Source organism: Streptomyces sp. NPDC043176 (assembly GCF_056436715.1).
This window is the reverse complement of sequence record NZ_JBWKCA010000010.1, coordinates 113,236-168,898: the sequence shown is the minus strand read 5'-3', so window position 1 is coordinate 168,898 and position 55,663 is coordinate 113,236. Positions and strand designations below refer to the sequence as shown.

Annotated in this window: 51 protein-coding genes and 1 pseudogene (1 of these 52 cut by a window edge); 20 read left to right on the top strand and 32 right to left on the bottom strand. The window is 72.8% G+C overall.

The window, feature by feature from the left end; all coding sequences use genetic code 11:
- Nucleotides 1–347: 347 nt before the first annotated feature.
- Nucleotides 348–1,010, top strand: coding sequence for a class F sortase (locus AC067A_RS18815; RefSeq protein ID WP_479243577.1), 663 nt, complete (start codon nt 348–350; stop codon nt 1,008–1,010).
- Nucleotides 1,011–1,095: 85 nt separating this feature from the next.
- Here AC067A_RS18815 and AC067A_RS18810 read toward each other — a convergent pair whose 3' ends face one another.
- Both AC067A_RS18810 and AC067A_RS18805 read right to left on the bottom strand, forming a co-directional pair.
- The gene (locus tag AC067A_RS18810) at nt 1,096–1,980 is read right to left on the bottom strand and encodes a polysaccharide deacetylase family protein (RefSeq protein ID WP_479243576.1); all 885 of its coding nucleotides are present in this window, start codon (nt 1,978–1,980) and stop codon (nt 1,096–1,098) included.
- A gap of 114 nt (nt 1,981–2,094) precedes the next feature.
- The gene (locus AC067A_RS18805) at nt 2,095–3,327 is read right to left on the bottom strand and encodes a CapA family protein (protein ID WP_479243575.1); all 1,233 of its coding nucleotides are present in this window, start codon (nt 3,325–3,327) and stop codon (nt 2,095–2,097) included.
- Nucleotides 3,328–3,585: 258 nt separating this feature from the next.
- Between AC067A_RS18805 and AC067A_RS18800 the strand changes: the two genes are divergently transcribed.
- The 3 genes from AC067A_RS18800 to AC067A_RS18790 all read left to right on the top strand — a co-directional run bounded on the left by AC067A_RS18800 (nt 3,586) and on the right by AC067A_RS18790 (nt 5,295).
- A complete protein-coding gene (locus AC067A_RS18800) occupies nt 3,586–4,143 on the top strand; it encodes a sigma-70 family RNA polymerase sigma factor (RefSeq protein ID WP_479243574.1) in 558 nt (185 codons plus the stop codon).
- A 4-nt stretch (nt 4,144–4,147) separates the two neighbouring features.
- The gene (locus AC067A_RS18795) at nt 4,148–4,567 is read left to right on the top strand and encodes a PaaI family thioesterase (protein WP_479243573.1); all 420 of its coding nucleotides are present in this window, start codon (nt 4,148–4,150) and stop codon (nt 4,565–4,567) included.
- A gap of 224 nt (nt 4,568–4,791) precedes the next feature.
- Complete coding sequence (locus AC067A_RS18790) at nt 4,792–5,295, top strand: hypothetical protein (protein WP_479243572.1); 504 nt, start codon at nt 4,792–4,794, stop codon at nt 5,293–5,295.
- A gap of 100 nt (nt 5,296–5,395) precedes the next feature.
- Here AC067A_RS18790 and AC067A_RS18785 read toward each other — a convergent pair whose 3' ends face one another.
- The 8 genes from AC067A_RS18785 to AC067A_RS18750 all read right to left on the bottom strand — a co-directional run bounded on the left by AC067A_RS18785 (nt 5,396) and on the right by AC067A_RS18750 (nt 16,000).
- Nucleotides 5,396–6,604 (bottom strand): histidine kinase, encoded by a 1,209-nt coding sequence (locus AC067A_RS18785; protein ID WP_479243571.1) that lies wholly within the window; start codon nt 6,602–6,604, stop codon nt 5,396–5,398.
- A 66-nt stretch (nt 6,605–6,670) separates the two neighbouring features.
- Nucleotides 6,671–8,425, bottom strand: a complete 1,755-nt coding sequence (locus AC067A_RS18780; protein ID WP_479243570.1) for a sodium/solute symporter — start codon at nt 8,423–8,425, stop codon at nt 6,671–6,673.
- Nucleotides 8,426–8,444: 19 nt separating this feature from the next.
- Complete coding sequence (locus AC067A_RS18775) at nt 8,445–8,831, bottom strand: hypothetical protein (RefSeq protein ID WP_479243569.1); 387 nt, start codon at nt 8,829–8,831, stop codon at nt 8,445–8,447.
- A gap of 118 nt (nt 8,832–8,949) precedes the next feature.
- The gene (locus AC067A_RS18770) at nt 8,950–9,699 is read right to left on the bottom strand and encodes a LytR/AlgR family response regulator transcription factor (protein WP_479243568.1); all 750 of its coding nucleotides are present in this window, start codon (nt 9,697–9,699) and stop codon (nt 8,950–8,952) included.
- A 30-nt stretch (nt 9,700–9,729) separates the two neighbouring features.
- Nucleotides 9,730–10,602: an Fpg/Nei family DNA glycosylase gene (locus AC067A_RS18765; RefSeq protein ID WP_479243567.1), complete on the bottom strand. Its 873-nt coding sequence runs from the start codon at nt 10,600–10,602 to the stop codon at nt 9,730–9,732.
- A gap of 52 nt (nt 10,603–10,654) precedes the next feature.
- A complete protein-coding gene (locus AC067A_RS18760; RefSeq protein ID WP_479243566.1) occupies nt 10,655–12,193 on the bottom strand; it encodes a wax ester/triacylglycerol synthase family O-acyltransferase in 1,539 nt (512 codons plus the stop codon).
- Between the two features lie 266 nt (nt 12,194–12,459).
- Nucleotides 12,460–14,436, bottom strand: a complete 1,977-nt coding sequence (locus AC067A_RS18755) for a SpoIIE family protein phosphatase (RefSeq protein WP_479243670.1) — start codon at nt 14,434–14,436, stop codon at nt 12,460–12,462.
- Between the two features lie 157 nt (nt 14,437–14,593).
- On the bottom strand, nt 14,594–16,000 hold the full coding sequence (locus tag AC067A_RS18750; RefSeq protein ID WP_479243565.1) for a DUF6777 domain-containing protein: 1,407 nt from the start codon (nt 15,998–16,000) through the stop codon (nt 14,594–14,596).
- Between the two features lie 265 nt (nt 16,001–16,265).
- Between AC067A_RS18750 and AC067A_RS18745 the strand changes: the two genes are divergently transcribed.
- Nucleotides 16,266–16,817 (top strand): DUF1990 family protein, encoded by a 552-nt coding sequence (locus tag AC067A_RS18745; protein WP_479243564.1) that lies wholly within the window; start codon nt 16,266–16,268, stop codon nt 16,815–16,817.
- Between the two features lie 22 nt (nt 16,818–16,839).
- On the top strand, nt 16,840–18,264 hold the full coding sequence (locus tag AC067A_RS18740) for a lipase maturation factor family protein (protein WP_479243563.1): 1,425 nt from the start codon (nt 16,840–16,842) through the stop codon (nt 18,262–18,264).
- Between the two features lie 103 nt (nt 18,265–18,367).
- Here AC067A_RS18740 and AC067A_RS18735 read toward each other — a convergent pair whose 3' ends face one another.
- The 3 genes from AC067A_RS18735 to AC067A_RS18725 form a co-directional block, all read right to left on the bottom strand.
- Nucleotides 18,368–18,538, bottom strand: coding sequence for a hypothetical protein (locus tag AC067A_RS18735; protein ID WP_367826996.1), 171 nt, complete (start codon nt 18,536–18,538; stop codon nt 18,368–18,370).
- Nucleotides 18,539–18,826: 288 nt separating this feature from the next.
- A complete protein-coding gene (locus AC067A_RS18730) occupies nt 18,827–20,311 on the bottom strand; it encodes an SDR family NAD(P)-dependent oxidoreductase (RefSeq protein ID WP_479243562.1) in 1,485 nt (494 codons plus the stop codon).
- Between the two features lie 62 nt (nt 20,312–20,373).
- The gene (locus tag AC067A_RS18725; protein ID WP_479243561.1) at nt 20,374–21,087 is read right to left on the bottom strand and encodes a (2Fe-2S)-binding protein; all 714 of its coding nucleotides are present in this window, start codon (nt 21,085–21,087) and stop codon (nt 20,374–20,376) included.
- Between the two features lie 290 nt (nt 21,088–21,377).
- Between AC067A_RS18725 and AC067A_RS18720 the strand changes: the two genes are divergently transcribed.
- Complete coding sequence (locus AC067A_RS18720; protein WP_479243560.1) at nt 21,378–22,436, top strand: DMT family transporter; 1,059 nt, start codon at nt 21,378–21,380, stop codon at nt 22,434–22,436.
- On the opposite strand, the gene AC067A_RS18715 is transcribed toward AC067A_RS18720, so the two are convergent.
- From AC067A_RS18715 to AC067A_RS18705, 3 genes are all read right to left on the bottom strand, one after another.
- Complete coding sequence (locus tag AC067A_RS18715) at nt 22,317–23,789, bottom strand: transglycosylase family protein (protein ID WP_479243559.1); 1,473 nt, start codon at nt 23,787–23,789, stop codon at nt 22,317–22,319. The genes AC067A_RS18720 and AC067A_RS18715 overlap by 120 nt on opposite strands.
- Before the next feature lie 414 nt (nt 23,790–24,203).
- The gene (panD, locus tag AC067A_RS18710; RefSeq protein WP_479243558.1) at nt 24,204–24,656 is read right to left on the bottom strand and encodes an aspartate 1-decarboxylase; all 453 of its coding nucleotides are present in this window, start codon (nt 24,654–24,656) and stop codon (nt 24,204–24,206) included.
- A 354-nt stretch (nt 24,657–25,010) separates the two neighbouring features.
- The gene (locus tag AC067A_RS18705) at nt 25,011–25,250 is read right to left on the bottom strand and encodes a hypothetical protein (RefSeq protein WP_479243557.1); all 240 of its coding nucleotides are present in this window, start codon (nt 25,248–25,250) and stop codon (nt 25,011–25,013) included.
- A 688-nt stretch (nt 25,251–25,938) separates the two neighbouring features.
- Here AC067A_RS18705 and AC067A_RS18700 point away from each other — a divergent pair.
- The 5 genes and pseudogenes from AC067A_RS18700 to AC067A_RS18680 all read left to right on the top strand — a co-directional run.
- A pseudogene (locus AC067A_RS18700) lies at nt 25,939–26,115 on the top strand (IS5/IS1182 family transposase); the annotation flags it as partial.
- Nucleotides 26,116–26,363: 248 nt separating this feature from the next.
- A complete protein-coding gene (locus tag AC067A_RS18695) occupies nt 26,364–26,675 on the top strand; it encodes a hypothetical protein (RefSeq protein ID WP_479243556.1) in 312 nt (103 codons plus the stop codon).
- Between the two features lie 14 nt (nt 26,676–26,689).
- Entirely contained in the window at nt 26,690–27,235 is a 546-nt protein-coding gene (locus AC067A_RS18690) for a flavodoxin family protein (RefSeq protein WP_479243555.1), read from the top strand.
- Nucleotides 27,236–27,594: 359 nt separating this feature from the next.
- Nucleotides 27,595–28,224, top strand: coding sequence for a CBS domain-containing protein (locus tag AC067A_RS18685; protein ID WP_479243554.1), 630 nt, complete (start codon nt 27,595–27,597; stop codon nt 28,222–28,224).
- A gap of 63 nt (nt 28,225–28,287) precedes the next feature.
- Nucleotides 28,288–28,974, top strand: a complete 687-nt coding sequence (locus AC067A_RS18680; protein ID WP_479243553.1) for a response regulator — start codon at nt 28,288–28,290, stop codon at nt 28,972–28,974.
- Nucleotides 28,975–28,979: 5 nt separating this feature from the next.
- Here AC067A_RS18680 and AC067A_RS18675 read toward each other — a convergent pair whose 3' ends face one another.
- The 4 genes from AC067A_RS18675 to AC067A_RS18660 all read right to left on the bottom strand — a co-directional run bounded on the left by AC067A_RS18675 (nt 28,980) and on the right by AC067A_RS18660 (nt 35,157).
- Complete coding sequence (locus AC067A_RS18675; RefSeq protein WP_479243552.1) at nt 28,980–30,680, bottom strand: sensor histidine kinase; 1,701 nt, start codon at nt 30,678–30,680, stop codon at nt 28,980–28,982.
- Nucleotides 30,681–30,768: 88 nt separating this feature from the next.
- Nucleotides 30,769–33,390: a cation-translocating P-type ATPase gene (locus AC067A_RS18670; protein WP_479243551.1), complete on the bottom strand. Its 2,622-nt coding sequence runs from the start codon at nt 33,388–33,390 to the stop codon at nt 30,769–30,771.
- A 7-nt stretch (nt 33,391–33,397) separates the two neighbouring features.
- Nucleotides 33,398–34,258, bottom strand: a complete 861-nt coding sequence (locus AC067A_RS18665; RefSeq protein WP_479243550.1) for a universal stress protein — start codon at nt 34,256–34,258, stop codon at nt 33,398–33,400.
- Nucleotides 34,255–35,157, bottom strand: a complete 903-nt coding sequence (locus AC067A_RS18660) for a universal stress protein (protein WP_479243549.1) — start codon at nt 35,155–35,157, stop codon at nt 34,255–34,257. The genes AC067A_RS18665 and AC067A_RS18660 overlap by 4 nt, the downstream gene beginning before the upstream one ends.
- 247 nt (nt 35,158–35,404) lie before the next feature.
- On the opposite strand from AC067A_RS18660, the gene AC067A_RS18655 reads away from it, so the two are divergent.
- Both AC067A_RS18655 and AC067A_RS18650 read left to right on the top strand, forming a co-directional pair.
- Nucleotides 35,405–36,028, top strand: coding sequence for a CBS domain-containing protein (locus tag AC067A_RS18655; RefSeq protein WP_479243548.1), 624 nt, complete (start codon nt 35,405–35,407; stop codon nt 36,026–36,028).
- A 22-nt stretch (nt 36,029–36,050) separates the two neighbouring features.
- Nucleotides 36,051–37,040, top strand: coding sequence for an Acg family FMN-binding oxidoreductase (locus AC067A_RS18650; RefSeq protein ID WP_479243547.1), 990 nt, complete (start codon nt 36,051–36,053; stop codon nt 37,038–37,040).
- 27 nt (nt 37,041–37,067) lie between these two features.
- On the opposite strand, the gene AC067A_RS18645 is transcribed toward AC067A_RS18650, so the two are convergent.
- From AC067A_RS18645 to AC067A_RS18635, 3 genes are read right to left on the bottom strand one after another with little or no spacing between them, the layout of a single operon-like run.
- Nucleotides 37,068–39,458, bottom strand: coding sequence for a glycoside hydrolase family 65 protein (locus AC067A_RS18645; RefSeq protein WP_479243546.1), 2,391 nt, complete (start codon nt 39,456–39,458; stop codon nt 37,068–37,070).
- On the bottom strand, nt 39,455–40,228 hold the full coding sequence (locus AC067A_RS18640) for an HAD family hydrolase (protein WP_479243545.1): 774 nt from the start codon (nt 40,226–40,228) through the stop codon (nt 39,455–39,457). The genes AC067A_RS18645 and AC067A_RS18640 overlap by 4 nt, the downstream gene beginning before the upstream one ends.
- Entirely contained in the window at nt 40,228–41,307 is a 1,080-nt protein-coding gene (locus tag AC067A_RS18635) for a zinc-dependent alcohol dehydrogenase family protein (protein WP_479243544.1), read from the bottom strand. The genes AC067A_RS18640 and AC067A_RS18635 overlap by 1 nt, the downstream gene beginning before the upstream one ends.
- A gap of 173 nt (nt 41,308–41,480) precedes the next feature.
- Between AC067A_RS18635 and AC067A_RS18630 the strand changes: the two genes are divergently transcribed.
- From AC067A_RS18630 to AC067A_RS18610, 5 genes are all read left to right on the top strand, one after another.
- Nucleotides 41,481–42,908: an MBL fold metallo-hydrolase RNA specificity domain-containing protein gene (locus AC067A_RS18630; RefSeq protein ID WP_479243543.1), complete on the top strand. Its 1,428-nt coding sequence runs from the start codon at nt 41,481–41,483 to the stop codon at nt 42,906–42,908.
- Between the two features lie 290 nt (nt 42,909–43,198).
- Nucleotides 43,199–43,852 (top strand): CBS domain-containing protein, encoded by a 654-nt coding sequence (locus AC067A_RS18625; RefSeq protein ID WP_479243542.1) that lies wholly within the window; start codon nt 43,199–43,201, stop codon nt 43,850–43,852.
- Nucleotides 43,853–43,854: 2 nt separating this feature from the next.
- Nucleotides 43,855–45,195: a nicotinate phosphoribosyltransferase gene (locus AC067A_RS18620; RefSeq protein ID WP_479243541.1), complete on the top strand. Its 1,341-nt coding sequence runs from the start codon at nt 43,855–43,857 to the stop codon at nt 45,193–45,195.
- On the top strand, nt 45,192–45,806 hold the full coding sequence (locus AC067A_RS18615; RefSeq protein WP_479243540.1) for a CBS domain-containing protein: 615 nt from the start codon (nt 45,192–45,194) through the stop codon (nt 45,804–45,806). Before AC067A_RS18620 ends, AC067A_RS18615 begins: the two co-directional genes overlap by 4 nt.
- Nucleotides 45,803–46,462, top strand: coding sequence for a DUF4389 domain-containing protein (locus AC067A_RS18610; RefSeq protein ID WP_479243539.1), 660 nt, complete (start codon nt 45,803–45,805; stop codon nt 46,460–46,462). The genes AC067A_RS18615 and AC067A_RS18610 overlap by 4 nt, the downstream gene beginning before the upstream one ends.
- On the opposite strand, the gene AC067A_RS18605 is transcribed toward AC067A_RS18610, so the two are convergent.
- The 7 genes from AC067A_RS18605 to AC067A_RS18575 form a co-directional block, all read right to left on the bottom strand.
- Entirely contained in the window at nt 46,432–49,131 is a 2,700-nt protein-coding gene (locus AC067A_RS18605; RefSeq protein ID WP_479243538.1) for a cation-translocating P-type ATPase, read from the bottom strand. The genes AC067A_RS18610 and AC067A_RS18605 overlap by 31 nt on opposite strands.
- A complete protein-coding gene (locus tag AC067A_RS18600; protein ID WP_479243537.1) occupies nt 49,124–49,717 on the bottom strand; it encodes an Rv1733c family protein in 594 nt (197 codons plus the stop codon). Before AC067A_RS18600 ends, AC067A_RS18605 begins: the two co-directional genes overlap by 8 nt.
- A gap of 64 nt (nt 49,718–49,781) precedes the next feature.
- Nucleotides 49,782–50,237, bottom strand: coding sequence for an Hsp20/alpha crystallin family protein (locus AC067A_RS18595; protein ID WP_479243536.1), 456 nt, complete (start codon nt 50,235–50,237; stop codon nt 49,782–49,784).
- A gap of 214 nt (nt 50,238–50,451) precedes the next feature.
- A complete protein-coding gene (locus AC067A_RS18590; RefSeq protein WP_030690711.1) occupies nt 50,452–50,865 on the bottom strand; it encodes a CBS domain-containing protein in 414 nt (137 codons plus the stop codon).
- Between the two features lie 372 nt (nt 50,866–51,237).
- Entirely contained in the window at nt 51,238–52,239 is a 1,002-nt protein-coding gene (locus AC067A_RS18585) for a universal stress protein (protein ID WP_479243535.1), read from the bottom strand.
- Nucleotides 52,236–52,766, bottom strand: a complete 531-nt coding sequence (locus tag AC067A_RS18580; protein ID WP_479243534.1) for a universal stress protein — start codon at nt 52,764–52,766, stop codon at nt 52,236–52,238. Before AC067A_RS18580 ends, AC067A_RS18585 begins: the two co-directional genes overlap by 4 nt.
- Complete coding sequence (locus tag AC067A_RS18575; RefSeq protein ID WP_479243533.1) at nt 52,715–53,134, bottom strand: universal stress protein; 420 nt, start codon at nt 53,132–53,134, stop codon at nt 52,715–52,717. Before AC067A_RS18575 ends, AC067A_RS18580 begins: the two co-directional genes overlap by 52 nt.
- Nucleotides 53,135–53,357: 223 nt before the next feature.
- Here AC067A_RS18575 and AC067A_RS18570 point away from each other — a divergent pair, with 223 nt between their 5' ends.
- On the top strand, nt 53,358–54,215 hold the full coding sequence (locus AC067A_RS18570) for a universal stress protein (RefSeq protein WP_479243532.1): 858 nt from the start codon (nt 53,358–53,360) through the stop codon (nt 54,213–54,215).
- A gap of 154 nt (nt 54,216–54,369) precedes the next feature.
- Here AC067A_RS18570 and AC067A_RS18565 read toward each other — a convergent pair whose 3' ends face one another.
- On the bottom strand, nt 54,370–55,095 hold the full coding sequence (locus AC067A_RS18565; protein ID WP_479243531.1) for a hypothetical protein: 726 nt from the start codon (nt 55,093–55,095) through the stop codon (nt 54,370–54,372).
- A 77-nt stretch (nt 55,096–55,172) separates the two neighbouring features.
- On the bottom strand, nt 55,173–55,663 hold the 3' portion of the coding sequence (locus AC067A_RS18560; RefSeq protein WP_479243669.1) for a helix-turn-helix domain-containing protein. Its footprint extends 235 nt past the window's final position; the window shows 491 of its 726 coding nt (coding positions 236–726); its start codon lies beyond the right edge, outside the window — the gene reads right to left on this strand; its stop codon occupies nt 55,173–55,175.

Here is a 55,663-nt window from a genome sequence, read left to right as displayed (position 1 = left end):
GGCCACCCCGGTGAGGCGACACGCCGAGAAACGAGCCCTCTGAGGCGACGGAGCCGCAGGTCACAGCCGTTCGGAATGCTTATCTGACGATTACTCGGATGGGTCAGCCCCGACGTCACCCGGCTGCGCTCCGACCCCACTTCGGCGTGGGTTCCCGCGCTCGCTCCCGCACCGGCTCCGGCGTCGCCGCCGGCGCCCTCCCCCACCGCCACCGGGCCGCGCCTCCGCCGTACGCCGACGGCGGCCGGGACACCCGTCCGGTGGCGGGCCCCACCCGTTCGCGCCGTCCGGCGCGACGGCGCGCGCGACCGGCCTTACCGTTCTGACGACGCCGAGAAGGGAGAACCATGCCCCCGAAGGACTTCCGCGTCTTCGAGCGCAGGAGACGCCGACCCTGGGGCGTCCTGGCCCTCGCCATGCTGTCCGGGCTCGCGATGATGCGCAACGGGGTGGACATCGCCGACGGGCCGCCCCAACCCGCCGCCGCCTCCCGGCCGGTGGCGCATCCGGTCGCCCCGACGCCACCCGCCCCGAGTACCGGTCTGGAGCCGCTGCCCTTCGCACCGGCGTCCCGGATCAAGATCCCGGCCATCCAGGTGGCGGCCCCCATCATGGACGTGGGCCTGGACACGAACGACTGGGTGGCGGCCCCGCCCCCGGAGGACGCCAACCTCGCCGGCTGGTACCAGAACGGCATCGCCCCCGGCATGCGCGGCACCTCCGTCGTCGTCGGCCACGTCGACAACGCGAAGGGCCCCGCGGTCTTCTACGGCCTCGGGTCGCTGGAGAAGGGGCAGCACATCGAGGTCGAGCGGTACGACGGCCGGGTCGCCGTCTTCGAGATCTACGGCGTCGAGGTGTACGCCAAGAACGACTTCCCCGGCGTACAGGTCTACGCCGACACCGGAGAGCCGGAGTTGCGGGTCATCACGTGCGGCGGCGGCTACACGCGCGCGCGTGGCTACGACGGGAACGTCGTCGTCTACGCCCGGATGGTGGGCTCCCGCTAGCGGGCGTCCCGCGATCCGCGCCCGGGCAGGACGCGGAGGGGCCCCGGCACCTGGAGGTGCCGGGGCCCTCGGCGTACCGGGACGGTCAGCGCCGCGGCACGGTGATCCGGTAACCGACGTCGAGCAGTTCGGGCAGGTAGCGGCGGAGCGCGGCGACGCTCTGCGAGCGGTTGCCGCCGGCGTCGTGGGAGAGCACGACGGTGCCGGGCGCGGCGCCGTCGAGGACGCGGCGGACGATGGAGTCGGTGCCCGGTTCCTTCCAGTCGAGGGTGTCGACGGTCCAGGCGAGCGGCTCCATGCCCAGTTCGGCGCCGATCTCGAAGGAGTGCCGGTTCCAGGCGCCGTAGGGGGCCCGGTACCAGAGCGGCGCCGCGCCGAGGGTCCGCTCGACGATCTCGCTGGTGGAGCCGAGCTCGTCGCGGATGCGGGAGGGACGCAGCTTCGGAATGAGGGGATGGGACCAGGAGTGGTTGCCGACGACGTGTCCGTCCGCGTCCATCTCCCGCAGCAGGTCCTGGTTGTCGACGGCCATCTCGCCGCAGACGAAGAACATCGCCCGGCAGTCGTAGCGGCGCAGGGTCTCCAGGATGGCCGGGGTGTAGCGGGGGTCGGGCCCGTCGTCGAAGGTCAGCACCATCGAGCGGCCGACCCCCGACATGCTCAGGAACGGCCGCTGCCGGACCGGGGGGAGCGCGCGGCGGAACGCCGGGGGCGCGTACGCGGTCATCGGCTGGAGCCGGTAGGCCGTCGACCGCGGCCGGGCGGACTTGGCGGCCTGCGGTCCGGCGGCCGGTCCGGCTCCCGCGTGTCCCGCGCCGGGCGCTCCCTGGGGTGCGGAGGCGGTGCCCGCGACCGGTTCGGGGGCGCCGAACCGGTCCGCCGCGAGGACGCCGACGGTGGCGGTGGCGCCGAGGGCGGCGGCGAGGCGCAGCACCGCACGGCGCCCATTGTTCATCTGATCGTTTTTCATGACCAATGGTTCGTACGGGCAGGGCCCGCCGCAGCCCACCGACACCGGCCGCCCGTCCGAAAACACCCGATGAGCCGAGTGCGCCGCAGCGTTTCCGGAACGGGTGCGGGCGGTCTACTTCCCCATCACCAGGCCGTCCTTGTCGGCCCCGCGGCTGAGCACCACCCGGCGGATCGTGTCGCGGATCTCGGCGTGGCGCGCGTTGCCGCCGTCGGAGGCGCCGAGGTTCACGACCCGGCCGCGCGCGGTGTCGAACCACTGGGGGATGAACTCGGCCTCGGTGACCTCCCACCGCCCGCCGGGGGTGCGGGGCGGGGCGAACGTGAAGCGGCCGAGGGTGCCCTGGTTGCCGCGGGGGTCGTAGGCGCCCTCGTGGTTGATCATGTCGCCCGCGATCTGGTCTCCCATCCCGTAGACGACCCAGGTGCCGTTGACCTTCTCGTAGGCCTGGGGAACATGAGCGTGTGTACCGACCAGAAGGTCGATGTCCGGGCGCCCGCCGGTCCGCGAGGCGGTCAGCGCCCGGCCGAGCGAGAGCTGCCGTTCGTCGGGCTCGGTCTGCCACTCGGTGCCCCAGTGGACGCTGACCACGACCACGTCCGCGCCGGCCGCCCGGGCGGCGCGCGCGTCGGCGACGACCTTCTTCTCGTCGAGCAGCTGGACGGCCCAGGGCCGGCCTTCGGGGAGCGGGTAGCCGTTGGTGTCGTAGGTGTAGGCGAGCTGGGCCACGGTGGCGCCGCCGGCCTTGAGCAGCGCGGGCCGCCCGGCCTCGTCGGCGGTGCGGGCCGAACCGGCGTGCCGGACGCCCGCCTTGTCGAGGGCGTCGAGGGTGCGGCCGAGGCCCGCCGCGCCGTCGTCGAGGGTGTGGTTGGAGGCGGTGGAGCAGGAGTCGTATCCGGTGGCCTTCAGGGCGGCGGCCACCTCGGGCGGCGACTTGAAGGCGGGGTAGCCGGTGTAGGGCCCGCCCTCCTTCCCGTACACGGTCTCCATGTGGCAGAGGGCGATGTCGGCCTGGGAGACGACGGGCTTGACGCCGGAGAGCATGGGGCCGAAGTCGTATCCGCCGCCGCCGGCGTCCTCGGCCGCGCGGCGGATGATCGAGTCGTGCGGGAGGACGTCGCCCGAGGCCACGAGGGTGAATCCGGTGGGCGCGGAGGCCCCGCCCGGCGCGGCGGACGGAGCCGTGGGGGAGCCTGCGGGGCGACTCGCCCCCGGCGGACCTCCCGAGGTTCCGGGTGTCCCGCCGTCCGGGCCGTCGCCCGCGGTGCCGTCGGTGCAGCCGGTCGCCGCCGCGAGCAGGACGGCGGCGAGGGCCACCGCTCCCGCGGGTCTGGTGCGTGAGGTCATGTACGGCACTCCACCCAACTCATCTGATGAACACCTGTTCTGATCAATTGAGCTCGCGGAAAAGCCCCAGTCAAGGGTCAAGGCCGCGGAACGCCATGAACCACGCCGAAACGGACGCATCGCCTCCGCCTGACCGTTCGCCGTACCATTCGCCGCTCGGTGCGACCGTTCGGCGCAGACCGCCGTTCGTTCCCTGTCCCCCGCCTTCCGGATGCGCTCGTATACGGCCCGACGACGAGCCGCGGGAGAGGTGGCTGGATGACGACGGCGACGACCGACGAACGGACCCTGGAGGAGCTGCAGCGGGAGCACGGACCCGCGCTGCTCTCCTTCCTGCTCGGCCTGACCTACGGGGACCGCCAACGGGCCGAGGACCTCGCCCAGGAGACCCTGGTACGGGCCTGGCTGCACCCCGAGGCCTTCGACGGCGCCTACGCCTCGATCCGGCCCTGGCTCTTCACCGTCGCCCGCCGCCTCGCCATCGACGCCCGTCGGTCACGGCTCGCCCGGCCGGCCGAGATCGGCGACGGCGTCCTCGCCGTGACCCCCGACCCCGCCGACGCCACCGCCTCCGCCGAAGCGGCGCTCGACGTCCGTGCTGCCGTCCGGGAGTTGAGCCCGGAACACCGCGCGGTGCTCGTACGGCTCTACTTCCACGGCCTCACCGTCAACGAGGCCGCCATGGACCTCGGCATCCCCGCCGGAACCGTCAAGTCCCGCTCCCACTACGCGCTGCGCCAGCTCGGCCGGTCACTGCCCGGCTACCGGCCGCGCCGCGCGGGCGTTGCCCGGCCCCGGGCCGTGGCCCCACAATGACGCCGTGACGCTGACACCCGCCGCCGCCGAAAAGATCCTCGCCGACAACTTCGCCCCCTGGGTGCTCGACCTGGGACTCACCGTCGAGTCGGTCGCGGACGACGGCCACGGGGTCGTCCTCCGGCTCCCCTGGTCCGACCGGCTCGCCCGGGAGGGCGGCGGTCTCTCGGGTCAGGCCCTGATGGCCGCCGCCGACACCGCGACCGTCATCGCGGTCGCCGCGGCCCGCGGCGGGTTCGTGCCGATGACCACCGTCCAGCAGTCCATCAGCTTCCAGCGGGCGGTCGTCGGCGCCGACGTCCTGGTGCACGCCCGGCTCACCAAGGCCGGGAAGCGGATGGCGTTCGCGGACATCTCGATGACGGCCGAGGGCACGGAGGACACCGCGGCCCACGCCACCGCCGTGTACGCCCTCCTCGGCTGAGAGCCCTCCCCGCCCCGGCCGAGAAGCCCTCCCCCTCCGCCTCACCCGCCACCCTCGACACGTCCGGCACCAGGAACCTCACCGGTACCGATCCGGCCGGGAAACGTATCCGAAACCACACGGGCGAGTTGAGCAAAGCGGGACCCGCGGGCGCCCTTCTCGGAGGAAGCTCTCCCCCGGGCCCTGACGTCCGGGTCCCCGACGTCCGGGAGAAGGTGGGAGCGTTGCTGCCCGAGAGCACGAACGGCGCCGGCGGCACGAGTGGCGGCGGCCTCGCCGTCCCGATGGCCTGGCTGTGCGCCGAGTACCTGGCCGACGAGGTGCTGCGGGCCGCCGCCCTCGTGGCCCCCGGCTCACTGGAGTACCGGGCCGGCCTCCAGGCCCTGGCCCTGACCGTCCACCTGTCCGAGGGCCCCGACGGACCCTCGCTCGGCTGGGCCGCCGGTCACGTCGACGCCTGGCTGCGCCACACGGCGTACGACCGGCCCTGGCCGCCCTGGGTCGAGGAGCGGCTCGCCGCACGGCGGGCGGCGGGCGGCGACGGCCCGGACCTGGCGCTCGCGCACACCGCCTGGCGCCGGCTGCGGGACACCTGGGTGCGCGCCGCCGACCTCGACGGCCGCGCGGTCGGGGACGGGGCCGTCCCCGTCGACGAGGACGACCAGGTCTGGCTGCCCGCCTGGAAGTTGGGCCTCCCGCTCGCCCATCTCTCGCTGCACCTGCGCTGACCGCCCGACGCCGGGACTTCCAGGACTTCCAGGGCTTCCACGGCTTCCACGGCTTCCACGGCTTCTAGGGCTTCTAGGGCTTCCAGGGCTTCCAGGGCTTCTAGGGCGGCGAACGGTGCACACCCGGACGGTACTTGGGGACGCGTACCGTCACCTTCATCCCGGCGCCGAGCCCCGTCTCGATGACCAGGCCGTACTCCGTCCCGTACACCTGGCGCAGCCGCTCGTCCACGTTGGACAGGCCGATGCCGGAGCCGGCCGGGTGCTCACCGCGCAGGACGGCGCGCAGCACCTCCGGGTCCATGCCCACGCCGTCGTCCTCGACGGTCACCACTGCCTCGGCGCCCGCGTCCCGGGCGGCTATGGTGACGCGGCAGCCCCGCTCCCGCTCCTGGAGCCCGTGTTTCACCGCGTTCTCCACCAGCGGCTGCAGACAGAGGAACGGCAGGGTCACGGGCAGCACCTCGGGGGCGATCTGGAGGGTCACCTTGAGACGGTCGCCGAAGCGGGCCCCGGCCAGGGCCAAGTACTGCTCGATGGACCGCAGTTCGTCGGCCAGCTGGGCGAACTCCCCGTGCCTGCGGAAGGAGTAGCGGGTGAAGTCGGCAAATTCGAGGAGGAGTTCCCTGGCCCGTTCGGGGTCGGTGCGCACGAAGGAGGCGATGGCCGCCAGGGAGTTGAAGATGAAGTGCGGCGAGATCTGGGCGCGCAGGGCCCGGATCTCGGCCTCCACGATCCTGGTGCGCGACCGGTCGAGCTCGGCCAGCTCCAGCTGCACCGAGGCCCAGCGGGCGACCTCCGTGGCGGCCCGCACCAGGACGGCCGACTCCCGCGAACCGTAGGCGACCAGCGCGCCGAGCACTCCGTCCTCCCCGGTGAGCGGGGCGATCACCGCCCAGCGCAGCGGGCAGGCGGGGTCGGCGCAGCCGGTCGGCGCGGAGCGGCTGCGGCCGGTCTCCAGCGTCTCGGCCGCCTGTTCCGGCACGTGCGCGCGGTGGTGGTCCTCGCCGGGGCCGTCCCAGGCCAGGACCGCGCCCCGGTCGATGAGGCAGAGCGCCTCGGTGCCGAGCAGCGAGCGCAGCGTGCCGGCCGCCCTGCGCGCGGTCTCCTCGGTGAGGCCGGCGCGCAGCGGCGGCGCGGCGAGCGAGGCGGTGTGCAGCGTGTGGAAGGTCGCCCGCTCGACCGGGGTGCCGAGACCGGGGTGCGCGGCGCGGCCGCCGCGCCGGGCGGCGAACCGCCCGAGGACGAAGCCCGCGGCGAGGAGCACGGCTCCCGCGGCGGCCGCCGCGGCGAGGGCGATCCCGCTCATCGGCGGGCCGCCCGGGCGGGGACTGCTCGGGTCATCGGCGGGCCTCCTGGGCGGAACCGGCTCCGCTCATCGGCGGGCCTCCTGGGCGGGGACGGTGCCGGTGAAGTCCTCCGGGCGTCCGGTGAACTCCTCCGGGAGGTGGAGCCGCGCGAGGATGGCCGGGGTGCCGGGCGGGACGCGGCGGGGCGTGGCGAGCGAGACCAGCACCATGCTGAGGAAGCCGAGGGGGACCGACCATACGGCGGGCCAGGCCATGAGGGTGTGCGGCCAGCCTCCGGGGGCGAGTCCTGCGCGGGTCGCCATCACGGCGACGAGGGCGGAGCCGCCGCCGAGGAGGAGTCCCGCCATGGCGCCGGGCGGGGTGAGCCGCCGCCACCAGATGCCGAGGACGAGCAGTGGGCAGAAGGAGGAGGCGGAGACGGCGAAGGCGAGACCGACGGCGTCGGCCACCGGCACCTTGGAGGCGACCACCCCGACGGCCAGCGGCACGGCGGTGGCGAGCAGGGTCGCGAGCCGGAAGTGCCGTACGCCCCGGGAGGGCAGCACGTCCTGGGTGAGGACCCCGGCGACGGACATGGTGAGCCCGGACGCCGTGGAGAGGAAGGCGGCGAAGGCACCGCCCGCCAGGAGCGCCCCCAGGAGGTCGCCGAGGAGTCCGCCGAGGATCCGGTCGGGCAGCACGAGGACGGCGGCGTCGGCCGAGCCGGTGAGGGCGAGTTCGGGGGCGTAGACCCGGCCGAGGGCACCGTAGAGCGGGGGCAGCAGGTAGAAGGCGCCGACCAGGCCGAGCACGACGAGGGTGGTGCGGCGGGCGGCGCGGCCGTGCGGGCTGGTGTAGAAGCGGACGGCGACGTGGGGCAGCCCCATGGTGCCGAGGAAGGTCGCGAGGATCAGGCCGTACGTGGCGTACAGCTGGTGTCCGTCGCGGCCTCCGGCGAGCGGCTGCGACCAGCCGAGGGGGTCGGAGCCGGTGACGGCCCGTTCGGGCAGGGGGGCGCCCGGTGCGAAGGCCAGGGTGGTGCCGCCGAGGACGTGGTGGGTGCCGGGGGCCAGGGTGACGGTCCGGTCGGCGTACGGGACGGAGTCGACGCTGCCGGTGACGGTGACGGTGAGGGGGGCGTCGAGCCCGATCCGTACGGTGTCGGCGACCCGGACGGCGGTGTGGTCGCGCAGGACGGCGGGGGCGTCGAAGCGGGCCCTGGGCGCCCCGTCCCCGTACCAGGCGGCGAGCAGGAAGAGCGCGGGGACGAGCAGGGCGGTGAGTTTCAGCCAGTACTGGAAGGCCTGGACGAAGGTGATGCTGCGCATGCCGCCCGCCGCGACGGTGCCGGTGACGACGAGGGCGACGAGCAGCCCGCCGACCCAGTCGGGGGCGCCGGTCAGGATCTCCAGGGTGAGTCCGGCGCCCTGGAGCTGTGGCAGCAGGTAGAGCCAGCCGATGCCGACGACGAAGAGGCTGGCGAGCCTGCGGGCCTGCGGGGACTCGAGCCGGGCCTCGGCGAAGTCGGAGAGGGTGTACGCCCCGGAGCGGCGCAGCGGGGCGGCCACGAGGACGAGCAGCACGAGGTATCCGGCGGTGTAGCCGACCGGGTACCAGAGCATGGCGGGGCCCTGGACGAGGACGAGGCCGGCGATGCCCAGGAAGGAGGCCGCGGAGAGGTACTCGCCGCTGATGGCGGCGGCGTTGAGGCCCGGGCGGACGGTCCGCGAGGCGACGTAGAAGTCGGAGGTGGTACGGGAGATCCGCAGGCCGAGGGCCCCGATGAGGACGGTGGCGAGGACGACGGCGGTGACGGCGGCCACCGCGTAGGTCTGGTTCATACGGGGCGCTCCACCGCTCTCAGTGCTCGACGAGGCCGCTGAAGTCGCGTTCGTTGCGCTCGGCCCGGCGGACGTACCAGTGCGCGATGCCCCAGATGACCGGGTACGCGCCGATGCCCAGGGTGGCCCAGACGAACGCCTCCGGCGCGGGCAGCGCGAGCAGCAGCGGCAGGGAGCCGACGAGCAGGGCGAGCGCTCCGAGGGCGGTGAGCGCGGCGCGGAGCTGGCTGCGCATCAGGGACCGGACGTAGGTGTGGCCCAGGGTGGTCTGCTCGTCGATCTCGGAGCGGGCCGGCGGGTGCGCGGGACGGCGTCCGGCAGGCCGGGGCGCGGTCGCGCCGCCGTGGGCGGACGCGTAGGTGACGGTCTCGCGCCGGGGTCTGCGCGGGGGGTGGTGCTCGGACATCGGGGTCCGCTCCCGGCTCTCTCGACGACTTCCGACGGGCCGCGCGGGCGGCGGCACCGGCCCGGCGGACGCGTGGAGTCTACGCAGCGCGCTCCGGCCGCGGTAGACGTACGGGCGGTCAGCCGCCGGCCCGCCGCATCAGGAGGTCCCGCAGGTGGCGGGCGTGGCGGCGGCTGACGGCGAGGTCGGTGGCGCCGACCCGGACGGAGGTGGCGCCGCCGTCGAGCCGGAGCTCGTCGATCCGGGCGAGGGCCACGAGATGGCTGCGGTGGATGCGGACGAAGCCCCGGGCGGCCCACCGCTCCTCCAGGGTGGACAGCGGGATGCGGACGAGGTGGCTGCCGTGGTCCGTGTGGAGGCGGGCGTAGTCGCCGTGGGCCTCCACGTACGCGATGTCGTCGACGGCGAGGAAGCGCGTGACGCCGCCGAGTTCGACGGGGATCTGCTCGGGCGCCACCGGCGCGGGGGCCGCGGTCGCGTGCACCAGGTCGTGGACGCGCCGCACCGCCTCGGCGAGGCGCTCGCGGCGGACCGGCTTCAGGACGTAGTCGACGGCCTTCAGGTCGAACGCCTGGAGCGCGAAGCCCTCGTGTGCGGTGACGAACACGACCAGCGGCGGGCGCGCGAAGCCGGCGAGCAGCCTGGCCACGTCGAGTCCGGTGAGCCCCGGCATGTGGATGTCGAGGAAGACGACGTCGACGCCCTCGTCCCCCTCCGGCCCCGCCTCCAGGGCCCGCCCGATGCGGCGCAGGGCGGCGGTCGCGTCGCCCGCGCCCTCCGCCGTCCGCACCCGGGGGTCGGCGCGCAGCAGGTAGAGCAGCTCCCCGAGGGCGGGTTCCTCGTCGTCGACGGCCAGTACGCGCAGCATGCGGCGGAGTGTAACGGCCGGTTCGGGAGGCTACTTGAGCAGCTTCGACAGGCGCCGGTCGGCGAGCGGCTTGCCGCCGGTCTGGCAGGTCGGGCAGTACTGGAGGGAGGAGTCGCCGAAGGAGACGCCGCGGATGGTGTCGCCGCAGACGGGGCAGGGTTCGCCGGTGCGGCCGTGGACGCGCAGGCCGCTCTTCTTCTCGGCCTTGAGCCGGCCGGCGGCGAGGCCGTGGGAGCGTTCGACGGCCTCGCGGAGGGTGGTGCGCATCGCTGTGTGGAGGGCGGTGGTCTCCTCCGGGGTGAGGTTCTGGGTCGGTTTGAACGGCGACATCCTGGCGGCGTGGAGGATCTCGTCGCTGTAGGCGTTGCCGATGCCCGCGATGAGGCTCTGGTCGCGCAGGGCGCCCTTGATCTGCCGCCGTTCGCCGGTGAGGAGCGCGGCGAAGGCGCCGGGGCCGAAGTCCTCGGCGAGCGGGTCGGGTCCGAGGCGGGCGACGCCCGGCACGTCCTGCGGGTCGCGGACCAGGTGGACGGCGAGGCGCTTGGTGGTGCCGGCCTCGGTGAGGTCGAAGCCGTCGCCACCGGTGAGCGCGGTCCGCAGGGCCAGCGGGCCCTTGCCGGGTTTCGGCGGACCCGAGGGGAGCGGGTCCTGCCAGCGCAGCCAGCCCGCGCGGGCCAGGTGGAACAGGAGGTGGAGTTCGCCCGCCGGTCCGCCGGTGGTGAGGTCGAGGAACTTCCCGTGCCGGGCGACCGCGGTGACCCCGGCGCCCTCGACGGCGTTCAGGGGCGGGTCGTAGGTCTTGAGGACGCTGATCGCCACGGGCAGGACGCGGGCGATCTCCTTGCCCACCAGGTGCGCGTCGAGGAACTCGCGCAGCGCTTCCACCTCGGGGAGTTCGGGCATGGCTCCACCCTGCCGCACGGCCGGGCGGGGCGCGCGTCAGGACCCGGGGGCGTCAGGACGGGGCGCTTTCCGGGACGGCGGCTCCCGGGGGGTCGAGCAGGTCGAGTTCGGCGCCGAGCGCGGCGGCGAGCGCGTCGAGGTCGGGGACCGCCTCGCCGTCGGCGACGAGGCCGATGTGGACCCGGCCGCCGTACGGGGACATGGCGACGGCGAGGGACTGGCCGCGGGCGAGCGGAGCCATCGGGAAGAGGGCGCGCAGCGGGGCGCCGCCGAGGGAGAGGGCGGTGCGGGGCAGCGGCACCTGGGTGATCAGCACGTCGAACAGGAGCCGGGCGGCGCCGGAGGCGAGCGGCGCGCCGATGCGGTGGGCGAGCGGGGGCAGCCGGTCGGCGAGGAGGGCGACGGCGCCCGCGCCCTTGAAGGGGCCCGCGGCCTTGTTGCGGTCCATGGCGTGCCGGACGGCGGCGAGTCGGGCGGCCGGTTCGGGTTCGGTGACCGGCAGGTCGAGGAGGTAGCCGGAGAGGCTGTTGCCGGGGCCGGGCGGGGCGCCGGGGCGGCGGCGGGAGACGGGGACGAGGGCCCGCGGGTCGGCGACGGGGAGGGACAGTCCTCGGCCGTCGAACCAGCGGCGGAGGGCTCCGGCGGTGACGGCGAGGAGGATGTCGTTGGCCGTGCCGCCGGTGGCGCGGCGGATCCGCTGGATCCGTTCGAGGTCCAGGGTGGCGGTGGCGATCCTGCGGGTGCCGCTGGAGTGGGCGGCGAGTGCCTCGGCGGGGCGGGCCGCCCGGACGACGGAGGAGCCGACGACCGAGGCGCCGACCTCGACCGTCCGGCCGAGGTCGCCGAGGAGGTCCCGGGCGATGCCGAGGAGCCGGCCGGGGCCGGGCAGCCAGGAGCGAGGGGGCACGGGCCGGGGGCGGCCGGCGGGGCGGCGGACGGCGGCGATCTCGTCGAAGATGCCGGCGCCGATGGCGACGGCCCTCATGCCGTCGGCGAGGGCGTGGTGGAGCTTGACGAGCACGGCGAACGAGCCGTCGGGGGCGCCGGTGAGGAGGTACATCTCCCACGGGGGCAGGCCGCGCTCGACGGGACGTTCCATCAGTTCGGCGGCGATCCGGGCGCTCTCGGCGGCGAAGTCGGCGCCGGGCAGGACGATCTCGCGGACGTGGCGGCGCACGTCGAAGCCGGGATCGGCGCTCCAGGCGGCGCCGCCGACCGGGATGAGGACGTCCCGGACGCGCATCCGCAGCCGGGGGACGGCGGCGGCGCGACGGGCGAGCAGGTCCAGGACGTCCGGCGGCTCGTGGCCCGCGGGGGCGGGCGCGGGGCCGAAGTGGGCGAGCGCGCCGAGGTGCAGCGGGTGGTCGGTGGATTCCAGGTGCCAGAAGGCCAGGTCGAGCGGGGCCAGAAGCTCGGGGGCCTGGAGCTCCGGGGCCAGAAGCTCGGGGGCCTGGAGCTCCGGGGCCGGGGGCTCGGGGGTCGGTGGTCCGGTCTCAGGAGGCTCGGCGGCCGTCCGCCCCGGCGTCGGGCGGTCGGGGGCGGCCCGCCCGGAGACCCGGGGTCCGGGGGCCAGTAGCTCGCTGCTGCTCATGGGGGCCTCACGTCCTGCGCGGAGGGGCGGAAGAAGGCAGTCAATCGCGTACCGACAGTTACGGTCAAGTACGATCGGTTCACGCTCAGTTAACAACTGCCCGGTTGGCCGCCACTCGGTTCGACCACCACTCGGTCGGCCACCAGTCCGTTCGACCACCACTCGGTCGGCCACTACCCCGTTCGACCACCACTCGTTCGACCATCGCTCAGTCGACCACAGCTCGGTCGACCACCGCCCCGTCAGCCACCGCCCCGTCGGCCGCCTCAGCGTTCCAGGGTGAACTCGCACCACACGCACTTGCCTCCGCCCCGCGGCTCCACGCCCCACACGTCGGAGATTTGGTCGACGAGGAGCAGCCCCCGGCCGGACACTCCCGCCTCCCCCGCCTCCCGGCGCCGGGGCAGGGCGCTGGAACGATCCTCCACCTCGACCCGCAGCCGTCGCACGGGCCCGGCCAGGATCCGCAGGGTCACGATCGCCCCGCCGTCCGTGTGCATCAGCGCGTTGGTCATCAGCTCGTCGGCGACCAGCTCGATCTCGTCGGCGCGCTCCCCCGCGCCCCAGGCCCGCACGGCGGCCCTGACCATGTGCCGGGCCGAGCTCAGGGCCTCCGGGTCGCTCTGGGCCACGTGCTGCCGGAACCGTCCGGCGGGCACCGCGAACCCGCCGTCGCGGCGCAGCAGCAGGATCGCCACGTCGTCCTCGCCGCCGCGGTCGGCGACCACGTCGCAGAGGTGGTCGGCGAGCTGCTGGAGGTCGCCGGGGCCGCGCCGGACCAGGGAGGTGAGCCACTGGAAGCCCTCGTCGAGGTCGGCGCCGGGCTTCTCCACCAGGCCGTCGGTGTAGAGCATCAGGGTCTGGCCGGGGTCCAGGTCCAGGGTCGTCACCGGGTAGTCGAGGCGGCCGAACTCCGCCGAGAGGCCGAGCGGCAGCCCGCCCTCGACCGGGATCCTGCGGCAGCTTCCGTCGGTCTCCCGCACCAGCGGGTCGACGTGGCCGGCCCGGACCACCTGGACGACCCCGGTGGCCAGGTCGACCTCGGCGTAGGTGCAGGTCGCGAAGCGCTCGGTGTCCAGCTCGTGCAGGAAGACGGAGGCCCGGGCCATCACCGTGGCAGGGGGGTGCCCCTCGGCGGCGTACGCGCGCAGCACGATCCGCAGCTGGCCCATGACGGCCGCCGCGTGGGTGTCGTGCCCCTGGACGTCGCCGATGACGGCGCCGACCCGCCCGCCCGGCAGCGGGATGATGTCGTACCAGTCGCCGCCGATGTCCCGGCCGAGCCGCGCCGAGCGGTAGCGGACGGCGGTCTGCGCGCCGGGCACCTCGGGGATGCGGCGCGGCAGCATCGCCTGCTGGAGCCCTTCGGCGAGGTCGTGCTCCTGCTCGTAGAGCATCGCCCGCTGGAGGCTCTGGGCGATGCTGCTGCCGAGGGCGACGAGGAGGGTCCGCTCGTCCTCGCTGAAGCCGGTCTTGTCGCTGTAGAGCAACCCGAGCGCGCCGATGGGCCGGGCCTGCGCGATGAGCGGCAGATACACGGCGGCGGTGATGCCCAGCCCGCTGATGTGCGGCCAGAGCACCGGGAAGGAGTCCGCGAAGTCCCGGGCCGAGTCGATGAAGCGCGGTCGCAGGGTGCGGATCACCTCGCTCATCGGGTACGGCTCGTCCACCCGGGTGAACCGGGTGCCCGGCACGAAGGCGCCGGCCGGCCCCTCGGCGACGAGGTGGATGCGGCCGGCGTCCAGGAGGCCCATGACGAGGCTCGCGGCCCCGAAGTGCTCCAGGGCGTGCGAGTCGTTGAGCAGGTCGATGACGTCCTGCACGGTCCGGGCGTAGGCGAGGGCCGCCGTGGTCCCCTCGACGACGCCGGCGCGCTGCCGGCGCCCTTCGTCGAGGCCGAGCCGGGCGGCGGACTCGGTGAGTTCGTGGGTCGCGTCGCGCAGGACGCCGACGATCCGCACGGGCCGTCCCGTGGTGTCGCGGTGGACGAGCCCCTGGGTGTGGGTCCACTGGTGCCTGCCGTCGCGGCGGCGGATCCTGAAGTACGCCCCGTACTGGTCGCTGCCCTCCTTGAGGGCCTGCGCCACCAGGGTGTCCAGGCGCCGGCTCTCGTCCGGCAGGACCCGCGAGCCGAGGGACTCGGGACGGTCGTCGTACTCCGCACGGTCCATGTCGAAGACCTCCAGTGCGGCGTCGTCCATGATCATGACACCGCTGACCAGGTCCCAGTCGAAGCCGCCCATCCGGAAGGCGGAGCCGTACTCGTGCAGGATCCGGGCCCCGCCGGCCGGCTCCTCCGGCGCACCGCGGAGCCGCTCGACCGCCTCCCCGCCCCCTCTGCCCGCGTTCATGGGGCCACGCTAGGCGCAGCACCGCCCCCGCGCACCAGGAAGATCGGATTCACCCTTCGAAGGTCTCCGGCCGATCCGGCATCGGCCCGGCCGGGAAGAGCTCCTCCGGGGGCAGCTCCCCGTCCGGCGCGGGGGGCGGCACGTCCTGCGGGTCGGGGTACGGCTCGGTCCGGGGGTCGGCGTACGGGTCGGGGTGGGGCTCCGTGCCGGGGTCGGTGTACGGGTCGGGATACGGCTCCGGGGTCGGGGCGGGCGGTTCGGATCCGGTGCCGCCGGTCCCGGAGGGGTCGGGGGCGGAGAGGTCGGGGGCGGGAGTCGTCGGGGCGGACGGGACGGGGACCGGGTCCGGCGAGGTACGGCGGTCCGGGGAGGGCGGAACGGGCGTGGCCGCGTCGGGGGTGGCGGCGTCGGCCAGGGCGCACTTGTCCGGGTCGCAGGCGGGTGCGACGTCCGGCTTGCGGTCCGCGTCCCCGTCACTGCCGGTCCGCCGCTCGATCCAGCTGCTGTCGGCGGCGTTCACGATGACGAGGCTGGTGACGACGGTGCTGGTCGGCCGGACGACGATGACGCGGTCGGGGTCGAAGCCGTCCCACGGGTCGCCCTGGTGGACGCCCTCCCGGACCGCGACCGGGGTGCGCAGCGGGTTGCCGCAGGCGCAGCGGACGCGCGGGGAGCCGTACTGGTCGACGAGGACCGCCGTGCCGGTCTGCAGCACGGACTGGAAGGCCGTCGCACGGCCCTCGCGGTACCCGTGGTTCGTGACCCGCGCGTCGGCGCGCAGGACGACCGGTGTCAGTCCGCGCAGCCAGTCGCCCACGTTGCGCTCGGGGATGCCCGCCGCTTCGGCGAACGCGCGGGTCTTGCCCGGGTCCGCGGCGAGGAGGGCGGCCTGCTGCTCGACGTCGCAGCTGGCCTCCGCGCGCGTCCCGCCGTACAGGCCGGGGGTGGAGCCGGCGATCTCGCGGATCTGCCCGGACCCGTCTCCCGGCTCCCGGTCCGGTGCGACCGCGAGCCGGCTGATCCGCGCGGTGGACGCGGTGAACGGGTCCGGCCCCTGGGCGCCCACCGGCTGGAGGACGATGTCCCGCGCGACGGCGGTCGCGGCCTCGACACCGCTGCCTCCCGCCCCCTCCTCCCCGGCGGAACAACCCGCCAGCAGCAGCACCGACGCCAGCGCCGCGACCGCGGAGCGGGCGCCGACGGGCGAGGCCCCCCGCCCAGGGAGGGGCGGGGCGGTCGGACCGGGGGCGGGCGGGGCCCCCCGTCCGGCGAGGGGCGGGGCTGTCAGACCGGGGGCGGTCCGGCCTGGGGCGGGCGGGGCGGTCCGGTCGGAGACGGACGGGGTGGTCCGGACCGGGGCGGACGTGGCCGTCCGGCCCGGGCGGTCGGTCGCGGCCGACCGGGCCGTCCCGTCGGCGGCGGGGGCGCGCCGTGTCCGGCGCAAGGGGGTGCGCACCTGGTTCTCCCGCTTTCTCTTCCCGGGCTCCGCGGCCCGGTTCCGGCCAGTCCTCCATATGTGTCGCAGCCCGTGGCGGGCCGCAAGCGGAGGGCCGCCGACCGGGTCGGCGGACACCCGGTCGGCCGGACGGCACGCGCCCTCCCTCCGTCTCGACCCCCGCCCGACCGGTACGCCACCACACCTCTACTTGAACGCGTTCAAGAAACGTCCTACTCTCAACTCGTCAGTTGAACGCGTTCAACCGCCGAAGGGGGATTCCGGCATGACCCGACTCACCAGCGGCCTCGCACGTCCGGCGCGACCGCGCCGGACCCTCACCTACCGGGAGGTCGGGGCGACCGGCACTCCGCAGGCGCTGCCCGACGGATACCTCCACCTGCGCCACAGCGTGGTCGTGGGCAGCGGCCGCGCCGCCTTCGAGGCCGCGGGTGCCGCCGTCACCACGTGGCGGATGCACCGGGCCTCGGGAGCGACGGTCCGCAGCGAGGCGCGGCGCGCGGAGCCCGGGGTCTGCCTGGAGGTGTCGGTGGGCGTCGGGCGGGTGCGGCTCGGCGCGCCCTGTTCGGTGATCTGGACGGCGTACGAGCAGAACCGCGTGGGCTTCGCCTACGGCACCCTGACCGGGCACCCGGAGTGCGGCGAGGAGTCGTTCGTCGTCTCGCTGGAACCCGGCGGCGCCGTCCGGTTCACGGTCACCGCCTTCAGCCGGCCCGCCACCTGGTACACCCGTCTGGGCGGTCCCCTGATCCCACGGCTCCAGCTGGCGTACGCGCGGCGCCTGGGCCGGACCCTGCGGCGCCTCGTCAGGAGGTGACCGGGGGCCGATACTGGAAGCGATGGAGTGGTTCACCGCACCCGACCACTGGCTGAGCCGGATCGTCTTCCAGCGGGGCCTCGCCGGGCTGTACTGCGTGGCGTTCCTGTCGGCCGCCCTCCAGTTCCGGGCGCTGATCGGCGAGCGCGGCATGCTCCCTGTGCCCGAGTACGTGCACCGGACCCGCCCCCGTCACACCCCCTCGCTGTTCCACTGGCGCTACTCCGACCGGCTGTTCGCGACGGTCGCCTGGTCCGGCGCCGCGCTGGCGCTCGCGCTGGTGGCCGGCGTCGGCGACGCGGTCCCGCTGGCCGTGTCGATGCTCCTGTGGTTCGTGCTCTGGGCGCTGTACCTGTCGATCGTGAACGTGGGCCAGACCTGGTACTCCTTCGGCTGGGAGTCACTGCTCCTGGAGACCGGTTTCCTCGCCGTCTTCCTGGGCAACGACGACACGGGCCCGCCCGTCCTCGTCCTCTTCCTGCTGCGCTGGCTGCTCTTCCGGGTCGAGTTCGGCGCCGGGCTCATCAAGATCCGCGGTGACGCCTGCTGGCGGAACCTGACCTGCCTCTACCACCACCACGAGACGCAGCCGATGCCCGGCCCGCTGAGCTGGTTCTTCCACCACCTCCCGCGCCCGCTGCACCGGGTGGAGGTCGCGGCCAACCACGTCGTCCAGCTCCTCGTGCCCTTCCTGCTGTTCACCCCGCAGCCGGTCGCCACGGTCGCGGCCGCCCTGATGATCGCGACCCAGCTGTGGCTGGTGCTCTCCGGCAACTTCGCCTGGCTCAACTGGCTCACCATCGTCCTCGCCCTGTCCGCCGTGGACGCCTCGCCGCTCACCGGCGCCCACCCCCAGCCGGACCCGCCGCTCTGGTACGTGGTGCTCGTCGTCCTCGTGACCGCCTTCGTCCTGGTACGGAGCTACCGCCCGGTCCGGAACCTGCTGTCCCGGCACCAGGCGATGAACCGCTCGTACGACCCGTTCCACCTGGTCAACACCTACGGCGCGTTCGGCACCGTCGGCCGGATCCGGGACGAGATCGTCGTCGAGGGCACCGACGACCCGGCTCCGCACCCGGGCACGGTCTGGCGTGAGTACGGCTTCAAGGGCAAGCCCGGCGACCTCCGCCGGCTGCCCCGGCAGTTCGCCCCGTACCACCTGCGGCTCGACTGGCTGATGTGGTTCGCGGCCCTCTCCCCCGGGTACGCGCGCGACTGGTTCGGCCCCTTCGTCGAGCGGCTGCTCGACGGCGACCGGGACACCCTGCGGCTGCTCGCCCACAACCCGTTCCCCGACGCGCCGCCCACCCATGTCCGCGCCCGGCTCTACCGGTACCGGTACACGACCTGGCGCGAGCTGCGCACGACCGGTGCGTGGTGGCACCGGACGCTGGTGCGGGAGTACCTGCCGCCGACCCGGCTACGCGCGCCCGTGGACGGCCGGTGAGCGGCGCGGGCCCGCGGACACACCTGTGCCCCCGGCAGCCGGAACACATGGGTTCCGGCGACCGGGGGCACAGGGCGGATCAGTGCTACGCCAGGGCACCGGCTCAGTCGATGCCGGGCAGGATGTGGGGCTCGGCGAGGTCGTCCTCGTAGCCCGCGAGCCGGATCGGGGCCGAGCGGGCCCACACTTCCAGGTTTCCCAGCTCGCCCTTGCGGCGGGGCCGGTCGATGGGTTCGGCCGGTCGCGGATCCTGCTTCGTCAGTTCGGGTGTCACCGCGCACTCCTCTGTGTCGCGTACCTGTAGGACAAGTGCCGGTCGGTCGCGGTGGCGCCGTTCGTCGGGCGGGACCGCGGCCTTGGTGGCAGGCCAGTCCCCGGGCCGGCTGTGAGGAAGGTGTGGCTCCTCGGTGGCCGACCGTGAGCATCAGACTAACCAAATGAGCGGATCCGCGCTCTACCGGGCTCCAAAGTGTGACGCGATCGGGTGACACAAGTCGAATGAGCGCCCTACCGATGGGTAGAACGCTCATTTCAGTCGACGGGCCTCCGCGGCCGGGCGGGCCTACCAGTTGGCGGGGGCGTAGTCCTTCAGGAAGCAGCCGTACAGGTCCTCGCCGGCCTCGCCGCGCACGACCGGGTCGTACACCCGGGCGGCGCCGTCGACCAGGTCGAGCGGGGCGTGGAAACCGGCCTCGGCCAGCCGCAGCTTGTCGAAGTGCGGGCGCTCGTCCGTGATCCAGCCGGTGTCGACGGAGGTCATGAGGATGCCGTCCGTCCTGAACATCTCCTCACCGCTGGTGCGCGTCACCATGTTCATCGCGGCCTTGGCCGCGTTGGTGTTCGGGTGACCCGCTCCCTTGTAGCCGCGGCTGAAGACACCCTCCATCGCGGACACGTTCACGACGTAGGAACGGCCGCTGGCGGCCTTCCTCGCGGCCTCGGCCATCACCGGCCGCAGCTTGCTGATCAGGATGAACGGCGCGGTGTAGTTGCACAGCTGGGTCTCGAGCAGCTCCACCGGGGAGATCTGCTCGATGCTCTGCACCCAGGTGTTGGTGTCGACGACGTCCGGCACCAGGCCGCCGGCGTCGATGGCGGTGCCGTCGAGGTGCCGGGCGATGGAGGCGTTGCCCGCGACCAGGGCGAGGTCCGCCACCTGCTGCGCGTCGAGGCCGCTCACCCCGGCGGGCAGCGACGAGCCGCTCACCAGCTCGCCGACCGCGCCGGAGTTGAAGGCACCGATGACGTGGTGGGCGGGGAGCTCACCGGCCGGCAGCGGGGCGTTCTCCCCGTCGACCAGGGCGGCGTACGCGGACGGCAGCCGGCGCACGGTCTGCGTCGCGTTGTTGATGAGGATGTCCAGCGGCCCGGCCTCGGTCATCTGGTCGGCGAGGGCCACGACCTGCGCCGGGTCGCGCAGGTCGATGCCGACGACCTCGAGGCGGTGCATCCAGTCCGCGGAGTCCTCCATCGCCTTGAAGCGGCGGATGGCGTCCTTGGGGAAACGCGTGGTGACGGTGGTGTGGGCACCGTCGCGCAGCAGCCGCAGCGCGATGTACATGCCGATCTTCGCCCGGCCGCCGGTGAGCAGCGCGCGCTTGCCGGTGAGGTCGGCGCGGGCGTCCCGCTTGGCCCGGTTCTCGGCGGCGCACGGCTGGCAGAGCTGGTGGTAGAAGTAGTCGACCTCGACGAACCGCGTCTTGCAGACGTAGCAGGAGCGCGGGCGCTGGAGTATCCCGGCGATCCGGCCTTCCTCGGTGACGGAGGAGGGCAGGAGGCCCTCTGTCTCGTCGTCGATGCGCTGCGCGGAGCCGGTGGCCGTGGCCTCGGTGACCGCCTTGTCGTTGGCGGTCTTCGCGGCCCGGCGCTCCTGGCGGCGGCGCTGCTTCACGGTCCGGTAGATCCCGGCGGTGGCGCGCCGGACGCGGATGGCGTCCGGGTGGTCGACGTCGAGCTTGTCGAGCTCGTCGAGGACGCTCAGGCAGACGGCCAGGCGCTCGGGGTCGACGCCCGGCCCGTAGTCCTGGGTTTCTTCGGTCACCGTCATGGCCTTCGGGTTCCTCGTTCGCTCGTGCGTCTCACCGCTCAGGGGCTTTCAAAGAAGCAACTTTACGGAGCGGGGGGCCGCGCCTCCAAACCCGTACGGGGAGCGTGGTCGAAGACACAGTCGCCGCACAGACCGCCGCCGGGGCAGCGGTAGTAGAGGCAGCAGCTGGACCGGCGCAGCCGGGGTCCGCGGACCGTGCCCGCGAGTCCGGGACGGGCGAGGAGCCCGGAGACCAGGGCGGTGGCCCGCTCGGCCGCGTCCGGCCGCCGGTGGACGGCCGCCCACCGGCTCAGCTCCCGCAGCGCGCCGGCCAGCGCCGAGCCCGCGTTGCCCCACAGCAGCCGGGCCGAGATCCCCCCGTCCCGGCGCAGCGCCGCGTGCAGTGGGCCGAGGTGGGCCTCGAGGACCACCTCGGCGAGCTCGTCCACGGTGGCGGGGCGGGTGGCGGAGCCCGACCACCACAGGTCGTCGGGGGAGGTGAGGGCCCCGTCCCAGTGCAGCTCGCCGGGGGCCAGGTCCGGGAAGCGGCCGTACAGCGCGGCCGGTCCCAGGGCGGTCGACCAGAGGCGGGCGGCGAGTCCGAGGTGGGCGATCGAGGCCGCGACGCGCCGCTCGGGGGTGCCGAGCCGGGCGGCGACCCGGTCCACGCGCGCGGTGAGGGGGTCGTCCTCCCCCGCGTACAGCCGGTCGAGCGGGCGGTGCGCCCCGCCGTCCTCCGGCGGGCTGGTCCGCAGGGCGAAGAACCCGCCCACCGCTCCGCTCTCCACGAGATCCACGCGCCTGCGCCCCCGGTCCGTCGCCGTCCGTCCCGCCCCGGGCCTGGCAGCCCGGACGGAGCCCTGCCGCGGGCTCGCCGCCCACCGTAGCCCGGGCTTTCTCGCACCCCCGTTCCGGCGTCGGCCGGGCACTCGCCCCGGGGGCCGGAAAGCGGCTTTCCACCCCATCCGACCTGCGAAGGCGTACGTCTCAAGGTGTACGCGGGACCCGCGTACTGCGCCGGTGGTACGTGCGAAGACGTCCCCTGGTACGACGACGGGATCGGCCGGGAAGAGAGATCGTGGAAGGTATGAGCCCTCTCATGGTGTCCGTCCTCCTGGCCCTGGTCTCCGCGGTCGCCTACGCGTCCGCGGCGATCGTGCAGGAGCGGGTCGCGGCCTCCGCCACGGGTCCGCGCTACGCGCCGCTGCGCAGCCCGGCCTGGTGGGGTTCCGTCCTGCTCAACGGCGTCGGCGCGGCGCTGCACGTCGCCGCCCTCGCGTACGGGCCGCTCAGCCTGGTCCAGCCGCTGGGCGCGCTCACGATCGTCTTCGCGCTGCCCTTGGCGGCCCTGTTCGTCGGCCGCGCGGCCGGGCGGCGGGCCTGGCGCGGGGCCGTCATGGCCACCGCGGGCCTCGCCGGGCTGCTGAGCCTGACCAGCGGCGCCGAGGCGCGGGGGCTGACCGACGACGAGCGCTGGCTGCTCGCGGCGGCGACGTTCGGCGCGGTGGCCGTCCTGTTCACGGTGGCGCGCCTGGTGGGCCGCTCGGTGCTGCGCAGCATCGTGCTGGCCGCCGCGGCGGGCGTCTCGTTCGGCATCGCGTCGGTCTTCACCAAGGCGGTCGCCGAGGAGTGGGCGCCCCGCACGCCGCTCGCCGAGTGGACGACGCTGCTGGTCCTGTCGGCCCTCGCCGTGACCGGGCTCCTCCTCTCCCAGGCCTCGTACCGGGGCGCCGGGCTCGCCGCCCCGCTGGCCACCGTCACCGTGGTCAACCCGGTGGTCGCCGCGGCCGTGGGCCTGACCCTGTTCGGCGAGAGCTTCCGGTACGGCACCGCCGGCACCGTGGCCGCCCTGATCTGCGGCGCCGTGGCCGCGGGCGGACTCGTCCAGCTCATGCTGGACCGGATGACCGTGCCCCCGGACGCGCCGGCGGTGTCATCGCCGGCATCGCCTCCGGCGTCCGGGGCGGCCCGGGGGCCGTCCGAGGTCCGGGAGCCGGCGGTCCGCCGGGAGTCCGTCACCCGGCGGTCAGAGGGCGACGCCCCGGGCCCTGAGGTAGGCCAGCGGGTCGATGTCGGACCCGTACCCGGGACCCGTCCGCACCTCGAAGTGGAGATGCGGTCCCGTGCTGTTGCCGGTCGATCCTGAGCGCGCGATGCGCTGACCGGCGCTCACCCGTTGGCCGTCACGGACACTGAGCGCGGAGAGGTGCGCGTACTGGCTGTAGCGGCCGTCGTCGTGCCGCAGGACGATCTGGTAGCCGTACGCCCCCGCCCACCCGGCGGAGACGATCCGCCCGGCGGCCACGGCCTTGACCGAGGTCCCCGTGGGCACGGGGAAGTCCACGCCGGTGTGGTAGCCGCTGGACCAGGAGCTGCCCGGCTTGCCGTAGCGGGTGCCGATGCCCGCGGAGACGGGTGCCGAGTAGCGGTCCTCGTCGGGCTCGGCCGCGGGCCGGGGCCGTGGCGTCTGCTGGGGGACCGGTTTCGGCTTCGGCTTGGCCGTCGCGGGCTTCGGGGCCGGCTTCTTCGCCGCGGGTCTCGGGGCGGGCCCCGGGACGGGCTTCGTCACCGGTCCCGGGGCCGGTCTCGTCGAGGCCGTCGGCGCCGGTCGCGGCGCGGTGGGGCGCGTGGCGGGGGTCTTGGACGGCTGCGTCCCGGGACGTGTGGCTCCGGCGGGCGGGGCGGGCCGGGCGGTCTGCCCCGCCGCCTTCGCCGCCGGGGCGGCGGACCCGGCCGACGGGGTCGGCTTCGGGGGCGGGGTCGCCGTGGCCGGCTTCCGCTCCTCCCCGGTGTCCGCCTTGCGGGGGGCGGCGATGCGGAGGGTGAGGCGCTGGCCGGGGTGGATGAGGTCGGGGTCGTCTCCGACGACCCGCCGGTTGGCCTCGTAGAGGCGCTTCCAGCCGCCTTGGACGTGCTCGTCGCGGGCGATCGCCGACAGCGAGTCGCCGGGAGTCACGGTGTACATCTCGCGGACGGTCGGCACGGCGGTGGGGCCGGCGTTCCCGGCGGGCTGCTCCGGTAAGGCGCGTTGCCCGGGCAGGGACGCGGTCAGGGGCGCGTTCCCCGCACGGGACGGCTGCTGTGCCGTGCCGCGCCCGGGGGAGGTCTCCGGGACCTCTCCGCCCCGGGCGAGGCCCGCCCGCGGCCCGCAGGACGGCCAGGCGCCGGGCCCCTGGCCCTTGAGGACGCGCTCGGCGATGGCGATCTGCTGGTCCTTGGACGCGAGGTCGGCGCGCGGCGCGTAGTGCGTCCCGCCGTACCGCTCCCAGGTGGACTGGCTGAACTGCAGGCCGCCGAAGTAGCCGTTGCCCGTGTTGATGCGCCAGCTGGAGGAGGACTCGCAGGCCGCGACCTTCTCCCACACGTCGAGCGAGGCCGCCTGTACCGCGCCCGCCCCGATGAGCGGCAGCGCCATTCCGGCGCTTCCCGCGGTGACGGTGAGCGAGGCGCGGTTGATCCGGCTCGGCTGGTGGCGGCGGTGACGTCCGCGTACGGCCATGGGCCCCCCTTGAACACAGCAGCAGCCGTCCAAGTTAGGGGTGGCGCACGCTCCGTGACAAGGGCTTCGCGGAACCTCAAGGCTCCTGTGTCACCTCTGTGTTGACGCCCGCCCCAGACCCGCCGGGCCCGGCTGGGGCTGAGGCTCGGGCTCCGGTACGGGCCCGCCGGGCTGCGGCGGCGCCGGCGGCGCGGGGTCCGGCGGCACCGGGATCGGGTTCGGCGGCGGCACCGGAGGCGGCGACGGCGGGATCGGCGAGGGCGGCTGCGGCTCGGGGTAGGGCGGTTGCGTCATCACGGACCTCTCTGTCGACGGGTTCCCCCTACCCAGGGTGGCCCGGCTGACGCACCCGCGCCCGCCGGACCCCGCCCTTCGGGTTCCGTGACCCCCGTCGCCCGGAGCTTCGCGCGTCGCTCAGACCCGCACGGGCACGGCCGCGGGCTCCCCCGCACCGGGCACCGCGTGCGGGGCCCGCACCGTGTCACTCCCCGGCACGGGCGCGGACGCGTCCGCGCCCAGCTCCACGATCCGGTTGTCCGCGTCGACGTGCACCACCCTCGGCACGAACGTCCGCGCCTCCGCGTCGTCGACCTGGGCATAGCTGATGAGGATGACCAGGTCCCCGGGGTGCACGAGGTGCGCGGCCGCACCGTTGATCCCTATCACGCCGGAACCGCGCTCCCCCTCGATGACATACGTCTCGAGACGCGCCCCGTTGTCGATGTCGACGATGTGCACCAACTCGCCGGGCAGAAGATCGGCCGCCTCCATCAGCTCCGCGTCGACAGTCACGGAACCGACGTAGTGGAGGTCCGCCTGGGTCACGGTCGCCCGGTGGATCTTGGACTTGAACAGAGTACGCAGCACTTGGGACTCCTCTGGTACGGCTCCCTGCCTGCTTTCTGCAGGTCAAGGGCGGTCTCGACTGTACACCGGCACGCGCCGAACGATGTTTGTGAGGAACATCGCTCTGCCTAGGCGATACGGCCCCCACCTGGGCTTTCACGCCGTCACCGGCGGCTGTTCGGGCAATTCTCTGGGAACGCGCTGCGGCTCATGCTGACTGAATGCTGACTTTCCTGATGAGCCGTCACGCATGCGGGAGACCCCTCTGCGCACACGGACGACGTGCGTCCACGCGTCACCGTTCTGCCGGGCATCCCTGTCGGGCACCGACATCGCTCCAGTTCGTGGAAGACGGTCTCTTTGGCCATCGTCCGGTCAACGCTCGATCGTCCCATTCGCCGACACCGAGAACAGCAGCTGTGCCCACTCGCGAAGCGGAGCAGCCAACGCCGTGCCACAGGAGTTGACGACCCACGAAGCCAGCAGGACGGGCGAATAGGTCCGGTCGGTCTCTCCTGTGGCAACAAGCAGCCGGTCGGTACCTCGCAGCATCCCTGACGCCAGACGGCCGCCGAACAGGAGCGCGGCCAGCACGAGCATCGCCCTCAGCAGCACCCGGATGCATCCCAGGACCTCGATGCCGATTTCATCGGCTTCACGGACGGGTGGGGTGCCACATTCGTCGGTCGGTCGCGGGGCACGAGAACGCGTAGTGCGCCCGGGCGCAGTGTGCAGACGATCGACATACGCGTGCCAGGGTCTTTCCGCCAACGGCCATGAGGGCTGCTCGGCGTACCCCCGGACATGGCGAGCGACGAGAACGTCGTGGCGCCGCCCTCTTCTCCGAGGTGCTGGGCGAGACCGTGCCGTACCTCGACGACGAGGCGCTCCGGGCGTCGATGGGCGACGTGTTCGACAGGATGCGGGCCTACCTGCGATGCGAGCGCGGAACCTACGACGACGTGCCGCACCATCCAGCCGTCACGGAGCTGCTCGGGCGTCCGCAGGAAACGCCGCGGGACCAATCACCGACCACCAGAGGATGTTCCGATGACCGACCCAGCGCTCCAGGCGGTGGCACTACGGCGGGACCATCAGCAGGGAACGAACCTGCCGCCGCATCGCAACCCCTTCACTTCTCGCCACGTCCCAGCAGTGGTGGCCCGATCGCACGCAAGTACCCGCGCCACAGCACTTCCGGCGACGGCATCGTGGGTTCGCCACCCCCGGGTGACGCATCTGTGGCGATGTGGCCCAGCTCATCCCCTGCTTCAGGCAGTGCTGCCCCATGGTCTGGGCAACCGGCGTCAAACCCCTGATCGCCCGCCTCGGAGACCCACACGCCTCCGGCCTCGGCGTCCACCGGTGGATAGTGGAACGGACCATCGCCCGGCTCCACTGCTTCCGCCGGCTCCGCATCCGCCGGGAACGACGTGACGACCTCCACGAAGCCTTCCTCCGCCTCACAACCTGCCTGATCACCCGCCGACACGTCCCACTCTCTTGTCAGGACCTTTGGACCGCGGCCGACGCGGTGCACCTGCTGCGCGTGCTCAAGACCGGCGAAAAGTTCGGAGGACAGCGAAGGCCGTCACCAGGGAGCTCGGCGCGGAGGCCGTCGCCGTCGTGGGGCGGACGAAGACATCGGCGACGGTACGGGGCCGTTCGGCCCCAGCGGGATTCCCGTCCTGGGGACCAGACTGGTGACGTCGGATCCGGGAGGCCTCCATGAGTGCCCAGCCGAGCGTCGCCACGACAGCCGAGTCCCTTTTGCTCGACGCGGCTCTGCCCGGGTCCCGGCTCTCCCGCCTGGAGTGCGCCGTGGTCGCCACCGCACCGGACGTCGTGCACGGCGCGACCCGTGATCTGGACATGTTGTTCAGCACGGCGGTCCCTTTTGTCTGCGAAGCGCGTACCGCTTGCACCGACCCGATTTCCGCCGCATGGTCCGGCCGCTACCGAGCGCTGGTTTCCCCAGGCGTCGGCATCGTGCCGCGCGCGGTCGAAGCGGCTGCGGAAGCCTGGGAACGAAGCACATGAGGAGATGAGGCGTGATGCGTGCTGTGATCGTGTACGAGAGCCTGTTCGGCAACACGCGCGAGATCGCTGACGCGATCGGCGAAGGTCTGAAGGAGGCACACCCGGTCGCCGAGGTCGAGTGCGTGGCAGTGGTCGACGCGCTGCCGGAGCGCATCGGCCCCACCGACCTGCTGGTCGTCGGCGGGCCGACCCACATGCGGGGCATGACCACCGGGATGAGCCGGAAGATGGGGCTGAAGGCCGAGCAGCAGGAGGCCGAGAAGGAGGAACGTCCCTTCTCTCCCGAGGAGGGCGCCGAGGGCCCTGGAGTCCGCGACTGGTTCCACGACACGCTTCCGAAGGCCCACACCGGCACCCACGCCGCCGCGGCCTTCGACACCAGGGCGGACATGCGCCTGGCCGGCGCCGCCGCCGGCGGCATCGCCCGCCGGCTGCGCAGCCACGGCTATGAACTCGTCGCGGAGCCGGAGGGCTTCGTCATCGAGGACACCGAAGGCCCGCTGCGCGAGGACGAGCGGGATCGTGCCAGGGCATGGGGGGCGTCTCTCCAGGTTGCCTGACCGATCCGCACGGGAGCCATCGGCGAGGGCGAGAGCACGTCGAGCAGGCCCCTTCTGTAGCAGAGACCGCCGCGCAAGGGCCGTGTGAGCTCCTTCTCGTGGAGGTCTCGACCGAGCGGCCGGAGCCGAGGATCGGCTGGACGTGAGCCTTGAGACCCATGGCGACAGCAGCCGGTGAGGTGAGGATCGGGTCCGCGCATCCCGGCCGCCTCGCTTTCCGCTCCGCCCGGGACAGGTGGGACAGGCTCGCACGGGCCGACCAGGGTCCCAGAGGGGCCATCCGGCCCTCCTCCCCTCTCGCAGGACGCGGCCAGACTCGGAGTGGACACCGTAGGTCTTCACTCCTCTGGGAGAACGAAATGACCGCCTCGCGCTACACCGTCAGCGACGTCATGACCCACACCGCCATCGCCATCGGGCGTGACGCGCCGTACAAGGAGATCGTCGAGCTCATGGACCACTGGAAGGTGAGTGCCTTGCCCGTCCTGGAGGGCGAGGGGCGGGTGATCGGGGTCGTCTCGGAGGCCGATCTGCTGCCGAAGGAGGAGTTCCGCACCGACGAGCCCCGTCCGGACGAGTTCGCCGCGGCGTCCAAGGCCGGAGCCGTACGAGCCGGGGAACTCATGTCCAGCCCGGCCGTGACCGTCCATCCCGACGCGACGCTCGCCGAAGCGGCGCGGATCATGGCGACGCGGCGGGTGAAGCGCCTGCCCGTGGTCGACGGCGTCGGCATGCTGGAGGGGGTGGTCAGCCGGAGCGATCTGCTGAAGGTGTTCCTCCGTACGGACGCCGAGATCGAGGAGGACATCCGCCACTCCGTGCTCGCCGAACCGGCCACCCCCGTGGGACTCGACGTCGTGGTCGCGGACGGTGTGGCCACGATCAGTGGGGCGCTCTCGGACAGATCCCTGGTGCCGCTGGTCGCCCGCGCCGTGCGGGCCGTGGAGGGCGTGGTCGACGTCCGAATGGATCTCGCCGTCGCCCCTTGAGGCGCTCCATGACGGACAATCCTTGTGAGGGCGGGTGTCCACCGACCGACCACAGAGGTCGCCATGAACGATCTGCCGGCAGCCACCGCACCGACGCGGGTGTTCCTCGTCGATGATCACGAGGTCGTCCGCCGGGGCCTTCGTGACCTGATCGACGACGAGCCCGACATGGAGGTGGTCGGCGAGGCGTCGACGGCCGAGCAGGCGCTGGCCAGGGGGCCCGCGCTCCGGCCGGACGTGGCGGTGCTCGACGTACGGCTGCCCGACGGCGACGGCATCTCCGTGTGCCGGGAACTGCGCTCCCGGATGCCCGAGCTGGCCTGTCTGATGCTGACATCGTTCGACGACGAGGACGCGCTCCTCGACGCGATCATGGCCGGTGCGGCCGGATACGTCCTCAAGCAGATCAAGGGGGCCGATCTGGTGTCGGCGGTACGGAGCGTGGCCACGGGCCAGTCGATGCTCGATCCTGCCACCACCGCCCGGCTGATGCGCTCCCTGCGCGACCCCGGGGCGGCGAAGCCGCCGGAGGACGAGCGGCTCGCGGTCCTGTCCGAGAGGGAGCGATCGGTCCTCGAACTCATCGGGGAGGGACTCACCAACCGGCAGATCGCCAAACGCCTCTATCTCTCGGAGAAGACGGTCAAGAACCACATCTCACGGCTGCTGGGCAAGCTCGGCGTCGAGCGCCGGGTCCAGGCCGCCGTCATCGCCGCGCAGGTCCACGAACACGACGCCGAGGAGAAGTAGCGCGGTCAAAGGTCCTCGTTCGACAGCGGAACCCGCCACTCGAGTACCGTGCCGCTGCCGGGTTCCGCCCGCGCGCGGACCGACAGGGTGCCGCCCAGCCGCTCGGCCCGTTCGGACATGTTCCGCAGTCCACTGCGCCTGCCGCCCTGCGGTATGCCCACGCCATCGTCACTCACCGTCACCGCCAGGACGCCCTCCTCGGCGGCAACCGCCACCTCCACCCTCCGGGCCCGGGCGTGCCGTGCCACGTTGGTGAGGGCCTCCCCGAGAACGGCGAGCGCTTCCTCGGCCGCTTCCGGCGGCACGTCCGTGTCCAGCAGGCCTTCCATCCGCAGCGCCGGAGCGAATCCGAGCGTCGACGCGGCCGATTCCACCGCTTTGACGACACGGTTCCTGAGTTTCGGGGCACTTCCAGGGGTGTCGTGTTCCCGGAGCCCGAAGATGGTCGATCGGATGATCTTGATCGTGGCGTCCAGGTCGTCGACGGCCCGCGTCAGCCGCTCCACGGCCTCCGGGTGCTCGACGAACCGCCGCGCGCTCTGCAGCGTCATCCCCGTGGCGAACAGGCGCTGAATGGCCAGGTCGTGCAGATCTCTTGCGATCCGGTCGCGATCTTCCAGAAGGCTCACCTGCTCGGCGTCACGGCGCCGGTCGGCCAGTTCGAGCGCCAGGGCCGCCTGCCCGGCGAACCCCGGGAGAGCCGTGATCTCGGCGCCCGCGAAGGGCGGCCGCGCTCGACGCCGGGCGAGGATCAGTACGCCGCTCAGCCGCTCCTTCGTGCCGACCGTCACCGCCACCGCCGGCCCGAAGCCCCTCCAGCGCTCCGGCTGCACCGTCACCCGCTCATCGCTCTCCACGTCCGCCAGCGTGACCAGTCCGTCCTCCTCCTCAAGGGCGGCGGCTGCCAGGGTTCCCTCGCTGCTCGGCAGGACCACGCCCCGATGCGCGTCGGCCCCCGCACCGCGCGCCAATGACCCCCGTAGCTCGCCCTCCGGGCCCACCAGATAGAAGACCCCCATGTCGGCGCCCGCGATGTCCACGGCCTGCTCCAGCATCCCGTCGAGCACCAGGGTCTCCTCCGAGCCCGACAGCAGGGCACTGGTGAGGTCGGCGCTCGCGGCCAACCACCGCTGCCGCAGTCGGCCCTCCTCGTAGAGGCGGGCGTTCTCGATCGCGATGCCGGCCGCGACCGCCAGGGTCGTGACCACGGCCTCGTCCTCGGTGTCGAAGTCCGCCCCGCCCCGCTTCTCGGTGAGGTAGAGGTTGCCGAACACCTCGTCGCGGATGCGGATCGGGACGCCGAGAAACGTGTGCATCGGCGGGTGGTGCGGCGGGAAGCCGTACGAGGCCGGGTGCTCGGACAACTCGGAGAGGCGCAGCGGCTGGGGGTTGCGGATCAGTTCGCCGAGGATGCCGTGCCCGGAGGGCAGATCCCCGATCCGCTCCCAGACGTCGTCGTCGATGCCGACGGGGACGAACTCGGAGAGCCTCCGGTCCTCCCCGATGACGCCCAAGGCCCCGTACTCGGCGTCCACAAGGGTCACGGCGGCCTCAACGATGCCCCGCAGTACCTGGGGCAGGTCCAGTTCCCGGCCCACGGACATGACGGCCTCGAGGAGCCCGTTCAACCGGTCCCTCGTGCCTCGCACCTCGTCGATACGTGCCTGAAGTTCGTCGAGCAGCTCGTCCAGTCTCAGCCGTGGCATCCGCGTGTCCGCGGATGGGGAGTCCTCCCGGCTCATCAAGACCTCCGGTCACGTCAGGCGCATGGGCGGCACCCGTGGCGCCCGGCCTTCACGGTAGTCCCGGTGCTCCGACAGTTCCTGTCGGGCTCGTTCCCCGGAAGGCGCTCCGGACGAGTCGTGCGGCAAGGAATCCCGCGGGTGCACAGGCGACAGCGATGCCGATGCCTGCCCAGCCGAGCGGTTCCGTCTCCAGGACCGAGCTCAGGAAGGGCACGTACAGCGCTGCCGCGGCCAGCAGCGTGGAGGCGAGGACGGACAGGGGAAGGAACGGGTTCTTCCTGGTGAGCAGCCGGGTACGCAGCCCCAGGACGACGCCGAGCTGCGCGGCGAGGAGGGCGAGGAAGAGGACGCTCTGCCAGGCCAGGTCCAGTGTCTGGGCGGCGAGCCCCGCGCCGAGTGAAGCGGCCGTGACGACGGCGGCCAGGACGAGCAGGCGCTGCCAGGCACCTCCACCGAGGATGTGCTGGTCCGACGGACGTGGTGGTCGTCGCATCGCTCCCGGGGAGGCTGGTTCCGCGCCCATGGCGACGCCGGTGAGGCCGTGCGTGAGGAGGTTGCCCCACAGGATCTGGCCCGCTCGCAGGGGAAGGGGCAGCCCGAGCAGCGGGCCGAGCAGCATGACGAGGATCTCGGCGGCGCCGCCTGCCATCCCGTAGATCAGGAAACGGCGGATGTTGTCGTAGACGCGCCGTCCCTCGTCGACGGCCGCCACGACCGTCGAGAGCTCGTCGTCGGTGAGGACGAGGTCGGCGGCCTGGCGCGCGCCCTCCGTGCCGCGCGCGCCCATGGCGACGCCGATGTCGGCGCGGTGCAGGGCGGGGCCGTCGTTGACCCCGTCGCCGGTCATCGCGGTCACCGCTCCCCCGGCGCGCCACGTCTCGACGATGTCCAGCTTCTGTTGGGGGTCCGTACGGGCGAAGACCCGCACCGCGGTGAGATCGGCAACGCGACCTGCGGCCACGTCCGCCCCCGTGACGACGTGGCCTTCCGTCTCGCCGCCGTCGCCCATGAGCGCGACGTGGGACGCGACCGCCCGAGCCGTCGCCGGATGGTCCCCGGTGATGAGGACGGGGGTGATGCCGGCCGCCCGGCAGGAGGCGAGGGTCGCTGCGGCATGTGGCTTGGGCGGGTCGTCGAGCGCGACGAGGCCGAGGAGCGTGAGTCCCGACTCCGCCGCGGTGACCGGGCTCGGGACGTCGTTCCGCACGCCCGATGCCACGGCGAGCACACGGTGCCCCTGGGCGGCCAGGCTCGCGACCTCCTGGCAGGCCGCCGCGAGCGTCTCCGGAGGGTCGAGCAGGACGGCCGGGTCGAGTACGGCTTCGGGGGCACCCTTCAGACAGACGGAGACCCGGCCCTCCCCGGTCGCGTGCAGCGTGGTCATGCGTCTGCGGAGGCTGTCGAAGGGTGCTTCTGCGAGCCGGAGACGGATCGTCGCCAGTTCTGCGGAATCCGGGCAGCCCGCCTTGGCCGCGGCCGTGAGCAGAGCGGCTTCCATGGGGTCGCCCAGGGCTGTCCAGCGGCCGTCGGAGGTCCCGTCGTCCGCCGGGCGCAGCGTGGCGTCGTTGCACAGGGCGGTCACGGTCAGGAGCTCCGTCAGGGGTTCGAGCTCGTCCGCTTCCGCGGGCCGTCCGGCGATCAGGACCTCGCCCACGGGTTCGTACCCCATGCCCGAGAGTTCGGCGCTCATCCGTGGTGTCCAGACGTGCTGGACGACCATGCGGCCCTCGGTCAGGGTGCCGGTCTTGTCGGTGGCGAGGACGGACACCGAGCCGAGCGTCTCCACCGCGGGCAGCCGCCGCACCAAGGCGTGCCGGGCGACCATGCGTCGGGCCCCCAGCGCGAGTGCCAGGGTGACGACGGCGGGAAGGGACTCGGGGACTGCCGCCACGGCCAGGCTGATGGCGGTGACGGCCATCGTGCCGAGCGGGATCCCCCGCACCAGGCCGAGGGCGAAGACCAGGACGCACAAGGCGAGCGTCACGGCCGCGAGGACGCGCCCGAGGGCGGCGAGTCGGCGCTGCAGCGGGGTCGGCTCGCGACGTTCGTCGAGAAGAGCCGCGATGCGGCCGAGGGCGCTGCCTGCACCGGTCGCCTTGACCACTGCCACACCCCGGCCGCGCACGACGACCGTGCCCGCGCTCAGCGTCGCACCGGCTTCCTTGTCGACCGGCACGGACTCTCCGGTGAGCATGGACTCGTCCACCAGTACGGCGGACGCCTCGGCGAGCTCGGCGTCGGCCGCGACGATGTCGCCCTCACCCACCAGGAGGACATCGTCCGGGACGATCGACACCACCGGGAGGTCGCAGACGGCACCGTCGCGCCGCACGCGCGCGTGCGGCGCGGTGAGGGCAGAGAGGGCGGCGACGGCATTGTCGGCCCGGATCTCCTGCGCCACGCCGACGGTCGTGTTCACGAGGACGACCAGCCCGATGACGATCGCGTCGGGATGGTCGCCGATCGCGAAGGTCAGCACGACGGCCCCGAGGAGCACCATGATCAGGGGGTCGGTCAGCTGGGCCAGGACCCGCTTGTGGAGGCGCACGGGCTTTCTCGCGGCCACCTCGTTGGGGGCTGCGTCGGCGAACCGCCGGGCGGCCTCCTCCTGGGTGAGTCCCGTCGTCTCCCGCACCGGCGTAGAGGCCTGGTCCGATGCCGACGTCGTCATGGCCCGCTCACCCGGCGGGGACGGTGATCACCGGGCAGTGGGCCCGGTGCAGCAGCCCATGGGCGACGGAGCCGACCCGCATCCCGGTGTAGCCGCCCCGGCCTCGACGGCCGACGACGACGGCAAGGGCGTGCTCGGCCGCGTCCGCGAGCGTCTCCACCGGGGAACCGATGGGAACCTCGTGGGTGAGCCGGACGTCGGGGTACTTCTCCGCCCAGCCCGCGGTGGTCTCCGAGAGGAGGCGGCGCTCGGCGTGGAACAGCGTGCCGGCGCTGTGCGGGGAGAAAACGGGGGGTTGCCAGACGGCGGCGGCACGCAGTGCGCAGCGCCGGAGGTCGGCTTCCTCGAAGGCCCAGGCCAGGGCTGCTCGTGAGGCCTCGCTGCCGTCGACGCCGACCACGAGGTAGGGCGTCTCCTGCGTGACGTGTTCCGCGTCGCCGACGACGACCACCGGACAGTGCGCCTTCGCGGTGACCGGGACGACCAGGGAGCCGGCGCTCAGGAACTCCTCGGTGCGGCTGAGGTGCCTGGAGCCCAGCACGATCATGTGGGCCTCGTGTGACAGACCGGCCAGGGCTCCCGCCGGGAACCCGTCGAGCAGGGAGGAGGTGGCCTTGACGGCCGGCTGCCGGGCGTGCGCCCAGGCGAGCGCGGTACGCAGGGCTTCCGTGCCGGCCTGCCGCTGTGCCTGGTGGCGGGGGGTGTCGTCGACGTGTTGGGTGTCGTGCTGCGGTGGTACCGCGACCACCAGGCGCAGTCCTCGGCCTCGCAGGTGAGCCTCGTCCGCGGCCCAGGCAAGGGCCATGTGCCAGTTCCTGACCGGGTCGATACCGACGACGATGTCGCTGTGATCCGTGGTGCTGGTCATGACGTGCTCCCATGTCCGGGTCCTTGCCGCGGGATGAGCTCCACGGGGCAGTGGGCGTGCTGCAGCAGGGTCAGCGTGATCCGCCCGAGCGTCGGTCCCAGGTAGCCGGGCGATCGTCGACCGCCGACGACCAGAAGGTCGGCGTGGTGCGACGCGTCGACGAGAGCTCCGGGCACGCTGTGGCTCTTCCGGCCCTCGGCCTGCACGGTCAGGTTCGGGAACTCCTCCCGGATCCGGTCCGAGACCGCGGACAGTACTCGTGCGTGAGGACGGGCGCTTCCGTCGCCGCCGTCGCTCGACGCGGCTCGTGAGCCGATGGCCGGCCCCACGTTCCAGATGTGCAGGAGCCACAAGGGCACCTTTCGCAGCAGGGCTTCGCGGGCCGCCGCACGGGCGCAGCCCACGTCGGCCTCGTCCCGGACCACTGCGAGGACCGCGCCGGTCTCGACGGGCTCCGTGGCCCCTCGCACCACGACCACGGGCGTGGTGGCACCGGCCGCGACCTCAAGACCGACCGATCCGAGCAACAGGGACGAGAACCCGCCAAGACCCCGGTGTCCGACGACGATCGTGCCGGTCAGGGCGGCGGCCCGCCGCAGGCTGCCGGGAGCCGGGCCATCGGCGAGTTCCTCGACGACCGCCAGCTCGGGATGTCGCTCCGTGACCGCCTCGGCGGTCCGGTCGAGCAACTCACGCCCTGCTTGCCGACCCCTGACGATCTCCGCCTCGGACAGGAACGGGGTCGATGCGTCCGTGTCCGCCGCATGAACGAGACAGAGGGTGCTGCCCCGCAGGGCCGCCTCCGCTGCCGCCCACATCACCGCCGTGTGCGCGGACGGTGATCCGTCGACGCCGACGACGACCCTGCCCGGACCGAAACGGGCTGTGGTTCCGTTCATGACCCCTCCCAGGGTCCGAGGGACTTCCTTTCCACCCTGACAGCCGGCTTCGGGCTGCCGGAGGGCCGCTGGGGGCAATGACGGGGCCAAAAGGGTCCCCACCCCCGGCCGGGCAGGGCGCGGAGACGCCGTGACGAGCCCGTTCGGTCCTGAGGGTGGACCATTCGGCCCTCGTACGACTCGGGCGCGCGTCGGAGAGTGGTCACGCGGGGAGCACCGTCCGAACCCTCGAACAGGAGGCGCGGCGATGAAGCACATGAAGGTCGGCGGTCTGATGACCGACGACGTGGTCTCCGCCGTCCCCACGATGTCGTTCAGGGAGGTGGCGAAGTCGCTCGCCGAGCACGAGATCAGCGGGGTCCCCGTCGTGGACGACGACGACCATGTCGTCGGAGTCGTCTCCGAGAGCGACCTCCTGGCTCGCCACGAGCTGACCGCGCGGGACCTGATGACCACGCCGGCCGTCACGGTGCACGCCGAGGAGACGGTGGCGGACGCGGCACGGCTGATGGTGCGCCGCGGAGTCGAGCGCCTTCCCGTCGTCGACGAGGAGGAACGGCTGGTGGGCATCGTGACCCGCCGCGATCTGCTCGGTGTCTACCTGCGTCCGGACGCGGAGATACGGCGCCGCATCTGTGAGGACGTCCTCTCGGACACCATGGGCCTCCCCGAGTACGCGGTGGACGTGCACGTCCTCGACGGCGTGGTGACGCTGGGGGGCCACGTCCGGCAGCGGAGCCAGGCGCGGATGCTCGTCGGACTCGCCGAGCGCGTCGACGGCGTCGTCGCCGTTGTGGACCGGCTGTCCTTCACAGAGGACGACACACGACCCGCGTCCCCCGCCCGGACTCCCCACGACATCTCCTGGTAACCCATCGCAGACAGGACGAACCGTGTCTACCACCGCCCTGACCCGACCACTCGTGATGTCGCTGATCGAAGACGCCGTCACGGCTCCCTCCATGCACAACGCACAGCCCTGGAAGTTCGTCCACAGGACGGGCCCCGGAATCATCGAGCTGCACGGGGATCCGCTGCGCGGCATGCCGCGCGAGGACCCGGACCACCGAGCCCTCCACCTCGGTTGCGGCGCCGCCCTGTTCGGCCTGCGCGTCGCCGCCGTGCACCGGGGCCTGCGTCCCGTGGTCCGGTTGCTGCCCCGTCCCGACGATCCCTGGCACCTCGCCGACGTGCGCCTCGACGGCCCCGACGACGCCGACAGCGAACTGGGCACACTCCATGGCGCCCTGTCGCGTCGGCACACCAGCCGTTTCCCCTTCACCGAGGAGCGGATCCCGTCCGAGGTGATCGACGGGCTCCGTACCGCGGCCCTCCTGGAGGGCTGCCGACTCGTCGTGCCCGGAGCGTGGCACACCGACACCGTCATGGATCTCGTTCACGCCTCCGAGCTGTTCGAGGCGGCGGACGAGGCCGTACGCACGGAGATCGCCGTCTGGACACGCACGGGTGCGGCCGGGGAAGGCCCCGGCACCGAGGGCATCCCCTCGTACGCCTTCGGCCCGCGACAGTACGACGTGACCTCCCCCGTCAGGGACTTCGGCGCCCCCCGCCAGGTGGCCGGCCGTGCCTCGGCGCGGTTCGAGAAGACGCCGCAGATCGCGCTGCTCGGCACGGTCGGCGACACCCGGGAGGATTGGCTGAAGGCCGGCCAGGCCATGCAGCGGATCCTGCTCCAGGCCACCCTCGACGGCCTTGCCACCTCCCTCATGTCCCAGCCCCTGGAATGGCCCGAACTCCGTTCCGACGCACGCGATCCCGGCTCGACGATGGGCTTCGTCCACATGGTGTTCCGCCTGGGCTACGGCCCCGGGGGCCGTGCCACGCCGCGCCGTCCGGTCTCCGAGGTGCTCGCTTTCGACTGAACCGCCTCGCACGGACGGAGCCGCTTCTCACAGCCGGAACCAACGCTCCTGGCCGGGTGCGACAGTGACTCTCCGGTCGCCGGGGAGGACGACGGCGAGCGGGCCCGCGGGCGAGGCGGGTACCCGGACGGCCAGCCGACCGGGAAGCATCCGCAGGCGTACTCCTCGATGACGGCCGACGCACAGGGTGAAGGCGAACCTGGGGATCTCCGCCAGCGGCACCGGAGCCACGCGAAGGCCCTCCGGGCCCGTCTCCAGGCCGGTGATCCCGCGTTCAACGAGGTCGACCGTGCCGGCCATCGCGCCGAGGTGGATGCCCTCGCCGGTCGTCCCTCCCTGGACGTCGGCCACGTCGGCGAGCAGGGCCTCCTCACAGTACCGCCAGGCGTCGGCGCCCTTCTGCCGGGCGAGCACCCACCCGTGGACGAGGCTGCTGAGCGTCGATCCGTGACTGGTGCGCCGCAGGTAGTACGAGACGGTCGCCCGCCACACCTCGTCGTCCAGCGCGTAACCGAGCCGGCCGAACAAGCCGTGAAGCTCATCGGGCCGGAAGAGGTAACCGAGCATGAGGGTGTCGGCCTGCTTCGACGCCTGGTAGCGGTTGACCGTGTCGCCCTCGGCCTCCAGGATCCGGTCGAGGCGGCGGATGTCGCCGTAGCGGGCGCGATACGCCTCCCAGTCGAGTTCCGCCAGCTCGCCGTATCCCTCGAACTGGCTCACCACGCCCTGGTGGAACGGCACGTACAGGCGTCGGGAGACACCCTCCCAGCGGGCGATCTCGTCCTCGTCCAGGGAGAGCCGTTCCGAGAGTTCCGAGCGGCGGGCCCCGGGCAGTTCACCGAGCAGGTCGAGGCCGCGGGCGAGCACCCAGGCGGCGGTCGCGTTGGTGTAGGCGTTGTCGTCGATCCCCGGGGTCGTGGCATCGGGGTAGGCGTCATGGTACTCGTCGGGTCCCACGACTCCGCGGATGCGGTAGCGGCCGATTGCCGGGTCGAACGTGGCGGCGCCGGCCCAGTAGCGGGCGACCTCCAGGAGGATCTCCGCGCCTGCGGAGTGGAGGAATCCGCGGTCGCCGGTCGCCTGCGCGTGCCGCCAGACGTTGTACGCGACGGCCGAGCCCACATGGCGCTGGAGCCGTGAGTGGTCGGCCAGCCAGCGGCCCGAACGCGGGTTGAGGTGCAGGGCCTGGGTCTCCTCCCGGCCCGAACTCGCGCTCTGCCAGGGGTACATGGCCCCGTGCTGACCGGCGAGCCGGGCTGCCTCGCGGGCGGCCGGCAGTCGACGGTGCCGGTACATGAGCAGCGCCCGGGCCACCTCGGGGAAGTGGAGATCGAGATAGGGCAGGACGAAGAGCTCGTCCCAGAAGACGTGCCCCCGGTACGCCTCCCCGTGCAGCCCTCGGGCGGGCACGCCCACGTCGAGGCCCGCCGTGTGCGGCGAGAGCGTCTGCAGCAGGTGGAACACGTGCAGCCGCAGGATGCGGCCCGCTTCCCCGGGCACGTGCAACTCGCCCTGTTCCCAGACGCGCAGCCAGGCCGCCTTGTGGGCGGAGAGCAGCCGCGGGAACGCGGGAGCGTGGGCGATCGCTTCGGTGGCCGCGGAGAGCGGGTCGACGGCCGGCCAGTCCGTCGAGGTGTGCAGTGCCAGAGTCTTCACGACCATCGCGGAGCGGCCGGGACCGACCGGCAGGTGGTACGTCTGCGTGGTGCCGGCCCCGGTGGCCGCCTCCCACGCGGGCCGTGCGGGGCAGGCGACCGTGCGCACGGCCATGGCAATCCTGATGCCCGGATCGACGGTACGGCAGGAGATCCAGGCGACGCCGTCGGGCTCGAACCCGGCCCGGTGGTCCGTCAGATGACGCCCGTCAAGGTGCCGGTAGCGTTCCACTCCGGCGTTGGTGACGGAGCCGTCGAGGACTGACCGCACCTCGACGGAGCCGCTCCAGCCGTAGGCGCGGAACAGGGTGCGCTGGGCCGCAAGGCCGGAGTTCCCCATGTGCACGACGCGGATGTGGCTGACGCGCAGGCCCCGCCCGGCGGCGTCCTCGAAGAACAGGCGTCGGGTGAGCACACCCGCGCGCAGGTCGAGACGGACGTCGTAGTGGCGCAGCTCCCCGGAGTCGGGCGTCAGCCAGTCGCCGGGCGGCCCGTCGGTCGGCAGGCGGCGGTAGTGCAGCAGCGTCCAGTTCGGAAGGTTGACGAGGTCCTCGTTGTCGACCCGCTCGCCGGCGACGACCGAGGTGCGCCGGTCGTAGCAGCCGGCCAGGTAGGTCCCCGGATAGTGCGGGCCTCCGGCAGGACACTCGGGAGCGGAGCCCCGGGTGGCGAACCGGCCGTTGCCGAGCGTGCAGAGCGCTTCGACCAGCGCCTCGCGCCCCGGGTCGTAACGGTCGTACCCCCACGTCCAGTCGGCGGTCATCCGCTCCCACCCCACACGCTCCGGACCAGCGTCGTGAGATCGGGGACCACCAGGTCGGCGCCCTGCTTTCGTAGGAGGTCGGTGGTGCGCCGAGACGGGGTGCGATCGACTCCGACGACGAGACCGAAACCGCCGCGACGCGCCGCCTGGACTCCGGCGAGTGCGTCCTCGGCGACCGCGGTCTCTCCCGGGTAGCTGCCGAGAAGGGCAGCCGCCCGAAGGAAGAGCGCGGGGTCCGGCTTGCCGGCGAGGCCGAGCCGGGCGGCGTCCTCGCCGTCCACGATCTCCGCGAGGAGACCGGCGAGCCCCGCGGCACGGATCAGGGCTCGGGCGTGCCGCGAGGCGGACACTGCGGCGCACGCCACGCCCGCCGCGCGCAGAGCCGCGAGAGCGGGCCGGACGTCGGCGAAGGCCGTGACGCCTTCCGTACGAAGCAGATCGACGAAAGCTTGTTCCTTGTGTGCGGCGACGCCCCAGACCGTGCCGCAGCCGGGGGCGTCGTGCGGTCCTCCCTTCGGGAGGTGGAGGCCGCGGGCGGTGAGGAAGGCCGCGGCGCCGTCGTACCGGGACCTGCCGTCGACGAGCCGGCGGTACTCGGCGTCCGCGTCGAAGGGCGGCTGTGTCCCACTGTCGGGCGCCAGTCGTTCGAGGCAGGCGTCGAACGCGGTCTTCCACGCCGCCGCGTGCACGACGGCGGAGTCGAGCAGTACGCCGTCGGTGTCGAGGACGACACCCGCCGGCGGCCGAGAACCCGGGTCTCGGCCGTTCATCAGTCCACCGACGCGTCGGGGAGGCTGACGGCCGTGTGTTGCGGGCCGCCCAGCGCGACCTTCAAGGCGCCGGTCTCGGCCGCCCGGCCGAAGACCTCGTACGCCTCCTCCATCTGCCCCAGCTCGAACCGATGGGTGACCAGTTCCGCCGACGGCAGCCGCCCGGCGGCCATCATGCGCAGCAGCATGGGCGTGGACGAGGTGTCCACCAGGCCGGTGGTGATCGTGACGTCCCTGATCCACAGGTCTTCGAGGTGGAGGACCGCCGGCTTGCCGTGGACTCCGATGTTGGCGACCCTGCCGCCGGGGCGGACCATCCGGGTGCACATCTCGAACGCCTCCGGAACGCCGACGGCCTCCATGACGACGTCGGCGCCGAGGCCTTCGGTCAGATCCGCGACCAGCTGTTCCGGGTCTTCTTCCGCGTTCACGGTGGCGTCCGCGCCGAGGGCACGGGCGGCGGCCAGCCGCGACTCGGCCAGGTCGACGGCGACGATCCGGCCCGGACTGTAGAAGCCGGCCGTAACGATGGCGGCGAGACCGATGGGGCCCGCACCGACGACGACCACCGTGTCGGCGGGTCGCACGGCGCCGTTCAGGACTCCGACCTCGTAGGACGTGGGGAAGATGTCGGCGAGCAGGACCGCGTCGGAGCCTTCGACGGTATCCGGCAGCGGGTGGACGGACAGGTCGGCGAAGGGCACGCGGACGTACTCGGCCTGGGTGCCGTCGACGGTGTGGCCGAGGATCCAGCCGCCTCCGCCACGGCACTGCCCGTAACGGTTCTCCCGGCAGAAGCGGCACCTGCCGCACGCGGAGATGCAGGAGACCAGGACGCGGTCTCCCGGTCGCACCGTGCGGACGTCGCTTCCGGTCTCGACCACGGTGCCCACCGCCTCGTGTCCGAGGACCCGGCCGGGCGTCACCTCCGGCACGTCCCCCTTGAGGATGTGCAGGTCCGTGCCGCAGATGGTGACGACGTCGACCCGGACGATCGCGTCGGCGGGGTCCTCGATGCCCGGGTCGGGCACGTCCTGCCAGGCGATCCGACCCGGCCCATGGAAGACGAGTGCCTTCATGGTGTCCACCTGCTTCCTGTCGCACGGCGCTGCGGTCCTCGTCCACCAGGCTCCCGGGAACCCTCCAGCGGCGCATGAGCCGGTCGGCCCTCGAATGGGGCCGCTCGGACCCTCCGGACCCGGCCTGTCCGGATGCGAGGGTGGAGACGGTCCACTCCGAAGGAGGGCTGACCATGTCCGAGGCAGCCCCGCACGCCGCCCCCACCGCTCCGCGACCCGCCCTGCTCAGTTTCCTGGGGGGTGTGGGGACGGTCACCGGAAGCAAGTTCCTGGTCGAGAGCGACCATGCTCGGATCCTCCTCGACTGCGGTCTCTTCCAGGGTTTCGCGACCTTGCGGCGCCGCAACTGGGAGCGGTTCGCCCGCGACGCCGCGGACATCGACGCCGTGGTCGTCACCCATGCCCACCTGGACCACTGCGGCTACCTGCCGCGCCTGGTCCGGCAGGGCTTTCGAGGACCGATCCTCACCAGCGCTCACACGGCCCGGCTCGCCGGGATCGTGCTGCGCGACAGCGCCCGTCTCCAGATGGAGGCCGCCCGGCACGCCGACGAGCACGGCTGGTCCAAGCACCGTCCCGCCAAGCCGCTGTACGACGACTCCGACGTGGAGAAGACGCTGTCCTTCTTCGACCCGGTCCCGGTCGGCGAGGACGTGGAGGTCATGGCCAGCACACGGCTGACGCTGCGCCACGGCGGGCACATCCTGGGGTCGGCCTGGGCGCACCTGACGCTGGAGGACGGGCACACCCTGGCCGTGTCCGGGGACCTGGGACGGCCCGGACACCCGCTGCTGCTGCCGCCCGAGCCCTTCTCCGACGCCGACGTGCTGCTGGTGGAGTCCACGTACGGCGACCGCCGCCACGACCAGGAGTCCGCCCGATCGGAGTTCGCCGCCGTGATCGCCCGGACCCTCGCCCGGAACGGCACCGTCGTCATCCCCGCCTTCGCCATCGACCGCACCGAGGTCGTCCTGCACGAACTGACCCTGCTGCGCGAGACGGGCGTCCTGCCCCGGCCGGTGCCCGTGTACGTGGACAGCCCCATGGCCCTGGCCACCCTCGACGTCTACCGAGACGCGGTACGCGAGCGCTCCCCCGAGCTGCGGCCGGAGATCCTCGCCGAGGGAGCCGCCGCGCTGAGCCCGGAGCCGTTCCTCGCCGCGCGGACCGTCCAGGAATCCATCGAGATCAACGAGGTCGGCGGCCCCGCCGTCATCGTCTCCTCGGCCGGCATGGCCACCGGCGGCCGTGTCCTGCACCACCTGCACCGGCTGCTCCCCGACCCGCGCAACGCGGTCGTCGTGGTCGGCTTCGCCGCGGCCGGCACCCGGGCACGGGACCTGGTGGACGGCGCCCGCGTGCTGAAGATGTTCGGTGAGTACGTGCCCGTACGCGCCGAGGTCGCCGACGTTCCCCACTTCTCGGCACACGCCGACGCCGACCAGATCATCGACTGGCTGCGCGGCGCCCCCGCCCCGCACACCACCTACCTCGTCCACGGCGAACCGGCCGCGTCCCAGGCGTTGCGCGACCGCATCGACCGCGAACTGGGCTGGACGGCCGTCGTGCCCCGCTCGGGCGAGGCCGTCCTGGTCCGGTGACGGGGTCCTTCGGCCCCCGGGTGTGACCTGTGCGGCCCTCCCTGTGGCCGCCGCCACGCGGAAGTCTGTGGAGGAAGGGCTGGAGGCACACCATGAGCATGCAGCTGGACGAACTCCCTTCGGAGTCGGCGGGACCAGCTCCTGCGGCGGGCCGGCTCGCCCGGTCCGGTTCTGCGTGGACCCGCGTACCTTCCGCTAGCGACAGCGTGCCGACCGCTTCCGGATCATCGGATCCGGGCGGGTCCCTGCGGCAGCATCGGCACGCCGACTCCTCAGGTAAGGAAAGAGCGATGGCACCCCAGCCGTTCACCGTCGCCGATATGATGACCAAGAAGGTCGTCGCCGTCCGGCCCGGCGCGGAGTTCAAGGAGATCGTCGCCGCCATGGAGCGGTGGAAGGTCACCGCCGTACCGGTCGTCGAGGGCGAGGGCCGCGTCGTCGGCGTGGTCTCCGAGGCCGATCTGCTCCTCAAGGAGGAGTTCCACGACCACCGCCTCGGTCTCATGGAACAGATGCGGCGTCTCGACGCCACGGCCAAGGCGGGTTCTCGCCGGGCCGAAGACCTGATGACCTCGCCCGCCGTCACCGTCGCTCCTGGTGCGTCCCTGCCCCAGGCCGCACGCCTCATGGCCGCCCATCGCGTGAAACGGCTACCGGTCGTCGACGCGAGCGGCGTCATCCAGGGGATCGTGAGCCGGTCCGACCTCCTCAAGGTCTTCCTCCGCCCGGACGAGCACCTCGCCGCCGAAGTACGCCACGACGTCGTCGAGCACCTGTTCCCGCTCTCTCACCGCCGGGTCGAGGTCCGTGTCGACGCCGGAGTCGTGACGTTGTCCGGCGAGGTCCGCGACAGCACGCTCATCCCGCTCGCCGCCCGGCTTGCCCGCGGGGTCGAGGGCGTGGTGGACGTACGGTGCGAACTCACCGCCGAGGGCCGGACGTAGCCATGTCCGAGGTGACCGCCACCGACCTGTACGAGGTCACGATGGCGCTCTCGTACCCGCGGGAGGACATGCGGGCCCCTGCCACCTTCAGCCTCTTCGTCCGTGACCTACCGCCGGGCCGCGGGTTCCTCGTCGCCGCAGGGCTGGAACCGGCCCTCGACCACCTCTCCCGCTTCCGGGTGGGCGGCACCGACGTCAAAGAGTTCGCCGAGACGCTGCGGCGGCCGGTCGAGGACCTCGAACCGCTGCACGGGCTGTCGTTCGACGGGCAGGTCCGCGCCGTGCCCGAAGGCCGGCTGGTCCTCGCCGGTGAGCCGCTCCTGGAGGTCACCGCGCCGCTGCCACAGGCCCAGCTCGTGGAGACGTACCTGCTGTGGCTCCTCTGCCATCAGACGGCCGTCGCGTCCAAGGCGGCGCGGTGCGTTCTCGCTGCCGCCGGGCGGCCCCTCGTGGACTTCTCCCTGCGCCGCACACACGGCCCCGAGGCAGGCATGCAGGCGGCCCGCCTCTGCGCGCTCGTCGGCTTCGCCGGCACCAGCAACGTCGCCGCCGCCCACCGGTACGGCATCCCTGCCGTCGGCACGATGGCTCACTCGTACATCGAGGCCTTCGCCTCCGAGGAGCAGGCGTTCCGGGCCTTCGCCCGCACCCATCCCGGCCCGGTGACCTTCCTGGTCGACACCTTCGACACAGGCCGTGGTGTCGCGACGGCGGCACGCGTGCTCAGGGACCTCGGACTGGGCCCGGGGTGCGGGATACGCCTCGACAGCGGAGACCTGGGCGCGCTGGCTCACCGGGCCCGCGCGGCCCTCGACGAGGCGGGCCTGGGGGACGTGCAGATCATCGCGAGCGGCGGTCTGGACGAATACGGCGTCGCCCGGCTCGTGCGGAAGGGGGCGCCGATCGACGTGTTCGCCGTGGGGACGAAGGTCGGCACGGCCGCCGACGCGCCGTACATGGACGCGGCGTACAAACTGGTCGAGTACGACGGGCGGCCCGTCATGAAGCTCTCCTCGGCGAAGGTGACGGCGCCGGCTCCGAAGCAGGTCTTCCGCGGTCCCGGCCTGCGGGACGTCATCGGCCTGGTGAAGGAGGAGTCTCCCGAGGGTACGGAGCCCCTGCTGCGGACCGTGATGCGCCACGGTCTGCGTACGGAGCCGCCCGACACCTTGGCCGCCGCCCAGGCCCGCTTCGAGGCCGACGTCGCGGCGCTGCCGGAAGAGGCCAGGAGCATCGAACATCCAGTGCCACCGCTGCCTGCGGTATCAGCGCGGCTGGCGGCCTTGACCGCAGTCGTACGACACCGGATCCAGGCACAGGCTTGGGAAGGTGACGGCCGATGAGGCACCGCAGCGTCGCGGATCTGATGACGCCCACGGCGGTCAGCGTCGTCCCAGGCACGACGTTCAAGGAGATCGCCCGGCTCCTGGACGAGTTCGACATCACCGCGGTGTGCGTGGTGGACGAGTCGAACCGGCCTCTGGGCGTGGTCTCGGAGGCGGACCTGGTACGCCGCCGTGCCGCAGGGGCCGTGCTCGACACGGCAGGCGCGCTCATGTCGAGCCCCGCCGTCGTCGCCCGGCCCGAGTGGAGCGTGGTGCGGGCCGCCCGTGTGATGGACCGGGCCGGGGTCAAGCGCCTGCCCGTGGTCGACGCCGAAGGGCAGCTCGTGGGCGTCCTCAGCCGCAGCGACCTTGTACAGCTTTTTCTGCGCAGGGACCGTGCGATCCAGGGGGAGATCGTCGAGGACGTGGTCACCCACACCCTGGGGCTGAGCCCGTCCGCCCTGTCGGTCGAGGTGGCGGACGGCCGGGTCACGCTCAGCGGCACGGTACGGCGCCGGAGCCTCGTGCCGGTGCTCCTCAGGCTCTGCAACAGCGTCGACGGTGTCGTGGGGGTCGTCGACCGGCTCACGTACGAGGACGACGACCTGCCGAAGGAGGGACGATCATGAGCATTCCCGGCACCTCGCATGCTCCCGTGACGGTGACGGCCGAACTCGACAGTCGGCTGTCCCGCTGGCTGTGGCTGGTCAAATGGATCCTGGTGATCCCCCACTGGATCGTGCTGTTCTTCCTCTGGATCGCCTTCCTCGTCGTGACGGTGATCGCGTTCTTCGCCATCCTGTTCACCGAGCGCTTCCCGCGCGGCCTGTTCGACTTCAACCTCGGCGTGCTCCGCTGGTCCTGGCGCGTGTCGTACTACTCGTACGGCGCACTCGGCACCGACCGCTACCCGCCTTTCAGCCTGGGCCCCGAGCCCGACTACCCGGCCCGGCTCGACATCGCCTACCCGGAGCGGCTCTCCCGCTCAATGGTCCTGGTCAAGTGGTGGCTGCTCGCCATCCCCCACTACCTGGTGATCGCCTTCTTCACCGGCGGCATGCGCGCCGGCTGGTGGAGCGGCGGCCTGATCACCCTGCTGACCCTCATCGCGGGCTTCGCCGTGGCCTTCACCGACCGGTATCCGCGCGACCTGTTCGCCCTGATCGTCGGGCTGAACCGCTGGGTCCTGCGCGTCGCCGCCTACGCGAGCCTCATGACGGACACCTATCCGCCCTTCCGCCTCGACCAGGGTGGTCACGAGCCGGACAGGGGTGCCGCGCGCTGACGGCGCCGCCTGGCGCGCCGCAGCTCGTCCGTGCCCCACACCAGGACCGGGAAGGTCGCGACGAGCAGGATGACGTCCAGGGGCAGGGCAGCCGTGCCGAAGAGGCGCTGGAGCGGGGGCGCGTAGACGAGGGCGGCGGTGAACGCGAGCTCGAAGGCGATGCCGGCGAGCAGCAGCGGATTCGAGAACACCCCGATGTCGCGGAGTGCCGCGTGGTCGGTGCGGGCCGCGAAGGCCGTACCGACCTGGCAGGTGACGATGCCGGCGAAGGTGGCCGTGGTGGCCGTCACGTAGGCGTGGTGCAGGGGGCTGCCCGTGCCCGTGGGATCGCCCGGACGCCAGCCCGCGCGCCAGAGCACGTAGAAGTAGCCGGCCATGACGAGGGCCGCCGAGACCAGGCCCAGGTACCCCCAGCTGCGGACGAGCATGTCGCGGGAGATCACGCCCTGGTGCCGTGGCCGGGGCGGCCGCTGCATGATGCCGGGCTCGGAGCGCTCCCGGCCGAGGGCGAGGGCGGGCAGGGTCTCGGTGCCGAGGTCGATGGCGAGGATCTGCAGGACGGTGAGCGGAAGCGGGACGGCGCCGGCGGAGAGCGCGAAGACGAGGAAGGGCACGATCTCCGGGGTGGCGTGGGCGAAGATGTAGACGATGAACTTGCGGACGTTGTCGTAGACGCGGCGCCCGGACTCGACGGCGGTCACGATGGTGGCGAAGTCGTCGTCGGTGAGGACCATGGTGGCGGCCTCGCGGGCCACGTCGGTGCCGGAGCGCCCCATGGCCACCCCGATGTGGGCACGGTGCAGTGCGGGGGCGTCGTTGACGCCGTCGCCTGTCATGGCGACGATCCGGCCATGGTCCCGCAGAGTGTCGGCCACCTTGAGTTTCGTCTCGGGCGAGGAGCGGGCGAAGACGATCTCGTCGTGGCCCTCCACGAGCAGCCGGTCGAGCTCGTCGTCGCCCAGCGACTCGGAAGCCGCGACCACGTGCAGGCTGGGGACTCCGATGCCCACCTCCCGGGCGACGGCCGCGGCGGTGGCTCCGCTGTCCCCCGTCACGACGTGGACCCGGATCCCAGCCTCGTGGCAGCGGCGGACGGCCTCCGCCACCTCGGGGCGCGGCGGGTCGTACAGCCCGACCAGACCGAGCAGCGTCAGTCCCGATTCGGCGTCCGGGCGTTGTGCCGGCGGCCGAGCGCCCGGCGGCAGGTCGCGCGCGGCGACGGCGAGGACCCGCATGCCGCCCCGGGCCAGTTCCTCCGCCGCCGCGCGAGCGGCGTCCGTGGCGGAGCCGGGAAGGACGCGTGCCAGGACCGCTTCAGGCGCTCCCTTGGCGACGATCCGCAGGTGACGCGTCGCCTCGTCTTCCTGCACGACCGACATCAGCCGCAGCCGCGGATCGAAGCGGAACAGTCCCCGCCGTTCCGCGTCGCGCCGGGCGAGGTCCACCGGGGCCCCGTGGTCGGCGGCTCCGGTGACGAGGGCGGCCTCGGTCGGATCGCCGTGCAGCTCGCCCTCCTCCTCGCGGGTGACGGTGGTGCACAGAGCGCTCGCCCGCACCAGCTCCTGTGCCCAGGGTCCGGGTTCCGCTCCGTGCCCCGCGGTCCAGAGGGCTCTCAGGCGCATGCGGTTGCGGGTCAGCGTGCCGGTCTTGTCCGTGCAGATGACGTTCGTGGAGCCGAGCGTCTCCACGGCGCTGAGTCGTTTCACCAGGGCACCCTCGCGGGCCAGCGCACGGACGCCCACGGCGAGGGCCAGCGTGATGGTCGGAAGCAGACCCTCGGGGACATTGGCGACGAGGAGCCCGATGGCGAACATGAGGGAGTCGGTCACCGGCAGTCCGACGGCCACCCCCAGGATGAGGAACACGGCCCCCATGCCGGTGGCGACGCCGGCGATGAGCCAGGCGACCTTCCTGACCTGTCGTTCCAACGGGCTGGCCTCGCGCCGGGTCCGCTGGCTGAGGGCGGCGATCCGGCCGAGCTCGGTGTGGTTGCCGGTGGCGAACACGATGGCCCGAGCCTGTCCCTCGACACAGGTCGTCCCGCTGAAGACGAGGTTCGGCTCCTCCAGCAGCGGGGCGCCGAGGAGACCGGCCGCAGCCATGCGTTCGGCGGGGAGGGACTCCCCCGTGAGCATCGACAGATCGACTTCCACTCCGCCTTCGGTGACGCGCGCGTCGGCAGGGACCTTGTCGCCCTCTTCCAAGAGGATCACGTCCCCCGGCACCAGGTCGCGGGCCTCCACGGTGAGGGGTCGGCCGTCACGGACGGCGAGGGCGTGCTCGGGCAGGTAGCGCGCGAGGGTCTCCACCGCCCGTTCGGCCTGCCGTTCCTGGAGCAGCGCGAAGGCCGCGTTGACGGCGATGACCGCCAGGATCGCCCAGCCGAGCACCCCGAGATCCGCGACGAAGGCCAGTGCGGCGGCGGCCCAGAGCAGCAGGGCGAGGGGGTGGACCATCTGCCCGACCAGCTCCCGCACGAAGGAGGAGCGGGCCTTGCACCGCACCTCGTTGGGCCCGTGGACCGCGAGGCGGCGAGCGGCCTCGCGGGCGGACAGCCCGTCCGGTCCGGTGGCGAGTTCCCGGCGCAGCCTGGGCAGGGGCTCGCTGGGGTCGAAGGGCAGCGCCTCGGTGGGTGCGGCGGCCCGCTCCGTGGCGGCGCGGTCAGTCATCGTCGGTCCCCGGGGCACTCCCCCGGCGGAGCCGACCGGACCACACGGGTTCGACCCGTTCCCACTCCTGCTCCCAGGCCACGAGCCGACGTGCTTCGGTCTGCCGTCGTACGAGGAGGAGAGTGCCGGCCCCGATCGCTCCGACGGAGGCCGCGGCGACGCTCCCGCCCGAAAGAGAGGTGAGCGCGCGGTCGACGGCGCTGCCCGGTGGGCGGGCGGGGGTACCGGTGTCGTCCACCCAGATCGTCACCGTGCGGCCCCGGGGCGTCCGGGGCGGGACGTGGACGGTGCCGGATCGACGGACGTGGTCGGGCTGTTCCCAGACTGCGGGTGCGACGGCCTGCGGCTTCGCGCCGTACCGGGCGGCGGCGGGCCCGTCCTTGGCCGGTCCGGTGGTGGTCGCCTTCACCTGGTGACGGTGGGAGGCGAGTTCACGGTCGGCCTTGGCTCCGCTGTTCCACAAGCTCCCGGCGGCCACGGCACCGCAGATCAGGGCGGCCATCAGGACGAGGATCAGTGCGGCGCGGCCGCCAGGTCCCGGTCCGGACGGCGTGAGTCGCGGCTCCGAGCGCTTGTGGTGGTCCATGTCGCACCTCCGGGCGGAGTCGCGCCGTGCCTGCCGCCGTGGGCGACCAGGGCCCGCTCGGGGTTCACGACGTGGATTTTTCGGGTGGGGTACCGCCTCGCTTCACCGGGATGGTGCGTGGGGCGCTGCTCTCCTCCTCGGGCACCGGGACCCGGAGGGTGAGGATGCCGTCCGCGTATGACGCCTCGACGTCGTCGGCCGGGATCGTGGCCGGGAGACGTACGGTCCGGCGGAACGATCCGTAGCGGAACTCCGAGTGCTCCTTGTCCTCCTCGCTCTCGCTGTGCTCCGCGCTCAACGTGATCAGGTTGTCGTCGACGGTGATGGTGAAGTCGTCCGGGTCCATTCCGGGCAGTTCGGCCCGCAGCACGTACCCGGCGGCGTCGCTGGACACCTCCACGGGAATGGAGTGAGCAGCCGTCGCGGGCCGCCAACCGGGCAGCCCCGGGAACTCCCGGTTGAACCAGTCGTTGAAGTCGGGGAAGAGGCTGTGCCTGCGTTCCACCTTGCCTCCGGCCATTGTTCTGCTCCTCGTTTCGGGGCCCCAGGACGGTCGTCTTGGACCCGAGTCGGTGCGGACGGGCGGTGTACCGGGTCATGGGACCGGTCCGATTCCGTAACCCCATCGTCCGCCCGCAGAGGTCATGCGGCGCAGCGTCCAAGGGGGCTGTCCGACGGGGCCGAACGGGTCGCACCCGGACCGACCGGCCCATGGCGCCACGGCTCCGGCGCTGTCAGCGGCAGATCTCCTCGACGAAGTGGCCCACCCGTTCCTCCGGCAGGTGCTTCGCCAGGTCCGCCTCGCTGATCATGCCGACCAGGCGGTGGTCGTCGATCACGGGTACGCGGCGGATGCGGTGGTCCTGCATGGTGCGGAGCACCTGCTCGCTGTCGGCGTCCGCGTCGACCGTGATCGGCTTGCCCTGAGCGAGGAGTCCGGCCGTCATGTGGTGGGGGTCCTTGCCCTTGGCGAGGCACTTCACCACGATGTCCCGGTCGGTGATGATGCCGTGGAGCCTGTTGTCCGGCCCGCAGATGGGCAGCGCCCCGACGTCGAGTTCACTCATCCGCCGTGCGGCGTCCATCAGGGTCTCGTTCTCCTGCACGCAGCTCGCACCGGTGTGCATGATTTCCCTTGCGGTCGTCATGGCCGCGTCCTCCTTTCAGACCCCCTGCTCGCTATCCGGCCGCTTCGCCCTCGGTTCAGAGCAAGAGCGTCGACACCCTGACGGTGTGCACCGGGCGCTAGGGACGCCCGTTCGCCCCCTCCGCGGGCAGCTGGTGATTCCTGGGGCGACCGCGCCGCGTATCCGTGGCCGCCTGTCGACCGGGCTCGGCCGACGGCTGGGGGTTCCGGGTGCCTCGGTGCCGTGTCTTCCTGGGCATGCTCACTCCTCCCTTCGTCCGGCGCCGCTCTCGAGCGCCGCCTCCGCCCGGGCCACCTGCCGTGCGCAGATCGAGAGGGCTCGGCCTGCAAGGCTGTCGGGGCCGGGGGCTGATCCGGATGCGCTGCATGGTGTTCACCTCTCCGGGAAACCGGCGGACGGACCGGGTTCGTCCTCTCGCCCCACCGTCCCCCGTGGCGCCCCAGCGTCGAGCGGGCTGGCGGGCCAAGGGCGGCCGGTCGTACGGGAACGGTGCCGATCGGCCCATGGCCGGTCGCCGGTCCGCCCCTCGCGTTGTGGGAGGGGGACGGTGATCACCGGACACATGGCGCGGTGCAGCAAGCCGTGGACCGTGGACCCCAGCCGCATGCCGGAATACCCGCCACGACCTCTTCGACCGACGATCAGGGCGAGGGCCTCCTGGGACACCAGGGCGAGTTGCTCGACGGGGTGTCCCCGAAGCACCTCGTGGGAGACGGCGACGTCCGGATACCTCTCCTCCCACCCCGCCACCGACTCGGCCAGCAGCCTTCGGCATTCGGCCACGCCCTCGTCGAGATCGTCACGGGCGAGGACGGAAGGGGGCCGGACCCGGACGGCCCGCAGTCGTGCCCCGCGCAGGCTCGCCTCTTCGACGGCGAAGGCGACCGCGGCCAGCGCGGACTCGCTTCCGTCCACGCCTACGACGAGGGTCGGCGGGTGCACGGTGGTGTGCTCGGGTGCGCGGACCACGACGACGGGGCAGGCTGCGCGGGCGGCGAGCGGGACGACCACGGAGTTCTCGCTGAACACCTCGGCCGCCCTGCCGAGACGGCGCGAGCCGACGACGACGAGTGCGGCGTGCGCCGCCATGTCGCGCAGGACGGTCGCCGGCACGCCGTTCACGCGTTCCGTCGCGATCCGCAGACCGCCGTGGAGTTCCCGTACGACGTCCTCCGCATGGGCGATCGCCGATTCCCCGCGGATGCGCAGGGCGTTCTGGTGGGCGAGCGCGTCGTACCGGAGCCCCTCGTGGGCGGGTGGTACGGCAACGACCAGACGCAGCGCCAGCCCTCTTCGTACGGCCTCGTCGGCGGCCCAGACGAGAGCGGGGACCGACTGCTCCCGGGGGTCGACTCCGAGGAGGATGTCGTTCACGTCTCCTCGACCCGGGTGGCGAAGGCGGGTGGGACGATCTCCACCGGGCAGTCGGCGTGGTGGACCAGAACGTGGGCGACCCGCCCCAGGGACGGGCCCGCGCCCAGAACACGGTGTTCTCTGCCCATCACGAGCAGATCGGTGTGGGCGGTCACCTCCACCAGGATCCCGGGCGTGCTCGTGCCCGTCTCGACGTGATGGCTGACGTTGAGCCCGGGGTAGAAGTCACGCACGCGGTCGGCGAGCGCCTTGATCTCGTGCACGCGCTGCCGCGCGATCCCGTCCAGGTCGTCCAACATGGTCGCGACGCTGCCGATGTGGGTGAACACGTTCCAGACGCTCACCAGTCGCAACACCGCCTTGCGGGCGTCCGCCTCAGCCGCTGCGACGAGCAACCAGCCGACGTCCGAGGCGCCGTGCACGGCTGCCGTCACCGAGCCCGACTCGGGGCGGTCGCTGTCACCACGGACGACGATCACGGGCGCCTCGGCGCGGGCTGCCACTCCCAGACCGACGGAGCCGAGCATGAGGGTCGAGAAACCACCGAGCCCCCGATTGCCCACCACGATCGTGCCCCGGTGGCCGGCAGCCGCCCGGAGACCGGCTCCTGGTGGCTCAGTTCCCTGGTGACGGCAAGGTCCGGAAAGCGCTCCTGGACCGTCCTCGCGGTCTCGGTCAGCAGGTCGCGGCCCACTTCGCGTACTGCCTGGATCGTCTCGGCGTCGGCGAAGAGGACCCGCCGGTCGGTGTCAGCGGCGTGGACGAGATGCAGGGTCCGCCCCCGTCGGTCCGCCTCGGCGGCGGCCCAGAGGACGGCCGTGCGCCCGGAGGGAGACCCGTCGACTCCCACGACGACATTGCCGAGCTCCGGTCGGGCGGGGATCTCGCTGGTCATGGTTCCTCCTCCGAAGCCCGCTTGGCGCTCGGGGCACGTCACGAGGGGCGACACCTCCACGCTGACACCGTGGCGGCCCTCTCGGGGATGGGCCGTTCGGCCCCGATCGAGACCTGCCCGGCCCTGCTGCCGGGAGGCCGGGACCACCAGCATGAAGTCCGGGATGTCCTACCCGATCCTGACCACGCACGGAACGGGGCGGACACGACTGAGGAGGCATGTCATGACGGCCCAGGTCACCGTCGGTCTCGACAGCTCGAAGGAAAGCCTCATCGCCGTGAACTGGGCCGCGACGGCAGCGGTGCTGCGCGAAGCACCCCTCCGGCTGGTGCACGTGGAGGAGTGGCCGAACACCCCTGAGATACCCCTGGCGTACGCCCGGACCTTGGCCGAGCGGGCCGAGAGTCTCCTGAGGGACGAGTCGGACCGCGTACGGAAGGAACATCCCGACCTCGAGGTCCTCACGGAGCGTGCGCGCGGCCGGGCGGCCGAGGAACTGACAGCCGCCGCGAACGAGGCGGATCTGACCGTGCTCGGATCGCGTGGGCTCGGTGGTGTCCGGGGCTTCATCGTGGGTTCGGTCTCCCTTGCCGTCGTCGGCGCGGCGCGTCAGCCGGTCGCCCTCGTGCGCGCAGAGGGCGCCCCCGTGGCTCCTGGAGGTGGGATCGTGGTGGGCGTCGACATCCGTCACCCGTGCGAAGCCCTGCTGGCGTTCTCGTTCAATGAAGCCGCCCGCAGGGGCACGCCGCTGAGGTTCCTGCACAGCTGGACGCTCCCCGCCTCGTACGGCTACGCGGCCGTCATCGACCCGGGGATCGGCGAGGAGCTGGGCGGTCGCCTCCTCGGAGAGCTGGACGGCCTGCTGGAACCGTGGCGGAAGCGGTACGCCGGTGTGGACGCGGCGGCCACGGCGGTGGTGGGCTCCCCTGCGTACCAGCTGGTCGAGGCATCACAGAACGCGCAGCTCGTCATCGTCGGGCGTCGAAGCCGGAAAGTCCCCCTCGGCACGCATCTCGGCCATGTCGCCCACGCGGTGATCCACCACAGCCCCGCGCCGGTCGCCATCGTCCCCCTGATGTGAGCGAACGGCGGCGACTCTGCTGTCAGCCGCGCACCGGACGTGCTTCAGAGCTGCCAGGCATCGCGGCCTTCCTTCACGGCCATGACCCGCAGGGCGCGTTGTTCGCGAGCCTGGCGGACGACGTGGCCGCGGGCGGAGAACCGCCAGGCTCGACCTACGCGGACCGCAATTCACGAACCCGGGCGCGGAAGACGCGCCAGCGTCGTTCGTTGTCGTGCACCAGCATCGCCGACTCCGCCATCAGATCTGCCGCCCGGTCAAGCAGTTCGGAAGCCGAATAGAGGTAGGAAGGGGCCCTCCGCCCGCCACTCAGGTCGGCCCGCAGCGCCGCCGGAGCGAAGTCGACGCGGGCCAGCAGGTCAAGGGCGTGCCGCAGCAGCCGCGCGACCAGTGCCTGCAGACCCGCCGACTGCCAGTCGTTGGCGATGATCCGGTGTCGCTCCCCCAGCAGGTCGGCCAACGCGGAATAGGCGGCCAAGCCACCCGCCATCTCCCACGCCTGCTCCATAGCCTCGGCCAGCCAGACACTCGTCTGCTCAAGGTCGTCCGCCAGCAGCCCGACCTCACGCTTCAGCCTGCGCACTTCGGCCGGCTCGCCCTCCCCCTCCATGAAGAGAATCCCCGACTCCGCGACGAGCCCGGGGGCGTTCAGGTCCTCCGTTCCGGCGAACGCGATCTCCGACCGGCGCTCTCCCACGCCGATCACGCTCCACCGGTCGGCCAGCGCCTTCAGTGCACGAGACCGCGCCTGCAGGTCGCCGACCTGCCGCAACGGCGCCTGTGCGTAGTACTCCTCATGCTCGCGATGGAACCGCGCGAGGTTGTCGATCAACTGCAACAGCGACTCAGGTGGGTTGACCTGCGCCTTGTCCTCGGTCATACCGGCAGTGTGCCCCACGTCCATGCGTACGGGCGTCCGGGCACGCCCGCCACAGCGAATACGAGCCGGCCCCACAGTCAGAGATCACTGACAGGACGGTCCCGGTCGGCGGACCCGGGCGGCGTGTCGGGCGCGCCCGGCACCCGGATGCGGCGGCCGGTCACCCGGCGCGGCGAGAGCGTCACCACGGCGTTCCGCCCGTCCCCGGCCCACGGCTCCGAGTGGACGGCGTCCCTGATCCTCCGTGCCGAGGTCTCGTCCGACACCGTGCGTGCCGGACCGACGAGGAGCACGCTCCAGCCCTGGCTGAAGGCCTCGTCCAGGCGGTCCTCTTCGAAGGCGACTTCCGCACCGGACGCCGCGCTGCGCGCGAGGGACGAGTCCGCGGCGGTCATGAAGACGATCTCCCGGTCGACGACCTGGTAGTTCACGGGGACCACCATGAGCCCGTCCCCTCCTTCGAGGGCGATCCGGCCGACGCCGTGGTCGTCGAGCAGCTCCCAGCATTCCGTCTCGTCGATCTCCTCCATGCGTGCCCGGTATCCGGCACGGGCTCCGCCCGGCGCGA

What these genes read in the sequence shown, in the direction of transcription:
- AC067A_RS18715 (WP_479243559.1), bottom strand. Translation starts at nt 23,789, where the DNA reads ATGGCCGTACGCGGACGTCACCGCCGCCACCAGCCGAGCCGGATCAAC.
- AC067A_RS18760 (WP_479243566.1), bottom strand. Translation starts at nt 12,193, where the DNA reads ATGAGCAGCAGCGAGCTACTGGCCCCCGGACCCCGGGTCTCCGGGCGG.
- AC067A_RS18590 (WP_030690711.1), bottom strand. Translation starts at nt 50,865, where the DNA reads ATGACGACCGCAAGGGAAATCATGCACACCGGTGCGAGCTGCGTGCAG.
- AC067A_RS18595 (WP_479243536.1), bottom strand. Translation starts at nt 50,237, where the DNA reads ATGGCCGGAGGCAAGGTGGAACGCAGGCACAGCCTCTTCCCCGACTTC.
- AC067A_RS18580 (WP_479243534.1), bottom strand. Translation starts at nt 52,766, where the DNA reads ATGCTCGGCTCCGTCGGTCTGGGAGTGGCAGCCCGCGCCGAGGCGCCC.
- AC067A_RS18720 (WP_479243560.1), top strand. Translation starts at nt 21,378, where the DNA reads ATGAGCCCTCTCATGGTGTCCGTCCTCCTGGCCCTGGTCTCCGCGGTC.
- AC067A_RS18670 (WP_479243551.1), bottom strand. Translation starts at nt 33,390, where the DNA reads ATGACGACGTCGGCATCGGACCAGGCCTCTACGCCGGTGCGGGAGACG.
- AC067A_RS18755 (WP_479243670.1), bottom strand. Translation starts at nt 14,436, where the DNA reads ATGGGCGGCTTCGACTGGGACCTGGTCAGCGGTGTCATGATCATGGAC.
- AC067A_RS18610 (WP_479243539.1), top strand. Translation starts at nt 45,803, where the DNA reads ATGAGCATTCCCGGCACCTCGCATGCTCCCGTGACGGTGACGGCCGAA.
- AC067A_RS18640 (WP_479243545.1), bottom strand. Translation starts at nt 40,228, where the DNA reads ATGAACGGCCGAGACCCGGGTTCTCGGCCGCCGGCGGGTGTCGTCCTC.
- AC067A_RS18570 (WP_479243532.1), top strand. Translation starts at nt 53,358, where the DNA reads ATGACGGCCCAGGTCACCGTCGGTCTCGACAGCTCGAAGGAAAGCCTC.
- AC067A_RS18810 (WP_479243576.1), bottom strand. Translation starts at nt 1,980, where the DNA reads ATGAAAAACGATCAGATGAACAATGGGCGCCGTGCGGTGCTGCGCCTC.
- AC067A_RS18690 (WP_479243555.1), top strand. Translation starts at nt 26,690, where the DNA reads ATGCGTGCTGTGATCGTGTACGAGAGCCTGTTCGGCAACACGCGCGAG.
- AC067A_RS18625 (WP_479243542.1), top strand. Translation starts at nt 43,199, where the DNA reads ATGGCACCCCAGCCGTTCACCGTCGCCGATATGATGACCAAGAAGGTC.
- AC067A_RS18675 (WP_479243552.1), bottom strand. Translation starts at nt 30,680, where the DNA reads ATGCCACGGCTGAGACTGGACGAGCTGCTCGACGAACTTCAGGCACGT.
- AC067A_RS18575 (WP_479243533.1), bottom strand. Translation starts at nt 53,134, where the DNA reads ATGACCAGCGAGATCCCCGCCCGACCGGAGCTCGGCAATGTCGTCGTG.
- AC067A_RS18605 (WP_479243538.1), bottom strand. Translation starts at nt 49,131, where the DNA reads ATGACTGACCGCGCCGCCACGGAGCGGGCCGCCGCACCCACCGAGGCG.
- AC067A_RS18635 (WP_479243544.1), bottom strand. Translation starts at nt 41,307, where the DNA reads ATGAAGGCACTCGTCTTCCATGGGCCGGGTCGGATCGCCTGGCAGGAC.
- AC067A_RS18565 (WP_479243531.1), bottom strand. Translation starts at nt 55,095, where the DNA reads ATGACCGAGGACAAGGCGCAGGTCAACCCACCTGAGTCGCTGTTGCAG.
- AC067A_RS18645 (WP_479243546.1), bottom strand. Translation starts at nt 39,458, where the DNA reads ATGACCGCCGACTGGACGTGGGGGTACGACCGTTACGACCCGGGGCGC.
- AC067A_RS18805 (WP_479243575.1), bottom strand. Translation starts at nt 3,327, where the DNA reads ATGACCTCACGCACCAGACCCGCGGGAGCGGTGGCCCTCGCCGCCGTC.
- AC067A_RS18685 (WP_479243554.1), top strand. Translation starts at nt 27,595, where the DNA reads ATGACCGCCTCGCGCTACACCGTCAGCGACGTCATGACCCACACCGCC.
- AC067A_RS18665 (WP_479243550.1), bottom strand. Translation starts at nt 34,258, where the DNA reads ATGACCAGCACCACGGATCACAGCGACATCGTCGTCGGTATCGACCCG.
- AC067A_RS18800 (WP_479243574.1), top strand. Translation starts at nt 3,586, where the DNA reads ATGACGACGGCGACGACCGACGAACGGACCCTGGAGGAGCTGCAGCGG.
- AC067A_RS18615 (WP_479243540.1), top strand. Translation starts at nt 45,192, where the DNA reads ATGAGGCACCGCAGCGTCGCGGATCTGATGACGCCCACGGCGGTCAGC.
- AC067A_RS18655 (WP_479243548.1), top strand. Translation starts at nt 35,405, where the DNA reads ATGAAGCACATGAAGGTCGGCGGTCTGATGACCGACGACGTGGTCTCC.
- AC067A_RS18785 (WP_479243571.1), bottom strand. Translation starts at nt 6,604, where the DNA reads ATGAGCGGGATCGCCCTCGCCGCGGCGGCCGCCGCGGGAGCCGTGCTC.
- AC067A_RS18600 (WP_479243537.1), bottom strand. Translation starts at nt 49,717, where the DNA reads ATGGACCACCACAAGCGCTCGGAGCCGCGACTCACGCCGTCCGGACCG.
- AC067A_RS18695 (WP_479243556.1), top strand. Translation starts at nt 26,364, where the DNA reads ATGAGTGCCCAGCCGAGCGTCGCCACGACAGCCGAGTCCCTTTTGCTC.
- AC067A_RS18680 (WP_479243553.1), top strand. Translation starts at nt 28,288, where the DNA reads ATGAACGATCTGCCGGCAGCCACCGCACCGACGCGGGTGTTCCTCGTC.
- AC067A_RS18660 (WP_479243549.1), bottom strand. Translation starts at nt 35,157, where the DNA reads ATGAACGGAACCACAGCCCGTTTCGGTCCGGGCAGGGTCGTCGTCGGC.
- AC067A_RS18770 (WP_479243568.1), bottom strand. Translation starts at nt 9,699, where the DNA reads ATGCTGCGCGTACTGGCCGTCGACGACGAGGAACCCGCCCTCGGGGAG.
- AC067A_RS18730 (WP_479243562.1), bottom strand. Translation starts at nt 20,311, where the DNA reads ATGACGGTGACCGAAGAAACCCAGGACTACGGGCCGGGCGTCGACCCC.
- AC067A_RS18775 (WP_479243569.1), bottom strand. Translation starts at nt 8,831, where the DNA reads ATGTCCGAGCACCACCCCCCGCGCAGACCCCGGCGCGAGACCGTCACC.
- AC067A_RS18620 (WP_479243541.1), top strand. Translation starts at nt 43,855, where the DNA reads ATGTCCGAGGTGACCGCCACCGACCTGTACGAGGTCACGATGGCGCTC.
- AC067A_RS18780 (WP_479243570.1), bottom strand. Translation starts at nt 8,425, where the DNA reads ATGAACCAGACCTACGCGGTGGCCGCCGTCACCGCCGTCGTCCTCGCC.
- AC067A_RS18630 (WP_479243543.1), top strand. Translation starts at nt 41,481, where the DNA reads ATGTCCGAGGCAGCCCCGCACGCCGCCCCCACCGCTCCGCGACCCGCC.
- AC067A_RS18745 (WP_479243564.1), top strand. Translation starts at nt 16,266, where the DNA reads ATGACCCGACTCACCAGCGGCCTCGCACGTCCGGCGCGACCGCGCCGG.
- AC067A_RS18815 (WP_479243577.1), top strand. Translation starts at nt 348, where the DNA reads ATGCCCCCGAAGGACTTCCGCGTCTTCGAGCGCAGGAGACGCCGACCC.
- AC067A_RS18765 (WP_479243567.1), bottom strand. Translation starts at nt 10,602, where the DNA reads ATGCCCGAACTCCCCGAGGTGGAAGCGCTGCGCGAGTTCCTCGACGCG.
- AC067A_RS18740 (WP_479243563.1), top strand. Translation starts at nt 16,840, where the DNA reads ATGGAGTGGTTCACCGCACCCGACCACTGGCTGAGCCGGATCGTCTTC.